The sequence below is a fragment of the Desulfopila aestuarii DSM 18488 genome (assembly GCF_900143695.1).
Classification (GTDB): domain Bacteria; phylum Desulfobacterota; class Desulfobulbia; order Desulfobulbales; family Desulfocapsaceae; genus Desulfopila; species Desulfopila aestuarii.
Genome location: NZ_FRFE01000022.1, coordinates 1 through 57,053 on the forward strand (window position 1 = coordinate 1; position 57,053 = coordinate 57,053).

Sequence of the window (57,053 nt, forward strand, 5' to 3'; positions counted from 1 at the left end):
GGCTTTGGACATGTCCCTATCATCGATAAAAATGGACGTGGAAAAGATGTCTTACCTATGGCTCCTCACGAAGCGGAGCGCTATAAAATTCGCTCCAGCGTGGAACGGGCAAACAGCCGATTGAAAGAAGATTTTGGTGCCAACAACGTCATGGTCAAGGGGCACGCGAAGGTGTCCCTCCACCTGATGTTTGGAGTTATCACATTATTTTCAGATCAACTTTTACGGCTGCTTGGTTAAGTTGTCAAAGATCAATTTGTGGCCACAGTGCAAAGCCTCACGCTCTGGTCATTTTGCAAGAGGCTCACTATGTGAATGCTGTTCGTCTCTTTCAGCAGACCCAAACAATTCCATACCCTTAACATGGTATCTCTTTATGAGTTCAGGTTTCAGGGCCTGTAATGTTTCTAGAATTTCTAGTTTTGACATTGTCTCCATCTTTCATCTCTCCAATTCGATGAAACAGAAACGGCGAAGAGTTACAGGATCATGGTATCTCACAGCTATCTCTCTGTCGAAAGATACTCTGGCAATACGCCCCTCGTAAGGGTTGCCTTTTTTATGAAAAATCAAGTTAGTAGAAATTTATCATATTTTAATGATAAGGGCTAGGGGGTAAGGAATTAGGTGTGAGGGGTAAGGGGTTGGGGTTAGCGCACTGTAGCCTTAATCATATTGCTTCTCGTACATAGATCTGGCAGCCAACACGATCGATATGCTCAATCAGTGCCTTTTCAGAAATGCTCTCATAATGAATTATGTCAAAGAAGTAGGGAAGAGAAGACTCCTCGTTGAGAGCATAGGAAAGACCACTCACACATGACTGCTCGATTGCCCTGCCCTTTATGGCTATATCGATATCCTGCTGTGAGAGGCCATATTTCATTGGCTGGCCTTTTCGCTGAAGTCACGGTGAAGTTTGGCTAACACCGGAAAATAGAGATTACGTATTTTTTGCTCCGCCAGGGACAATGGGGCCAGGATCAATTGAATTGCTCGCATTGTGATTGACACCGACCCCAATTTCCTCCCTGACTTTTTTACTTTTTGCGATTCAATGCACTGAGCACCGCCTTTATCGAAGCAACGATGATATCGGTATCGACCCCGACGCCCCAGGCTTTATGGCCTTCCGGTTTTTCAATTTCGATATAGGCTGCGGCTCGGGCGGCGGAACCGCCGTTTAAGGCGTGTTCATGGTAGCTGCAGAGAGTGAATTCGCCGGTGATGTCATTTTTCATGGCGGAGCAGAAGGCATCGAGAGGGCCGTTGCCCTTGCCGGTAATGGTTTTCACCTCTTCGCCGATACGCACTTCCGCCTCGATCAGGGCTGAAGACAGTTTCTCAGAATCGTCGATATGGCGTTTGATGACATTGAAGCCCTTTAATGAATAGGGTGTTCTGGCTGTGAGATATGTGGACTCGAATGCTGCAAAGATTTCTTTCGACAGCAGTTCACGCCCTTCCTTGTCAGTCAGCTGCTGGACAATGGTACCGAACTCAGGATGCATGTTCTTCGGCATTTTATAGCCAAACTCTTTGTCCATGATATAGGCAACGCCACCCTTGCCGGACTGGCTGTTGATCCGGATAATCGACTCGTATGTTCGACCAACATCAGAGGGATCGATGGGCAGGTACGGAACCTCCCACAGACCTGAATCGGTTACTTCATAGGCTGTCATGCCCTTGTTAATGGCATCCTGGTGGGAGCCTGAAAAAGCGGTATAGACCAGCTCGCCGGCATACGGGTGACGCGGATGAATGGGAAGACGGCAGACCCGCTCATACACATCTACCAGTCGATTGATGTCGGAAAGATCAAGCTTGGGATCGACGCCCTGGGTGAACATGTTGAGCGCAAGGGTCACGATATCGACGTTACCTGTACGTTCGCCATTGCCAAAAAGTGTACCCTCCACCCTTTCGCCACCCGCCATAAGGGCCATTTCGGTTGCCGCCACCGCACAACCGCGATCGTTATGGGCATGAAGACTGATAATGGCCGCTTCACGGTTCGACATATTATTACAGAACCACTCGATCTGGTCGGCGTAGATGTTTGGCGCAGACAGTTCCACCGTCGCCGGAAGATTGAGGATCAGCCTGTTATCCTTGGTCGGCTTCATCACCTCCATTACCGCCTCGCAGATCTCGAGAGCAAAATCGAGCTCGGTGCCGGTAAAGCTTTCCGGTGAATATTCGTAGCGAAATTTCGTCTCGGGGTATTTCTGCTCTTCTTCTTTTAAGAGTTTTGCCCCTTCCACCGCCAGAGCAATAATCTCCTTACGGTTCATCTTGAAGACGGTTCGGCGCTGCAGGGTGGAGGTGGAGTTATAGATATGAACAATGACCTCTTTCGCCCCACGGATTGACTCATAGGTCTTACGGATAAGATGCTCGCGCGCCTGGGTCAGCACCTGTATCAGCACATCATCGGGGATGAGGTTTTCCTCAATCAGGGTGCGGGTAAACTCGAACTCCACCTGGGATGCTGATGGAAAACCGACCTCGATCTCCTTGAAACCCATATCTGTCAGTAGTTTGAACATCTCCAGTTTCTTCTGCAGGCTCATGGGCTGAATGAGTGCCTGGTTGCCATCACGCAGGTCAACACTGCACCAGGTGGGGGCTGTGTTGATAGCCTTATTCGGCCAGGTGCGCTGGGGCAGATCGATCTTGGGAAACGGGCGATATTTTTTCACTGCTTCTGGGTTCATTTGCGTTCTCCTTCGTTATGCGCAGACGATGAATCTATCGGCAAAAAAAAAGCCGCGGTCTAAAAGACCGCGGCCATATGGGAAGCTCATCAAAGAAAAATTGGACTACACTCCCCCTGCACTGGCCGCGGTGCGCATCGATAGACCGAGTAGTAGGTTGAGTAGCAGGTTGTTCATTTTTCCCTGTTGATGTTCAGATTATTAACAGTATACTGCGAACTTGATTCGTCCGGATAAACTAAACTCGAACGACGAGAGTTGTCAAGCGGCTTTTTTCCATTGTGGCTCGCCACCACCCTTTACCTCTTCTACCTCGCTCCTCACACCTAACCTCCTTGATGGTTGACATCAAGATTATTGACATATATATTCACAGACTCAACGGTATTTCACCGGTTTCACAGCTCATCTCAACCGGTTTTGTCTTCGGAATTTGCAGAGGCTTCACCAACGAACGAAGCGGAGCAGAAAAAAGCAAACATTTACCACCACGAATAGCTTGATTTTACGGCGTTTATCCGTGCAATCGGCGAGTCATACATGAGGAACACGTAATGGGAAAAATTACCGGCGCCCAGGCAATCATCAAGTGCCTCCAGGAAGAAGGTGTAAAAACAATATTCGGATACCCCGGCGGCGCTGTCATCGATCTGTATGATTCGCTGATGGATTCCGACATTCATCATGTGCTGGTCCGCCACGAGCAGGGCGCAGTCCATGCCGCAGATGCCTTCAGCCGCTGCACCGGCGAGGTCGGAGTTGCCCTGCTGACTTCCGGCCCCGGCGCCACCAACGGTGTTACCGGCATTGCCACTGCCTATATGGATTCCATCCCGCTGGTGGTTTTGACCGGCCAGGTGCCACGGCACCTTATCGGCAACGACGCCTTTCAGGAGGTTGACATTGTCGGTATAACCAGGCCCTGCACCAAGCATAATTACCTGGTCAGCGATAAAGACGATATCGTCTCGATTTTACGAGAGGCGTTCTATATTGCCAGAACCGGACGCCCCGGCCCGGTCCTCGTCGACCTGCCCAAGGACCTGGTGGCAAGCCTTATCACCTACCCCGAAAAAAAACCTATCAGGATGCAGAATTACCAGCCGACCTACGAGCCGCATATCGGCCAGATCGCCAAGGCCTGCAAACTGATCATGAAGGCGAGAAAGCCGGTGTTCTATGTCGGCGGCGGCGTCACCCTTTCTGATGCCGGCGGCGAACTGACCGAGTTGGCCAAGAAGCTGAACATCCCGGTTACCATGACCCTGATGGGTCTCGGCTCTTTCCCCGGCAGCCACGAACTGTCTATGGGCATGCTCGGCATGCATGGCTCCTACACTGCCAATATGGCTGTTTCCCAGTGCGACCTGCTCATTGCGGTAGGTGCCCGCTTTGACGACCGGGTTACCGGCAAGCTCGACGAGTTTGCCTCGAACGCCAAGATTATCCATATAGATATTGACCCGACCTCCATCAGCAAGAACGTCAAGGTCGATGTCCCCATCGTTGCCGACTGTCGCTATGCCCTCAGGGCGATGAACAAGTGGTTCGACGCCGAAGATAGCTTCAGCATTGCCGAAGAAGCCGCGCGGCATGAGCCGTGGTTCAACATCATCAAGGAGTGGACAGAACAGCACCCCATGACCTACAAGGATGATGACACCGTCATCAAGCCCCAGTATGTCATCCAGATGCTTGATAAGCTCACCAACGGTGATGCCATCATCACCACCGAGGTCGGACAGAACCAGATGTGGGCCGCTCAGTTTTACCATTTCAACAAGCCACGCCATTTTATTACCTCCGGCGGACTCGGCACCATGGGTTTCGGACTGCCAGCCGCCATCGGCGCGCAAATGGCCTTTCCGAACAAGACGGTCATCGATGTTGCCGGTGACGGCTCGATCCAGATGAACATTCAGGAGCTGGCCACGGCCAGGCAGCAGGGGCTGCCGATCAAGATTGCCATTCTCAACAACAACTTCCTCGGTATGGTTCGCCAGTGGCAGGAACTGTTTTACAACCGGCGTTACGCCTCGACCGTGATGGATATCGCTCCCGACTTTGTCAAATTGGCCGATGCCTTTGGCGCCGTCGGCTTGCGAGCCACCAAGAAGAGCGAGGTTGAAGCGGTAATCAAGGAAGCACTGGCAACTGACAATACGGTGGTCATGGACTTTCAGGTAAATCCGGAGGAGTCGGTGTATCCGATGGTGCCGGCGGGGAAGTCGGTCGCCGACATGCTTCTTGTTTAGATAACGTCCATCAGCACCTCACCTGCTCACGATCAGACTGTCCTGCATATTAGAAATATAGCAGGACAGTCTGCTTGCGAACATCTGAGGCACTGCTGAACGTTACGGGAAATGGATTGAAAGAAAAGCAAATAGCGTTTTTGACTGCATAGGATATCTTAATGAAAAATCATACAATTTCCGTACTCCTGCAGAATAAGCCGGGAGTTCTTTCGCGGGTGACCGGTCTGTTCAGCGGTCGGGGATATAATATTGAAAGTCTCTGTGTGGCGGAGACCCTCGATCCTGGTATTTCCTGTTTGACCCTGGTGTCGAAAGGTGATGAGCAGATTATTGAGCAGATCACCAAGCATCTGCACAAGCTGATCGATGTGATCAAAGTCACCGATATCAGTGAGAAGGAGTATGTCGAGCGCGAAATGGCCCTTATTCGGGTCAAGGCTGAAGCCGCCACCCGGGCCGAGGTGTTGCGGGTCATCGACATTTTCCGGGGCAAGGTCGTCGACGTCAGTGCGCGAAGCTATGCGGTGGAAGTGACCGGTACCGCTTCCAAAATTCAGGCGGTCATCGATATTCTGCGCCCCATCGGCATCAAGGAAATCATCCGCACCGGAACCATTGCCATGGCCCGCGCCGACAAGAAGAAATAATTTTTCAACTGTCGTTATCGGCTGTTTTCATTACAGAACAATATATTCTGCAATGGATCGGTGGTTGAGAATGTCAACGGTGTAATTGCACCGTCTCCAGCCCCGCTTATTTTACGACGTACATAAGGATTTCAATGCTATCACCCCAGATCCCAGTCGCAAAAGAAGGTTATCCGTTTATCGGTTTTGCTGCATTTGCCACCCTAGTCTTCGCCGTTTTATCCTATGATTTTACAGCATTGCTTTGTCTTGCGCTGACGACTTTTATTCTCTGTTTCTTCAGGGATCCCGAACGTTTTGTACCCGCAGACGAGGACCTGATGGTATCTCCGGCCGATGGCAAGGTCATCATCGCCGAGACAGTTACCGATGAGACCTTCACTGGCGGCCAGGCTTTTAAGGTTTCGATTTTCATGAACGTCTTCAATGTCCATGTCAATCGCAATCCCATGAGCGGCACTGTGGAAAAGGTCATCTACCAGCCGGGTAAATTCTACGCCGCTGACAGCGTGAAGGGTGCCCTGCAGAATGAGTATTGCGCAGCCGTACTCCGTACACCAGCAGGTCAGAGAATGGCCTACGTACAGATGGCCGGACTTATCGCCCGCCGCATTGTCTGCTGGCTCGAACCCGGAGACGAGGTCAAAAAAGGGTGGCGATTCGGCCTTATCCGTTTTGGTTCACGGGTCGACCTCTACTTGCCGCTGGAATCAGAACTCATGGTACATGTCGGCCAGAAAGTCCGGGCTGGTGAAACAGTGATTGCCAGACTCTCCCAAGCACCGTCGACCGACTAAACGACACCATCCGACCTTTTCCGGAAAAGCCCGCAGATACTCTCGGATATCTGCGGGCTTTCCTGTTAAGACGCATGCCATCTTCCTGCAACTTCCTTATCTTACCCGATCACCCCTGTTTGCAGACCTGAAAACTTTGCCTTTTGTTCATCCATCCTGTATAGTTTCATACACAACCGTCGACAGCATACCGTCGAAAATTTCATATTATTTCCAGAGGGTTCTGACTCCATGCAAAACGCTGAACAGGAAATGAGCACGAAATTTTATCCGCTGCCCTGCATGTTCACCATCGCCAGCCTGTTCTGTGGTTTTTATTCGATTATCGCATCGATAAAAGGTGACTTTTTTGTTGCGGCCACCGCCATCATCGTCGCCGCCGTTTTTGACGGCCTTGACGGTCGGGTCGCCCGAATGACCAACACCACCAGCCTGTTCGGCAAGGAGCTGGACTCGCTCTGCGATGTCGTCTCCTTCGGGGTTGCTCCCGGTATCCTGGCGTACTATTGGGCTCTTCTGCCGTACGGGCGCTACGGCTGGCTGGCCGCCTTTCTCTATGTGGCAACAACCACATTGCGGCTTGCCCGTTTCAATTCCCAGAAGACAAGCTCGAAATACTTTACCGGCTTGCCATGTCCGGCTGCCGCCGGTACGCTATCGGCCAGTGTTCTCTTCTGCAACTTCCTCGGTCTTGAAGAAGCGGTAACCCATATTTCCCTGTTGCTGCTTGTCTACCTGCTCTCTTACCTGATGGTATCCAATCATCGTTATCACAGCTTCAAGCAGCCGCCGCAGGCCGGCAAAATACGTACCTTTCAACTGATGGTCGCAGCGGTACTGGTATTTGTGCTGATTGCCGCCGAACCACAGGTGATGCTCTTTGTCCTCGCAGTTCTTTACGTGCCCTCCGGTCCACTGTACGGCATTTTTCGCCTCATTCGGCGCCGGTCAGCCCGCCATGAAGAGGCTGAACCCGTAAAAGAACATTATCGCGATACACCGTGACTGTTTTGCTCACGCCTCTTTCAACCAACATCTCTTAACCTTCTGTAAATACTCGTGAGAATTATCAGCGGCAAGGCCGGGGGCAGGCGATTGGCCACGCCTCCAGGCCGAACACAGGATATTCGCCCGACTTCCGATCGGGCTCGTGAAGCATTATTCAACATTCTTGGGCCTGTGGTAAACGGCAGCAGGGTTCTCGACCTCTATGCCGGTACCGGTGCACTCGGCCTTGAGGCTTTCAGCAGGGGCGCAGTCGACATCACTTTTGTTGATTTTCATCGCCAACCTTTAGAAATTATCCGGAAAAACATCTCGCTCTGCCTACCAGCCGGCGATCAGACAGTTGTCTCCGTGCTTCGCTACGATCTGCGAAAAGGGTTGCCACCGGCACTTCTGGGAGGCAAAGCCATATTTGATCTAATTTTCCTTGACCCACCCTATAGCCAAGGGTTATCTCTAAAAACTCTTCAATATCTGGGTAATGGAAACCTTCTCACTCCAAACGGCATAGTCGTTGCCGAAGAGCGGTCATCAGAATCGTTACCTGCCCAGTGCGAAATGCTGCACCTTTTCGACCAGCGTACTTATGGAGATACAGGCTTCTGGCTCTATTCTCTTCATCATCAAACAGATACTTCCGTCAAGGAGCGCCAATGAGCACCCCACGACCGGCACGACCAACCATTGCAATCTATCCGGGCACCTTCGATCCCATTACTTTCGGCCATATCGATATTATCCAGCGCGGCCTCAACCTCTTTGACAAGGTTATCGTGACCGTGGCCATCAACCCTTCCAAAAGCCCGCTTTTCAGCCTGGAAGAGCGCATGGAGATGATCCGGAAATCCTTTGATAATGAAGGTGATCGGGTGGAGGTCGATTCCGCATCCGGCCTCCTTGTTGAATATGCGGTCAAACGCAATGCCACCGCAATAATTCGTGGCTTGCGAGCCGTTTCAGACTTTGACTATGAATTCCAGCTGGCCCTGATGAACAGAAAACTCGAGCGCCAGGTTGACTCTATCTTCCTTATGCCCGGTCTCAGATGGATCTTCATCAGTTCCTCTATTATCCGTGATGCGGCGCGTCACGGCGGCAACGTCGACGACATGGTCCCTGCCCATGTTCACGATATGCTAAAACGTAAATTCCCTCGATGAGTCTATCAAACACTTCAAGAGAAGCAGCTCAAAAGCCTCGCAATAACCGACGAATGCTGCTGGGTCTTGGGTTGCTCGCACTTATTTTCCCGCTGCTCAGATTTGTTGGTTTCCGTGTTCCTGCCAAACCGAGGAAAATAGAGATTAATACAACGGCTCCGGCAAATGGCGTTCTTGTTCATTCCGACTTTATCCTCTTTGACCGGGACGGGGCATCCTGGGCGCTTACGCGCAAATGCACCCACCTCGGCTGCAAAGTGAGTTACCACGAGCAGGGCAATTACCTTGAATGCCCCTGCCATCAGTCACGCTTCTCCCCGGAAGGCAAGGTTGTCAACGGTCCAGCCAAGATAGATTTAGTTGCATATACCGTGGAAAAACGTGATACAGCGCCCTATTATGTCGTCACCATCTGAAAAAGACTACGGGCGACGCATGAAGAGTGTCATCTTCACCCTCAAGGATCGATTTCACAGCTTTCGCTGGGGTGGCTGGAGTCTCGTCAGCCTCTATCTTTCACTCTTTTCAGGAATTGTGGTCGGGCTGCAATACGACCTTACAGATCCGTATTACTCTGTAGCCGCACTCGATCTGCTTGTGCCCCATGGGGAATTTTTCCGTTCCGTCCACTTTTATTCCAGTCAGGCCTTTTTTCTGTTTGGTTGCGCGCATCTGGTTGCCACCTATTCCAAGACAGAGGACTACTCCTTCCAGGAATGGGTCCTGCTGATATGCAGCCTTGTTGCCGGTTTGCTGCTGCTCTTTACCGGCTATATCCTGCGAGCCGACAGCACCGGCTTCGCTGCCGGCATGATTGCAGAATCTATCATCAAAACCATCCCACTCATCGGGAACACACTGAATACCCTGTTTTTCGCGGTCTCAGACTGGGGCATGCAAAGGGTTTATGTACACCATGTCATAACCCTCGATCTTTTCTGGCTAATGCTTGCCTGGAATCATCTGCGCCGCTATCGGGTCAGAGTGGCTGACCATATCCCCCTCCTTTGCGTGACGCTTGTTTTCTGCGTTATGGTAGCGGCCCCGGTTGAACCTGATAAACTCGGCACCACATATATTGCCGGGCCATGGTTCTTCCTGGGACTGCAGGAACTGCTTCGTTACCTTCATCCACTTTTTGCCGGGGTCATTTTTCCAGCCGCCTTCCTGGTCGCCCTGCTCTATGCTCAATCCGGTCGCAAGCATCTGCGACTGCTGCTTTCGCTGATCTACGGCTGGCTCGTCGTTTACGCCATTCTTACCGTAATTGCCTCGGTCAGGTAAGGTTGTTTTGGGTGGGAATGGGGGGGCAGTACTAGGTGCTAAGTGCTAAGTGCTGAGTACTTAGTACTGAGTGCTGAGTGCTGGGTGCTGGGTGCTGGGTGCTGGGTGCGATGAATAGGTTTTTCACTTGGCTTAGGTTGGCAAGTGATTTTTTCCATATCTCTGTGATACAGCAAGAAAAGGAAAAGGCCGCCCGTCTGTGAGGGGCGGCCTTTTCCGTATTACGAATCCATCGACCTCGTCCGGTCAATCGCTATTTACTACTTTACGAAGCTCGGCAATCTCTTTTTTCAGGGTCTCGCGCAAGGCTTCAATCTCACGCCGCACGATATCGGTTATCTGCCGATCCTCCGTATCTTCAGGCGCAAGCTCTACTGCAGTTTCTGCAACTTCAGCTTCTGGTTCAACCGGCGCAACTTCTTCAGCCAACGCTGTTTCAACCGGCGCTGCTTCAGCCGTTAGCTCTTCGGCTTCTTCTATTTCAACGTGTGTCGCATCAGCAAAAGTGAGGTAACCGTCTTCTCCGCACACCGCCTGCTTGGCGAGCATTTCCTGCTGCCATGTAAGAATCCTGCCTGTGGAAGCCAGTAAAAGTTCCTGGGCTGAAGCCGCTTCAGGACCTGTTGCCTTATCAAGATCGTCCATAATGGCGAGTAGCAAACTGCCGGAAGCATCACTGGCTGCAAAGCGGTACTGGTCTATATGCTGAGTGACAGTGGCCATCAACTGTAGGAAGCCTTTTTCGAGCGGACGGTCAGTCCAGCGCTCTTGCAGAACCTCTATCTCGGAGAACAGGCCCTTGACGATATCATCGCGTAGTTCAACCCCGATAGACTGTACGCAACCGCGAAGATCTACAAGATCGTCAATAGCTTCCGCGACCTCCTCTTCTGGAGCAAACTCTTCAACCGGTACAGCAAGCTCCGGTGACACCGGCTCAAAAGCGACCTCTTCTTCAAGATCTACATCTTCTTCAATCTCAAAAGCTACCGGCTCTTCTTCCCGTACGCCAAGTATTTCCTGGTCGAACAGGTCTTCCTCAGGAGCAAGCTCCGCAGCAGGAGTTTCTTCAGGCTCTTCCTCAAGACTAAAGAATGCTTCAACCTCTTCTTCCACCAGTGATTCATCTTCGATCGGTGCAGGTATTTCATCATCCGGCAAGGAGGCAAACAATTCATCAAAACGTTGCTCAACTTCCTCTTCCGCCGCCTTGTCATGACCTTCAACCTCACCTTCAACATCGGAGAGAGCCGCAGATATTTCCTCAAATTCCGGAGCTGCAGGCTCTTCAACAACCTCGTCAATCTCAGCAAACGCCGATGCTACCGGTTCAGCTTCTGCAGTCAGTTCATCAAATACGGTCGGCGGGGTTTCTTCATCTTCTTCATCTTCCGGGGTTTCAACATCCACACCCTGAAGTGCAACTTCAGCCGGAACCTCAAAGGATGGCACAACTGGCTCTTCAGTTGTTTCCGCTACCTCTTCAGAGGCGAAGAAATCGTCGAGACGACCGGAGATCTCATCTGCCACTTCATCAGCGGGTGCCGGTGCCTCTACCGCCACCACTTCGTCAATAGACGCAACTTCCTCCTCCACCATTTCTGCGGCAAATTCACTGACAGCACTACTGTCTACCAGGGCGGGAGCAACTTCACCTTGAATGACCGGCAGCGCCTCTTCGTCGGAATCATCATCGGCTTCGGTCTCGACATCGACACCCTTCAGAGCAATTTCCGGGTCAATGTCAAAACTTTCCGGTGCTTCCAAACTGCCATTGCCAAAGAAAGCCTCGCTTATCTCCTCGACTTCCTGCTCAAGGCTATCCAGGGCAGCATCCGAAACGGCAGGTGTCTCTACCACCGGTTCGACAGCTTTTTCTTCATCCCCGAAGAACTTATCGATGTGTTCATCAACATTAATCGGACTTTCCTGCTTCAGCGCTGCTGCTTCCAGCTCCTCCTGGAAGCCCTGGATACCCTCTTCAGGTATATCGGCAAAGGCGGGGGCAACAGTTCCGACACCTGTGTAATCATCTTCATCTTCATCAAGTTCGCCGAGACCTGCTGGAGCCTCTTTGGTCAGGGTTTCTGCGATAACTTGCTTGAAGGCATTAAATTTTTTCACCTCAGGCTTCAGGATTTCCGTTTCCTCTTCAAGACTGAGGTGCGGTGCCGTTACCAGTTTTTCCAAACCTTCATAAAAAGAGTGGAGCAACTTGAAGGCATCGGCATGGGCATTGCTTTTCTTCTTGCGGATATAGGTCCCTACAGTCCCTATTCCCTGGAGAAATACCAGCTTCGGTTTACTATCGGCATACACTTCTTCCAGGCGGGCGACCTCTTCACGCAAAGCCAGGAGATCGTTATCGGTAATCTCCCAGTCAATACCCAGAACAATCGCCTTAAGAGACTGGATTTCGGTACCCGCTTCAGGCTCTTGAACAACTGGCTTGGAAACAACCGGCTGAACCGCCGGAGCCTTGGGCGCCTGGCTTATCAACCGCTTCAACTTTTCGAACCGGCGCACATCTTCGAGCAGAATTTTCTTTTTGTCGGCTTCGGACAGCTCTCCGGAAAGAACAATCCGCTCGAGGTTGTAGTACATGGACAGCAGCAGGCGTATGGCGTTCGGGTGTGAATCGGCTTTGTCGCGATAGATGTATTTACCGATTTTTTCCAGTGCCTGCAGATAGACCATATGGATTTTCTCGTCTGCCCAGACATCCTTTAAATCGAGAATTTCCTCATTGAACTGCAGCAGCACCTCGTCGGTGATCTCCCAGTCGATGGATAGTACCAGCGTCTTCAGTCGCGATATCGTCGTTTCTTCGTCCCCGCCGAACTCGAACAGGTCGACATCACTCGTCTGGAAGGAGTCATCATACTCATCAGCACCTATTGTCAGGTCGTCGTCATACTGGCTGTCTGTGTACTTATCCACCGCGCTTTCTCTCTAGAGTAATTTTTTCTGAATCGAAACAACAGTAGAAGAAATAATTTTCTTCAATGTCTCGGCGACATTATATCCGGTAATGGCGCTCGCCTCAAAGTAGGGAACCTTTAACCTGCTGTTGAGATCTTTCTGCAGGACTTCAGTCGGTAGAATGGGAATGCCATGCTCCTTTAAGTCTACTTTGTTGTACTGCATGACAAGAGGGATATTGAAAATCGATTCTTTATACGACTGGAGGTTCTCATGCAGCTGATTGAGCGAACGGATATTTTTCTCTCGTTGCTTTTCCATGGCATCGGCTACAAAGACAATGCCATCAACCCCGCGCAGCACGAGTTTCCGAGTGGCATTATATTTCACCTGACCGGGAACCGTATACAGTTGGATCTTGATGTCATACCCTTTGATCTTGCCCATGTCGAACGGCAGAAAATCAAAAAACAGGGTCCTGTCGCCATGGGTCTTGAGGCTGACCATCTCGGAGACAATCTGTTTCCGGTATGTTTTGTTGATATATTCCAGGTTAGTCGTCTTGCCACATCGCCCGGGACCATAATAGACGATCTTTACCTGAACGACTTTTTCCTTAAGATTTATAAAACTCACGGTTCTACCCTCCACATTCTCTGCTGTAGTAAACACCGCAGGCACACAACCGGGCGGCGCATTGGTAATTCAAATGGAGAGTCTTATTTCTTTGCCCAGACTTTACGGATTTTTTCGATCACATCAACCACATTGAGTCGAAGAAATCCAAGAGAGATACCCTTGCCGAACATGGAGATCAGCAAAAGCTCTTCGTCGATCTTGCTGAAGTGAATGTTGGAGTCCTGCCCTTTGTGAAACAGCAGGGAGAATTCCTGTTCACCCACCAGTTTCGCCATGGCGTCTACCGTAGCAAAGTTGCCTGCAGCCAGCGCGGCAAAAGAATAAACATCGTATTTGCTCTCACCGTTATCTTTGGCCGTGATGATATTTCCTGCCATATCTATGATAATGACACAATCGACACCAAGGCTGATCAGCTTGTCTGATAATATCGTATCTATCTGTTCAAGTTGTTCCTGACTGACAATCCCATAATTCATGCTGCTTACCTCATCATAGTTGTAGGCGTGGGTACCGGGTTGCTGCTAATTCCTCGTTGTCGAAATTGTCCGTTCTCCGATTCCTGAATCGCAATTGGAGCAGAGAAATATTCCTTGTCCAGGAAAAACCGAATGATGCGGCTGAAGCAACAATATGACAATCCAGCTAATTCGTGGATCTCAAAGCCGTTTTGCTTGGACATGCGGACAAAATACGTTGTAATGACTATACGATAGTTTGATCGCTATATGAAGATTTTTTTTACATTTATTTCAAAACCCTTACAGAGTGTCGACAAATACAGGCTATCTCCCCCTCTATTTTGTATGATTACATAACAAACCGGTATCACTTTATCTTTCTCAATCTTCGCTTTTGCACGTCCTGATCATTCATTTCCTGTTTTATTTTCAGTCATATTTGCTCAGTGCGTTTCTCTTCTTATACTTTTTGAATCAATCTTTTCAACCCACTGTCTACTGCTGAAAAGAACATGCATATATAATTTTCCTGCGCGCTGATTGCAGGTTGAAAGATTTTCTGCTAAGAAAGGTCTGGAGGAAAATACACGTGACCAAAAGAATTAACAAATTTCCGACGTTATCAACAGACATATCGCTCGTAGACACCCACTGTCACCTCGATATGAAAACGTATAGCGACGATCTCGAAGCGGTTCTTGACCGAGCTGTAGAGCATGGTGTTCGCCATACAATAACCATCGGCATAGACCTGGAAAGTTCAATAAGAGCAATAGGCCTGGCCCGCAAATATGATTGCCTCTCCGCCACGGTGGGTGTTCATCCGCATGATGTCGATGAAGCAGGTCCTGATACCTATACAGCACTGGCCGAGCTGGTCGATGCCAATCGCGATCTGGTGGTCGGCTATGGGGAGATTGGACTTGACTATTTCAAGGAATATTCCGCCGCAGAAAATCAGCGAATTCACTTTGCCAACCAACTCTCCCTGGCCCGCGAACTGCGCCTACCGGTCGTCATCCACGACAGGGAAGCTCATGAGGACACTCTACGCATTATTAAAGCTTCGGGTGCAGCGGAATTTGGCGGGGTTATGCATTGTTTTTCCGGAGACCTGCAGTTTGCCGAACAGGTGCTAGACCTCGGGTTCTACATATCTTTTCCCGGTGTAGTCACCTTCAAGAACGCCTTGGACCTCCAGGAAGTGGCAAAAGCCATCCCGATTGAATCAATGTTGATTGAGACAGACGGGCCATACCTCGCCCCGCATCCCATGCGAGGCAAAAGGAACGAACCGGTAAACGTCCTGTACAGTGCTGCCCATATTGCCGGGTTGCGGGAAATTTCGTTGGATGAAGTCGCCCGCCAGACCACGGCCAATGCGACCAGGCTCTTCCGGTTACCGACCATCCATCCAGGAGAAGGCTCATGAGTATCGCCGAAAACATTCAGACGATCCTTTCCCGAATTGACACCGTCGCCAGAGAGTGTGGCAGGGACCCGAAAGATATTCAACTTGTGGCGGTCTCAAAGCTCTTCCCCGCATCCGCTATTGATGAAGCAATCAAAGCCGGCCAGCTTGTGTTTGGTGAAAATTACATCCAGGAAGCGGAAAAAAAAATCGACGAACTTGGCAGTAGATGTCGTTTTCATTTTATCGGTCACCTGCAAAGCAACAAAGCCAAAATTGCCGCCCGTCTTTTCGATGTGATCGAGACGGTTGACAGCGTCAAGTTGGCCAGGACATTAAGTAGACACTTGCAGGACCTCGGCCGAACCATGCAGATACTTCTGCAAGTGAATATTGGCGAAGATGAAAATAAATCCGGACTTGCTGCTGCAGAAACAGAAAAATTATTAGGCGATATACGGGAACTCCCCAACATCGAGGTCATCGGGCTCATGACCATGCCGCCATTTACCGACGACCCGGAGGATGCCAGGCCCTATTTTCAACAACTTCGGGAACTTTCTCAACAGCTCAAAGATCTGGGCCTTTTTCCTCAGGAACGAAAAATTGAACTATCCATGGGCATGTCAAATGACTACCATGTCGCTATTCAGGAAGGTGCTACCATTGTCCGGGTTGGCACAGCAATTTTCGGACACCGGTAAAAAATACTTATTTTTATTACGTTAAAGCAAAGACAATCGACAGGGCTTTGCCCGATTTTCAAATCAATTACCTATTTCTTCAGGAGTATAACCCAATGCGCATCACCATGATAGGTACAGGCTACGTCGGACTTGTTACCGGAACGTGCTTTGCAGAATTCGGTCACCACGTCACCTGTGTCGACAAAGACCAGGAGAAGATCGACAAATTGCTCGCTGGTCAGATCCCGATCTACGAACCTGGTCTTGACCATCTTGTCGAGAAAAACTGCAAAGAGGGACGATTGAATTTCACCACCGAAATCACCCAGGCGGTGGGCGGAGCCGAAGCTGTCTTTCTGGCCGTGGGGACTCCCAGCAGCAGGCGGGGCGACGGTTATGCAGACCTCACCTATATATATGAGGCCACCCGTGAAATCGCCAAAGAACTGCAAGGGTACACTGTCATTGTCGACAAAAGTACTGTACCGGTTGGAACTGCAGACCAGGTTGCGCGAATCATTAAAGAGGTAAACCCTGATGCTGACTTTGATGTCGCTTCAAACCCCGAATTTTTACGTGAAGGAGCTGCAATCAATGATTTTATGCGCCCCGACCGGGTAGTCATCGGTGTTGAATCAGTGAGAGCCGAAGAAGTTTTGCGTGAAATCTACAAACCGCTTTTCCTGCGAGAGACTCCTATCGTCCGCACCGATATCAAGACAGCCGAACTGACCAAATATGCGGCCAATGCCTTTCTCGCCACAAAGATCAGTTTTATCAATGAAATTGCACTGCTATGCGACTCAATCGGCGCTAATGTTATCGACCTGGCCAAAGGAATCGGCATGGATGGGCGAATCGGCTCCAAGTTCCTTCATCCCGGACCCGGTTACGGCGGATCCTGCTTCCCGAAAGACACGCTTGCCCTGATGCGGATTGCCCAAGAGCATGGCCAGAGTCTGAGGGTTGTCGAGGCCACTGTTGAAGTCAACTCCGCTCAGAAGGCGATGATGGTAAAGAAAATTCGCGACGCGCTCAAAGGGAGCGAAGCAGGAAAAACCATTGCAGTTCTCGGCCTGACTTTCAAACCAGAAACGGATGACATGCGTGACTCACCGGCAATCACCATCCTGCCGGCATTAATGGAAAAAGGTGCGACAGTCAGAGCACACGATCCACAGGGAATACACGAAGCCAAACGCATACTGCCTGGAGGGTTGTACTATGCAAAAGACGCCTATGACGCCTGCCAAGATGCAGATTGTGTTGTTTTGATGACGGAATGGAACCAGTATCGCGCCCTTGATCTGGATAAAATCCGTTCAAACATGCGAGGCAACGTTTTTGTCGACCTGCGAAATGTTTACGATCCCGAGCAGGTCACCAAGAAAGGATTTACCTATACGGGTGTCGGCAGATCATAACTACTGCCAAATCAGATCAAAGCAGAAAGGAAAAGGGGTGTACTGCTATTGCAGTACACCCCTTTTCCTGTATTGTCTGTTGAACGAAAGAAAATACGACTTATTTTCTCTTGGAAGCTCTCTTGGCAGCTTTCAGCGGATTCACCCTGACTTTCACGATATTAATCTCAGGCTTGGCGTGTGTGGCAAAGTTACAAATACCAAGACGCCATTTCGCTTCAGGCTTCAGGTAGCTCTGGCAATATTTGCTGCCCTCTTCCTCTACGATACGCTCACATCCTTCACATTTTTCAATTACAGCCTTGAAATTTCTTGCTTTATAGCTCACTGCAGCTTCTTTCTGCATGGTAAAAACCCTCCGATTCGATATACAAACCCACACCCGTCTTCCATCAAAAGAGTAGCAGAACAGGCAGGCGCAAATGCCATTCACGGCACGATTCATCCAAAAAATACATCAGAACGCTATATATTAGCAAAAAAAGGAACCGTCAACAACACAAAAGGACCGGACACTCGATTTTCTTCATACGCATTCTGAACCACCCCTTGCGTAGCCGTATGATTCGGAAAACGACTTTCGGTCATTTTTCCAATTATCGGAATAGCAACCATCTACGTCCCTCTGTTGCCATATGGTGTAACGGATAGAACCAACATACGTAACATATTATTTTTCAAGTATATTCAGCTTTCGCTCACTCAATTGTCTCAGCCTGGTAACGCTGGGAAATAGCCAAAAAGTATTCTTCAATAAAATCAACTAGAATAAGCACTACGTTGCTTGTATTCTGCAATCAGTTAATATATAATGCTCGGTGATAATGTATGTTGACGATTTTATTACTATAGAAGCCGTGATCGCGGCTTGCTGTCACATTTTTCCACTGGGAGACACGCATGCCTGTCTATATTTGGAAAGGAAAGAATTCAGCCGGCGAAAAACGAAAGGGTGAGATCGAGGCCCCAGACCAGGCTTCAGCTCTTGCTCAGGTCAAGCGACTGCGCATGACCGACTTGGTGATAAAGGAAAAACCGAAGGATATTTTTGCAAACATCGAATTCTTCAAACCCAAAGTAACCGGCAAAGATATTGTCATATTTACTCGACAGATGTCGACGATGATAGATGCTGGCCTGCCCCTCGTTCAATGCCTAGAGATCTTGGAAAAGCAACAGGCCAACCCGACTTTCAAAAAAGTACTTGGCGAAATTCGCGTTGATGTTGAATCTGGATCGACTCTGGCAGACTCGATGCGTAAGCATCCAAAAGTATTTGATAAACTCTTCACAAACATGATTGAAGCTGGCGAAACTGGTGGTATTCTCGATACTATCCTATCACGCCTCGCAGTTTTCATGGAAAAAGCCATGGCCTTAAAGAAGCGGATCAAGGGAGCCATGACATACCCTACTATCTGTCTCGCTATCTCCATCCTTATACTTGCCGTTATTCTTATTTTTGTTGTTCCTGTTTTTAAATCAATGTTTGAAGATTTCGGCAGCACGCTCCCCGCCCCGACTCAGTTTGTTGTCGATATGAGCGATTTTTTCAAAAGCAATACTTTATACCTTATTATCGGCCTAGTGCTTCTTATTGCCATATTTAAAAAGGTTTACTCAACTGAGAAAGGTCAGTTATTTATCGATAGAACACTTTTACGATTACCAGTCGTGGGAATACTGATTAGAAAAGTTGCGGTAGCCAAATTCACCAGAACTCTCAGCACAATGCTTCAGAGTGGTGTGCCTATCTTAGAGGCATTACAAGTTGTTGCTAAAACCGCAGGCAACAAGATCATTGAAAGAGCAGTATTTAGAGTCGGTGATGCCATCGCCGAAGGACGCCCTATTGCCGACCCTCTTGAAGAGAGCGGAGTATTTCCCAATATGGTTGTGCAGATGATAAACGTTGGTGAATCCGTCGGTGCTCTCGATTCGATGCTGGAAAAAATTGCTGATTTCTATGACGAGGAAGTAGACCAAGCGGTGGATAATCTCACCGCAATGATTGAACCGTTTATGATGGTATTTCTCGGTGGCATGATCGGTGGTTTAGTCGTCGCCATGTATCTGCCGATATTCAAAATTGCGAGTGTGGTGTGAGAATCGCCACAAATTCAGGATAGTCGTTTAAAAAAATACTCGGTCTATCGTCAAACAACCCTAACTGAAAAAAACCACACCTTGTTCTCATTCAAGCCCCTCCAGCCTATATCATAAATGGCTGGAGGGACTTTTTTCACTCACACAATGTATTACGTGTCGTGTGCGCTTTACTTTTCCTCATCCCGGCCGTAAACATCCTCAAACCGTACGATATCATCCTCGCCAAGATAGGGTCCAATCTGTACCTCTATCAATTCCAGTTCGATGACCCCAGGATTTTCCAACCTATGGGTAGTTCCTGCAGGAATATAGGTCGACTCATTCTCATGGAGTAACATCACCTTTTCCCCATTGGTAACCCTGGCAGTGCCTTTCACTACCACCCAGTGCTCATAACGATGGTGATGCATCTGCAACGACAGTTTCGCCTTGGGATGAACACTAATTCGCTTTATCTGAAAGCGATCCTCCTCTTCCAGTACCGCATAGCTCCCCCAGGGTCGATGTACCGTGCTATGAAAGCTGAATTCTTTCCGCTTTTGCGTTTTGAGTTTGCTGACGATTTTTTTCACATCCTGTGAACGTGAAAGCGGGGCGACAAGTACCGCATCGTCTGTCTGGACAATCAGCGCATCCTCCATGCCTACTGCGGCAACCAACATATTCTCTGAGCGAATCAGACAGTTACGTGTGTCTTCAAGCAGAACATCACCCTGACAGACATTGCCAAACTCATCCTTTTCCAGCACCTGCCATAAAGCCTGCCATGAGCCAATATCACTCCAACCAAGGTCCGCAACAACAACAGCCGCACGCGATGTTTTCTCCATCAAGGCATAATCAATGGAATCGCTTGGGCAATGATTCATGGCGTCCTTATTGAAACGAAAGAACAGACCATCTTCAGAACCGTTCGACACCGCTTTCTCCATATACTCGAGAATCGTCGCCCCGTGGCTCTGCATCTCCTCCAGAAATGTTGCCAGGGAAAACGCAAACATACCGCTATTCCAGAAATGATTACCACTTCGCAAATACTCCGAAGCCACAGCCAAATCGGGTTTCTCAGTAAATGATGCTACACAGGTTCCTGTTCCCCGCTCGACATATCCATAGCCCGTTTCCGGATGGGTTGGGGTAATGCCGAAAGTAACAAGCGATCCGGCAGCGGCAAGTTCTGCGGCTTCCTGCACCGCCTTCTGGAAAGCATCAATATTTGTCACAATATGGTCAGCCGGCATAACCAGCATAATAGTATCTTCACCGACATTTCGCCGGCAATACTCTACAGCTCCGCAGATGGCTGGTGCGGTATTACGCCCAATTGATTCCAGAAGAATTGTGTAGTCAGCAAATAATCCTAGTGCATCAATCTGAGAGCGGGTGATAAACCGATGTTCCTCCCCGACGACAATTATAGGTGGCAATGCATTTTCAATGGTTGCAGTCCGTGAAAGGGTCGTTTGTAATAGCGATGTGTCATCGGTCAATCGCAGAAGCTGCTTGGGGTACAGTTCGCGAGACAACGGCCAGAGCCTGGAACCTGTGCCTCCAGCAAGAATTACAGGTTGAATTCTGATCATATAAGCACCTTGAAAAAAGTTTTTTGAGCCAAATATCAGTGACTATTGCTGTCAGCTACGGATGATTTGCAACAATTCGGCTGTCTTCTTTTGCAATAATTTGCAATTTCCACGAGATTCCACATTCAATCTGAGTAAGGGTTCTGTGTTTGATTTGCGGATATTGAACCGAAAATCAGGGAAACTCATCGACAAACCGTCAGTGTAATCTATCTCCCCGCCAGCATATACCGTCTCTAGACGTTGAATAACAGCATCAGGATCATTGACAGTATTGTTTATTTCACCGGAAACCGGAAATCTCTCTATCCGTTCAGCAACCAACTGCGACAACATCTTCTCGCCCCTGGAAAGTAGAGAGCAGATAAGCAGCCAGGGGATCATACCGGAATCACAGTAACCAAAGTCACGGAAGTAATGGTGCGCGGACATCTCGCCACCATAAATTGCATTCTCCAGCCGCATCCGCTCTTTAATAAAGGCATGGCCTGTCTTGGTCATCACCGGCCTTCCTCCCGCCCTGATGACAAGCTCCTCAGTATTCCAAGTCAGCCGGGGATCATAGAGAATAGTTCCGCCCGGCTCCTGCTGCAGCATCTCCTCAGCCAACAGTCCTACAAGGTAATACCCCTCGATGAACTCTCCCCGTTCATCGAAAAAGAAACAGCGATCGAAATCGCCATCCCAGGCAATACCGAGATCAGCACCATGCATTTTCACAGCAGCAGCAGTCTCTTCCCTGTTCTCTGGCAATAATGGATTGGGCACCCCCCGTGGGAACGTTCCGTCTGCATCGTGGTTAAGTCGTATAAACTCAAACGGTAAATGACGCGCAAGGAGGTCGACAATTGGGCCTGCACAGCCATTTCCGCTATTTACAACAAGCTTCAATGGTTTGAGTTGTGCTGTTTCGACATAACCGAGAAGGTGATCTATATACGCTGTCTTATCAATAAGGTCAGTCTGCACCCCACGCTTTGCGGCAGGTCGCGGCAATTTGCCCTGCACGATCATATCGGCCATCTGCCGGAGCCCGCCTTCACCGGTAACAGGTCTGGCCCCTTTTACGACAAACTTCATCCCGTTGTAATCGGCTGGGTTATGACTTGCCGTAACGATTATGCCGCCATCAAGTCCTTCCTTTTCCATGCTGAATGCTGCGTGATAGATCTCTTCCGTCCCACAGAGACCTAATAGCACAACATCAACCCCTCCTTCGCGAAGGCCTCGAGTGAGCGCTCCAACAAGGCCCTGACTACTAAGACGGATATCGTGGCCAACGGCCACCCTGGACACTCCCAGAGCAGGAGCACAGGCAAGCCCAATCTTGTAGGCCAGATCGTCATTGAGCTCATCCGGCACTCTGCCACGGATATCGTATGCTTTAAAACATGTTAGCTGCTTAGTACTCATTCCTTCGTCTTCTCCTGACAACAGGGTTTGCTATCATTGCTTATCACTATTTCTCTCGAGCGCAGGATGCTTTTCAATAAATATACCTGAATTATCAGATAATTTTCAAACCCAATGCTATCGGGCGTCTTTATCATCATACTTATCGCTGTTATGCCAGCATGTCGACACGCATACCCAATTGCCTAACCCTTCTTTTGCACCATCCACACTCACGTAAAACATGCAACGAACTGTTGTATGGCAGACTAATAAAATTGCGATTTTATTTTCGGCCGTTATTGACATTCTTCTCTGAAAGTATATCATACAAATAGGATGCACAAATATTCCAGCAATTTAAGGAGGCAGAGATGACGCTCACTAAAGCAGATATTGTACAACAAGTTTACAAGAACCACGAAAGTTTGACGAAAGCTCAGGCAACGGATTCCGTTGAAGCATTCCTGAAAATATCGAAAGACGCCCTTATTGGCGGCTCCGATCTGTTACTCAGTGGCTTTGGCAAATTTAATGTTAAAGACAAAAATTCTCGCCGGGGCCGCAACCCACAGACTGGCGATGAATTGACTCTTGATGCCCGAAGGGTTGTTACCTTCAAGCCATCAGGAATTTTGCGAGATAAGATCAATTCAGCAAACTGATACCCTCATCAGGGTTGGTCTTACTGCCTCACCTTAATGTCATGGAATTTCCGGGTTCGTGTGCCTTTCACCACGAGCCCGGTTTTGTTTTTTCACTATGACCTATCATGTCCCGCTGTATAACCTGTGGCATGTTTTTCCCAATTATTCATTTATCTTTCTATGAAGCCACTCTTCACCTGTAGCAATGTCTCCGCGAGGAAGTTACGCTCTGCAAACAGTTGTGAGCTCCATCCGTTTCTTTCCTCAGGAATAACAATTTTCCAGTCAGTCGACTCGATTCAACGCTCGGGGCTTATTTACCTTCCTCTTGTGCGTAAAGATACCAAAGGCTCCTATGAGATTATTACAGGGAAAAGGTGTATCGATATTTTCCATGAGAGTTTTCCTCTGGAGAATATTCTGTGCCGTGTTCTCGAAGAAGAGATCTCCGATATGCAAATGCTTGCTCTTCTCTATGAAGAGCACACCATGCGTGGGGAGCTGACGATAATCGAACAGGCGCACTTCGTTCAGATCTGCATGACCCGGCTGAGTGAACCAGAACAACAACTCCAGCTCTTCACTCAGCTTGGTCTCTCCAGCACACCGTATGGTCTTAAGAGATTGATTGCGTTACTCGATCTTGAACAGGGCCTACAGGCAGCTCTATGGGAAGGGCGTCTCAATGAAAACATGGCCAGGGAATTGCTGCGGCTGAACCGGGAAGATCGCCAATCCTTCTACGATCTTGTGGTCAATCTGGGCATTGGCGGCGGAAAACAGAAACGGTTACTTGCACTCCTCAAAGATCTTGCCGGTAGAAATGGCCTATCGTTTCAGGCGTATTTGGACCAGGAAGCCATTTCAGCAATTCTAGATCATCAAGAAATGAATACTCCCCAGAAGGGTCAGGTGCTCCTTCAGTTACTTCAACAACTCCATTCCCCGGCACTGACAGAAGCTGAAGAGGGCTTTCTCAAGTGGAAACGGCAACTCTATCTTCCACCAAACTGTTCTGTAGAACACAGCCCATCATTTGAACAGGATGAAGTATCGTTGACTGTACGCTTTGCCGACCACCGGGAACTCGAAAGCTTTCTTGCTAAATTTCGAGAAGATCTCTAGAGGTCCTCGACCAGAGATTCCTCAGGCTGCCCGATAATTTTTCCTCGACTCCCTGTACCAAATTCACCCGCCCAGATATGAACCTGTTATTTTTTTGCGGGATAATGAAGACACCCTGAAATCATCACATCATCCCCTGTCCTCGTGTAGGTCGGTGTTTGAAGGGATACTGCATCCTCTTTGCACGATGCAAAATATCCAGAAAGAAGCGGAATACCACCCTCACCCGCAAAGACCGGTGCAAGAAACAGATTCGCATAATCGTACAATCGTTCCCGCAAAATGGCACCATGCAACGCAGCTCCGCCTTCCACCAGTACTGATGTCACGCCATTTTCAGCAAGGCAGCGGAACACTTGATGTAAAACAAGGCCATTTGCATCACACGATACCGGAAAAACCCTGACACCGAGCGATTGCAGCTGCCGTACCTTCTTCTCTTCTACCGTCTCTGCACAAAACACCCATGTCGATGCGGGAGACTCCACAGTAAATGGTCTGGCGTCTGGCGCTAAGCTCAGCGCACTGTCGAGAATGATCCGAATAGGATCTCTCCCTTTGCCTCGTGTCAATCGGGTGGTAAGAGATGGATTATCTATTGCAACGGTATGATGGCCAACCATGATGGCATCGTGGATGTTTCGCAGTCGATGGACCGTCTCGACGGATGTTGCCCCGGTTATCCAACCACTTTCGCCCTGTTGGTAATTCAGCTTTCCATCAAGAGATATCCCGGCCTTCATGACAATCCACGGCAGACCGGTGGTTATATGTTTAAGAAACGGCCGGTTGATCGCACGACACTCGTCTTCAAGGACACCGGTTACTACCTCGATATTCCGCTCACGCAGATAGGTAACCCCCGTTCCATCTACCAGCGGGTTGGGGTCTTCCATCCCGACAATAACCCGGGCAATCCCGGCAGCAGCCACTGCGTGACTGCATGGAGGGGTTTTCCCAGTGTGGTTACAGGGCTCAAGGGTCACATACATAGTCGCCCCGGAGGCTGCCGAGCCAGCAGATCGTAACGCATGAATCTCGGCGTGGGGCGTACCAGCTTTTTTGTGATATCCTTTGGCAACGACCTCGCCGTTTTTTACGATGACAGCACCAACGCAAGGATTTGGTGAAGTCCGACCAATGCCTTTTTTGGCCTCGCGCAAGGCCAACCGCATATACATTGTATCCTGATCAGTGCTCATTTTCCCTTCGTGAATCCAAAAGCGATTTCAGTTCGTCCATAAATTCATTCACGTCCTTGAACTGTCGATAGACTGAAGCGAATCGTACATAGGCCACTTCATCGAGCTTGGAAAGATCCTCCATCACCCATTCGCCGATCACCTGTGAAGATACCTCTTTTGAACCGATATCCTGCAAGCGGTGCTCGATATCGTCGACAAACTCGTCAATCCTGTCACGACTTATAGGCCGCTTTTCACAAGCCTTTTCCAGGCCGACAGCCATTTTGTGACGATCCCATGCTTCACGTCTGCCATCTTTTTTCACGAGCATCGGCATCATCACCTCAAGCCGTTCATATGTGGTGAACCGCTGATCACATGCCAGACAGGAACGCCTGCGTCTGGTAATGGTACACTCTTTATTCAATCTGGAATCGATCACTTTATTGTCCAGATGACCACAATAGGGGCATTTCATACGACTTTCTCCTCGATTTCAGAACGGTTCATGCTTTGCTCATCACAACAATTGTTAGTGTATTAAATTAGTTGCGCATCTAGAAGAACAACTAAGAAAGCAGGTATTACACAATTGTCATAATGGATTCATTTTAAAAGAACAATCACAAACTTCGTGTGGCGGGTGAAAACAAAAAGCCGCCTGCGCACATCGTGCTCAGGCGGCTTTTGACAAAAAAGACATCGCGATGTACTGGTGCAGCACATCCCTTAGTTACTGTATTTACTGACCCGAATCTGGTGCCGACCACCTTCGAATGCGGCGTTCAGCCAGGTCCGGACAATGGCATCCGCCAGACCCGGCCCAGTCACACGTGCACCAAGACAGAGCACATTGGCATTATTGTGTTCCCGGCTCAAACGAGCGGTAAATTCGTCATGGCAGAGAGCAGCCCTGATTTTCGGATCCCGGTTGACGGCAATCGACATACCGATACCCGTGCCACAGATGAGAATACCAAACGGACAACTCCCGGAAACTACCTGCTCCGATAGTGCCGCTGCAAAATCAGGATAATCAACGGAAGCGGTAGAATGGCAACCGACATCAACAGCTTCATGACCAAGCTCCACCAGTACAGCTTTAAGCTGCTCTTTCATTTCGTAACCGCCATGATCGGCGCCGATTGCTATCTTCATGCGTCTTATCTCCCGACAGACCGATCAGCCTACATATCGTTTCATGGCAATAACAGCATTGGTGCCGCCAAAACCAAATGAATTGGAAATGGCCGCTCGAATCTCCATCTTGCGAGCAACATTAGGTATATAATCGAGATCACATTCCTCGCTCGGTTGGCCGTGGTTGATGGTTGGCGGTGCAATCTGGTCATGGAGTGCAAGTGCAGTGAAAGCAGACTCGATACCACCCGCAGCTCCGAGCATATGGCCTGTCATCGACTTGGTTGAGCTCACCGCAAGTTTATAGGCATGTTCACCGAAAACGGATTTGATGGCCAGGGTTTCACACCGATCATTGAGCGGGGTTGAAGTCCCGTGGGCATTCACGTAATCAAAATCCTCTGGCGCGAGACCAGAATCAGCAATAGCCATTTTCATAGCTCTCGCACCGCCTTCCCCGTTTTCAGGTGGCGCAGCGATATGGTACGCGTCGCTACTGAGGCCATAACCGACAATCTCGGCATAGATCTTTGCCCCACGTGCCAGCGCATGTTCCAGCTCTTCCACGATCAGCATGCCCGCACCTTCGGACATAACAAAACCATCGCGGTCCTTATCAAATGGCCGGGACGCCGCTTTGGGATCATCATTTCTAGTGGAAAGCGCCTTCATGGCACTAAAACCACCAACACCCAGCGGGCAGATAACCGCCTCGGCGCCGCCGGTTACAATCACGTCACTCTGGCCGTATTTTATATGCCGATACGCCTCACCGACCGCATGCGTTCCCGCCGCGCAAGCGGTTGTCAGAGTGAGATTCGGTCCTTTAGAGCCTATCTCCATGGAAATATGCCCGGACGGCATATTGGGGATGACCATAGGAATGAAGAACGGGGTAATTTTCTTTGCACCCCGTTCCATCATAACCTGATGATATTTTTCGATGGTCGGCAGCCCGCCCATGCCGCAGCCTGTGATGACACCAACGCGATCACAGTTCTCTTCAGTGACGACCAGGCCGCTGTCTTTTACAGCCAATATCGCCGCAGCGAGACCATACTGAACAAAAAGGTCCAGATGTTTTGACTTCTTCGGCTCAAAAAATGCATCGGGCTCGAAGTCTTTTACCTCTGCCGCAATTGTTACAAGGGAATTGCTCACATCGAAGCGGGTAATGGTATCAATACCGCTTACGCCATCAACAATATTCTTCCAGGTTTTTTCCGTACCTGTTCCCAATGGCGTAACCAAACCCACGCCGGTAACGACAACTCTGCGATTCACGTTGAAAACTCCTTTGTCTGTCTTGGGGCTGCGTGGTCGCTGATTTCAGCACACATGCTGCCGACGTTGTGAATTTACTTCAGCTTCTTCACGTAATCGATAGCATCCTGAACGGTAGCGATTTTCTCGGCATCCTCATCCGGGATCTCAATATCAAAACCCTCTTCCATAGCCATGATCAGCTCGACCAGGTCCAGAGAATCAGCACCAAGATCGTCAACGAAAGAAGCGTTGGGAACGACTTTGTCTCTTTCAACGCTCAGCTGCTCTACTATTATATCAATCATTTCCTGTTCAATTGCCATTTACGTATCTCCCTAGATGTTGTTGTTCATCAGATGCACTGAATTTTTTGTTGTTGTGTGGGGTGCAACCTGTTGCGGTCCATCTCACAATAAAACGTGAAGTATTACCACATAATTGTTTCTACGACTAGTGTCTCTGCTGGCTCATTATATTTTCGCCTCTCAACTCTCACCATAAGAAAAACGAACCCCTTCTTTGCATTTGCAAAGAAAATGACGCATTCAGTAACGAGCCGGTAAAGACCAAACCAATCTACTAACACTCAAACTACATATACATGCCACCGTTAACATGCAAGGTCTGACCGGTGACATACCGACCATCCTCGGAAACGAGATAAGCTACAGCGCCTGCAACGTCCTCAGGCGTACCCAGTGAGGCCATGGGGATCTCACTTTTAATTTTTGCCTGGGCATCCTCACTCATGGCGTCGGTCATCTCGGTCACGATATAGCCAGGAGCTACTCCGTTGACGGTGATGTTCCTTGACGCAACCTCACGAGCCATTGATTTCGTGAATCCGCTTAAACCAGCTTTGGCTGACGCATAATTGATCTGACCGGCATTACCGGAAAAACCAACGACCGAAGATATGTTGACGATACGTCCCCACTTTTTCTTCATCATCGGTTTTAACGCCGCCTTGGCACAGAGAAAAGCACCCTTCAGATTGGTGGTCAGTACGTCATCCCAGTCGCTATCCTTCATCCTGGCCATAAGGCCATCCCGGGTGATCCCAGCATTGTTGATGAGAATATCGATGGAGCCGGCGTCTTCAAGAATCTTCTTAAACGCTCCTTGCACCTGCTCGCCGTCGGCCACATCAAACTGGATGATCGCCGCTTTGCCACCAGAAGCTTCGATCAGCTTCCGGGTCTCATCGGCAGCATCGGGCCTGCTCACATAGTTGACATAGACCAGAGCACCCATGGCCGCCAGACGCAGACTGATGGCTCTGCCTATTCCACGACTACCGCCCGTTACGATCGCAACTTTGCCCTCAAGCATCATGCACCTCGTTTTTCTTCTATCTTTCTGATGAGTTTTGGTAAGATCTCGAAAAGATCTCCAACCAGGCCGTAATCGGCGACATTAAATATCGGTGCGTTGGCGTCACGGTTAATGGCGACGATTGTCTCAGAAGACTGCATTCCGGCCACATGCTGGATTGCCCCGGAAATACCGCAGGCAACATAGAGCTTTGGCGCAACGGTTTTGCCGGTCTGGCCCACCTGATGCGGATAACTTATCCAGCCAGCATCCACCACTGCGCGCGAAGCAGAGACATTCCCGCCAAGGGCTTCGGCAAGCTGCCTGATGAGTGCAAAACCTTTGTCGCTTTCCAAACCGCGTCCACCTGAAACCAATATCTCAGATTCCTGGATATTGACGTTGGATTCTTCACAGACGACTGTCTCCAGCACTTTAATGCGACTAGCCAGCTGGGCCGGTACCGGCGTGACATCAATAATATCACCTGTGCGAGCACCATCAAATTCCAAAGCTTTCATGACCTTTGGACGAACAGTGGACATCTGCGGCCGATGAGCCGGGCAAACGATTGTTGCCATGATGTTGCCGCCAAAAGCTGGCCTCGTCTGCATCAATAACCCGTCTTCTTCTCGAATCTCGAGTTTAGTGCAATCCGCAGTAAGACCGGCGTTCAGTTGTGTTGCCACAGCCGGAATAAAGGAGCGGCCAATGGCAGTGGCACCAGCCAGAACAATCTCCGGTTTATGCTCTTTGACCAAAGCAGTCAGTACTTGAGAGTAGCTGTCCTCGGAAAAATCGGCGAGTTCAGGCTGATCAACCCGTAACACCTGATCTGCACCATGGCCGATAAGCTGTGAAGCGGTTTCTCCGGTATCGTGCCCGATCAGTACAGCAGAAAGACGAACTCCTCTCGTGTCGGCAAGTTTTCTGCCTATTCCCAGCAGTTCGAGTGAAACGGGAGCCAATGCACCACGTCTGAATTCACAATAGACAAAAACACCTTTCCAGTCGGAAATGGTCGCGGTGTTGGCTTTTTCACCGGTCACGATTGAGAGCGCTTCAAGCTCACAGCTCTCCACACAGGCACCGCACAAGGTACAGCTATCACCGATGATCGGCAACCCGTCAGACATCTCAATGGCCGCAAAGGGGCAGCTGGACTCGCAGATGCCGCAACCAATACATACTTCTTTATTTATTTTCAACATAAGCTGATCCTCCTGGCAGGCTTAGAGATATGGGGTCAGTTTCTCGACGAGCTGGTCGAGCTGCTCATCAAGCGTTCCGCTCAGGACGGAACGTTCACCCCGAGCCTCAGGAGGAAAGACACGGGCCACCTGGGTTGGTGAACCGGGCAGGCCGATACAGGCTGGGTCGGCATTGATGGTTGTCGCGGTCAAAACCTGGATTTCGGCCTTTTTGGCCTTCATCTTCCCCTTTAAAGACGGGACTCTCGGTTCGTTAATGTCTTTTACCACGGTCAGCAGCGATGGCAGAGGAGCCTCAACGACATCATAACCATCATCCATCATGCGTTCGACCACGATAGCCTGATCTGAACAGCTCCGTACCTTCTGAACACAGGTAATAAAAGGAATCTGCATCCTCAGCGCAAGCCCGGGTCCAACCTGGGCGGTATCGCCATCGATGGCCTGCTTGCCGCAAAGGATAAGATCCGCACTTCCAAGATGTCTAATTGCCTGCTCCAGAGTATATGCAGTTGCCCAGGTATCCGCACCGGCAAAAGCGCGGTCGGATACAAGGACACCCTGATCAGCACCGCAGGAAATAGCAAGTCGCAGGATCTCTTCGGCCTGGGGTGGGCCCATGGTAATAGCGATCACTTCCCCGCCGTGCGCTTCCTTCAGTCTGACCGCCTCTTCAAGAGCGTGCTGATCATACGGGTTCATGATCGATTCGACACCTTCGCGAGCCAAGGTATTGGTCACAGGGTCAAGACGAACATCCTTAGCGTCAGGAACCTGCTTGACACACACAAAAATTTTCATGAAACAACCTGCCTGCTGGTTTTGTGATACGAGTTTGCTTCTATATCCGAAAAATATGAGCGAACGAATACTATTACTTGGCGTATTCCTTGTTCAGTTCCTGGCCGATAACATTACGCTGGATCTGATTGGTGCCCTCATAAATCTGCAGAATCTTGGCATCGCGCATCATTTTCTCCACCGGATACTCAGACATAAATCCATAACCGGCAAGTATCTGTACGGCATCAGTGGTGACCTTCATGGCGCTGTCCGTGGCAAATACCTTGCACATGGAGGAAACCTTGGACATATCCTTCGGGTGAGCGTCGATATGCTTGGCTGCCTGATAGACGAGCGCGCGGGAGGCTTCAACAGCTATAGCCATATCAGCCAGCATGTGTTGAACTGCCTGAAAGGCAATGATCGGCTTGCCGAACTGGACGCGCTGTTTGGCGTATGCTGCGGCCACATCAAGCGCTCCCTGAGCAAGACCGACACCCAGCGCGGCAATACCGGGCCGCGAGGAGTCAAGAGTCTTCATAACGGTGATAAAACCGGTTCCCTGACGGCCGATTAAACGATCTTTCGGGATACGGCAATCCTTGAAGATCAGCTCAGTGGTGGACGATGCGCGGATACCCATTTTCTTTTCTTTGGGCCCGCATGAAAACCCGGGATCCCCTTCCTCCACAACAAACATGGATGCGCCACGCGCTCCTTTGCTCCTGTCGGTCATGGCAACCACGGTATAAATCTGGGCCTCGCCACCGTTAGTGATCCATTGCTTGGTTCCGTTCAGTACCCATTCGTCACCATCAAGAACTGCGGTGGTCTGAATACCTGATGCATCAGAACCGGCATTGGCCTCGGTAAGACCAAAGGCGGCAAACTTTTCCCCGCTTGCTACGGATGGCAGGTATTTGTCCTTCATCTCCTGGGAACCGGAGATCAGAATCGGATAGATACCAAGAGCGCTGGCGGCAAAAGCGGTACCGATACCAACACAGCCACGACCGATCTGTTCAAGGGCAAGCACGATATTCAGGCATCCGCCACCGAACCCGCCAAATTCTTCAGGAATCGGCAGGGCAAACAGGTCAGCTTTTGCCATATCGTTTAAGATGGCTCGGGGAAACTCATGCTTTTCATCAAGCTCCGCCCGATGCGGGACAATACGTTCTTCAGTGATCTGCCGAGCGGTGTCGACGATCATCTGCTGCTCTTCTGTCAAAAAATAATCCATAGCACACTCCTCCCTACCACTTAAGCAGTTCCGCACCCCAGGTAAAACCGCCGCCAAAGGAACAGAACAAGACTAGATCACCGGACTTGATACGTTTGCCCCGACATACCTCATCAAGGGCAATCGGGATGGACGCAGCCGACGTATTACCATACTCGGATACGTTAATAAACACCTTATCGTCTGGTAACTGCAGACGTTCTTTCAATTTATTGAGAATGCGGATATTTGCCTGATGCGGAATCACCAGACTGATCTCATCCATGCTGACCTGCTCACGCTCCAGCAGGCCGCGAACCGCATCCTCCATGGCCTTGACCGCGTGTTTGAACACCTCGCGACCTTCCATAACAATATGAGCCCCATTGTTACCGGGCACCTTCAGGTCTGGATTGCTGCTTTCCGGGGCATGCATATACAACAGCTCCCAGAGCGATCCATCCGAAAAAAGATTGGAGCCGATAAAACCACGATCACTTTCGTCGTGGCCGAAAACTGCAGCGCCGGCCCCATCCCCGAAAATGATGCAGGTATTGCGATCCTGCCAATTCATCCTGGTGGAAAGCGTTTCAGCGCCAATGATCAGAATTTTCTGGGAATGATCGGCCTTGATATATTTATCGGCAAGGTCCATGCCATAAAGAAATCCTGAACATGCCGCATTCAAGTCCCAAGCAAAGGCATTGACCGCACCTATCTCTTTCTGGACAAAGCAGGCCGTGGAAGGCATGAGCATATGGGAACTTATGGTGCCGACAACGACCAAACCGATCTCTTTCGGATCAACATTGGCCATTTCCAAAGCTTTTTTTGCAGCATCAGCGGAAAGTTTATACGTATACTCATCGCCGGTGGCGATTCGTCTGCTGTGAATACCTGTCCGAGTCCGAATCCAATCATCAGTTGTTTCGACAATTTTCTCCAGGTCACTGTTTGTTACTACCTTTCGTGGCAGACATGATCCTGTGCCAAGAATAACAGTTCCCATCACACCTCCAGTTGCACAACAGCTGATTCAGCCGCTATCCCGTTGAGAATCTCCTGATTCACGTTTTTCTTTACCATTTTTGCAGCTTCTAAAATCGCATTTTTGATGGTGACAGCGTTAGATTTTCCATGACAGACGATACCGGTACCGTCAACACCGAGAAGCGGTGCTCCCCCGTATTCAGAGTAATCCACACGACGCTTAAATGCTCGAAAAGCTGGTTTTGCCAGCAGGTACCCAAGCTTGTAGCGCCATGATCTGACGATCTCATCACGAAGCATTTGTGTCGCGGAATCCACCAGTCCCTCACTGATTTTCAAGCAGATGTTGCCGACAAAACCATCACATACAATGACATCAACGTCACCTTTGTACACGTCTCGTCCTTCAACGTTGCCAATAAAATTGAGTGAACAAGCGTTCAGCAGGTCATAGGTTTCCTTGACCAGGTGGTTGCCTTTGCCGGACTCCTCGCCAATGGTCAAGAGGCCGACCCGCGGTCGCTCCGTGCCGTGCAGACGAGAAAATGCAGAAGCCATCACGGCAAACTGCACCAGATGCTGGGGTCGGCACTCAACATTTGCGCCGATATCCATGATCACGACAGGCTGCTTCTGGGTGGGAAAAAAAGAGGCAATGCCGGGTCTCGAAACACCTTTTATACGACCGAGCTTTCGAACCGCCGCAGCCAGAGTAGCACCGGAGTTCCCGGCACTTACTACGGCATCTGCATTACCGGCAGCGACGAGACCAAAAGCAACCATAATAGATGAATCTTTTTTCCTGCGGATAGCATCGACAGGATTGTCCTTCATCTCGACAACTTGAGATGAATGGACAATATGAATGCGGGAAGCAATATGGGAGTCGGGGGCAGCGGTCTCGAGATGTGATTGCAGAAGGACTTCGTCCCCTACCAGGCTGACGTGAACATCAGCCTGTTGAGCAGCCAATAATGCCCCGGCAATCAACTCCTCCGGCCCATGGTCTCCGCCCATGGCGTCCAGGGCAATATGCACGGTGTTACTCCTATTCTACTTCAGTATCGAAGCTAAAAACGGTTCTGCCCTTGTATTTGCCACAGGCAGCACAGAGGCGATGTGGCTGCTTCGGTTCGCCGCATTCGGCACACAGTGAAACGCCCGGTGCCTGCAGTGCATCGTGAGAGCGACGTAAACGGGTTCTAGAACGGGAATGTCTTCTTTTCGGCAGAGCCATGGTATTTCCTCCAATTGGTATATCTATTCCAGCCTTTTACTGCTGCTCAATCCTTTTTCAGCTTTCTCAGCACCGCAAAGGGCGAGTCCGGTTCTGGCTCTTTACAGGAACATTCACCCCTGTTTAATGAACCACCACATTCCGGGCACAGCCCTCGACAATCAGCCCCGCAGATCACTTTCGCCGGAACGGCTAAATGGAACTGCTCAACCAGGATTTCTGCAACATCAATGACCGGTTCTTTCAGGTACAGTGTATTGCACTCTTCGTCGCTGCACTCTTTTTCCTGCAGCTCCGATATTTCTTCCTCACGGGTTGTTACCAGATACAAAAATTCTTCGTCAAGTTCGTATGCAACGGGATCACCACATCGGGCACAATCAAGACTGACGATCCCTTTGAGAACGCCTTCCAGCGCTACACGATCTTCACCTGTAGCCTGCAGAGTTATCTCAGCTGCCAGAGATGAAACAGTCTCAACAGCATTCTGTGCTAACCAGCTATGATCCTGAATGTTATAGCGGGTTTTACCCCGACCTATCTCACCAAAAGCAATTTTCATACATTCCTCAACTTCCCGGCGGCAACATGCCGGTGAAAACAAAGGAAGCAAAAATACTCAATTTAACCAATTATGGCCACAAAAAAAACATGAACCACGCATTTCTCTTCACCAACGACCTCATGACCCGGCTATCCAAGAGATAGCCGAAGACACAGATGCACAGTAAATTTCGGGACTCTTTACAGAACCAGAGCGAGGCGGTCAGAACTTTTTTGCAGCCTGAGTGAAGTTATAGAGAGAATTTTTTTTACAAAGACGAGGTACAATGCTGGCGCAATTGCTTCAATCTTCAGAAGAGCATCCCGGGAAAAGGACGCAACGACAGAGTCATCTGTCGCGATAACGGTGGAACAGCGACGACGCCCTGCGACTATAGCTGCTTCACCAATCACCGTTCCCGCCTCCAACAACGCCACGACTTGGCTCCTACTTCCCAGTCCGATCGGTTTATGAACGGCAAAACAGCCCTTCAGGACCAGATGGAGGCTGTCGGCATCCTCGCCGGCAGCAAACAAGCGTTCACCTGCGGCAAAGGCCTGTACCACCTGCAGCCCGAGAAGAAGGTCCTGATCAGCCTCCCTCTCCGCCTGAAAGAAGCTGTGAACCACCTGATGTAAAGCCGTTACGCTCACCCCTGTGCCTTCCCCTCGGCAAACGACTTATTCTTGTCTTCAATAACCTTGATCAACCCTTCAAACTTCTCGGTCCTGAGGATGGACTTGAATTGTTCCATATAATTACGCACCAAACTGACCCCTTCAATATTAATATCGTAGACCATCCACCGCCCTTGCCCCATCGCCATGATGTAATGCACGGGAATCTGCATATTATTGTCTTCGACAAGGGTAGAGACCTGGGCCCTGTCCCCTTTCACTCGCTCACCCACATAACCAATGGTCTGACCCGAATAATTTTCTAATTTGCCGATATAGACGTTTTCAAGCAGCTTGGTCATTAACTCGGTAAATTGATCCTGCTCTTGGGCGGAAATGGAGTTCCAGGTACTGCCGAGAATGCGCCTGCTCATTTCGCGGAAATCAAAGCCTTCCTTGATTGAGCTCATGATTTTAGCACGTCGTTCAACCTTGTGCTCATCCCCTTTCAAGGAAGGGTCAGAGAGTACCGCTGTCAATTTCGCCAAAGTTGGCCGCAGCTGTGCCATGGGTCCGGAATCAGCCAGTCCCTCAAGCGGTGAGAAGACGATCAGCAGTACAAGAACAATGGCTCGAAAACCGTTTATTGTATACATAGTGGGGTCTTGATTTTTAAGTTGTTTTAAAAAATTATTTTTTATCTACAAGCTTATGCGACTTTATCAAACTTCTTCTGTAGTCTGTATATGCCTGCCGGGTGGCAACGTAGGGATCGATGGAAATGCGCTTCAACTCCTCATAGGAATCACCTTTTAGGGACAATCTGTTGATAAATTCCAGGCTTCTTGCAGCAATAATCTCTTCGCTGTCCAAGTCAAGGTAGTTGTAGGGATGCAATTGCATATCAGCTACAAAACCAACGCTGTCACGGATGTTCGATGGACCGAAAAACGGCCAGTTGAGAAAAACGCCTTCCCCAATCCCGTACACACCAAGGGTTTCACCGAAATCCCCGTTTCGGGGTTGAATATCGAATGCTTCCGCCGCCGCATCGCCAAAGCCGAAAACGCCGATTGTTGAGTTAATCACGAATCGACTCAGTACCGCACCGGCATCGTTAAACCGTCCCTGCAAAAGAGTGTTGACAAAGTCAACTGGCGAAGCGAGATTGTTGAAAAAATTCCCAATTATAAAACGAAAATCCCAGGGTACAACCGCCGTATACCCTGTCTTCACCGGTTTCAACACCCAGAAGTACAGTTTGTCATTAAAGACGAAAAAGACTCTGTTCAACGGCTCAAGCGGATCATAGATACCAACATATTCCTTTGGTTCATCTGTATCATGATTGTCATCCAGCAGATCCGGTGATTTTCTATCGACCATATAATCAGAGCCACCGATGCCAAACTGTTCTTCCGCCAGACCTATTGACGGAAGAGTAAGGCAGAGCAGGGCTCCGGCAAGCAGTATGTATTTTTTCACATTCATCATCGTCTCCTGTTAGTCGATTTTCAAAAAATAGACCAAAATGGTGGGGATCAATAGGCAACAGGCTGGCTGTTCCGGTCTACCCCCTGATTTAAAAAAAATGTACGATCGGTCTATTTTGCACTGCCAAACGCAAATTTACTGATCAACGACTCGATATCGATAGCCGACTCGGTCTCAGTGACCATATCACCTTCATTGAACAGCTCCTCGTCCCCGCCAAGGCTGATCTGGATATATTTGTCTCCGATAATCCCCTGTGACTTCACGGAAGCGATTGAATCAACAGGAACCTTGACCTGGTTCTGCAACCGCATGATCAGCACAGCAAAATTTTCGGGTCCGAGTTCAATCGCTTCAACGCTACCGACAACCACCCCAGCCACCTGTACCGAGGCGCCCTTCTTGATTCCGGATACGTTGTCGAATTCGGCCTTGAGCAGATAGGTGTTCCCTCCCGTCAACCAACGGACTTCCCCGAGCTGCAACGCCAAATACCCGAACGCCGCAAAACCGACAAGCATAAACAGGCCGACGATAATTTCAATTGTACCTTTTTTCATCCTTCCACCTGTTGACTCTGATATATTTCACCCATGGTCGTCTGGACGAACGCCTGGATATGTTCTTTTTTTGACAACGGAATTTCTTCCGGCCGACCGAAAACATCCATCTCCCCCTGGTGCAGGACAATAACCTGATCGGCCAGATTGAACACCTTGGGGATATCGTGGCTTACGATGATGGAAGTAAACCCTACCCTGGCCTGGGTCTCGGCAAATAATTGATATATTTCCTGAGTCATCACCGGGTCAAGACCGGTGGTTGGCTCGTCAAACAACATAATCTCCGGATTGAGCTGCAATGCCCTGGCAAGCCCCACCCGTTTTCGCATCCCGCCGCTCAGCTGGGCAGGATATTTCCCCTCATGCCCAAGCAATTCGAGCTGGCCGAGAGTTGATGAAACCAGGGCCTCAATCTCTTCTTCACCCTTGGATGTGCGCTCTCGAAGCGGCAGCGCGACATTTTCAAATACAGTCAGTGAATCAAACAGCGCTGCCCCCTGAAAAAGAACACCGAACCGAGTTCGCAGCTGCTCAAGTGCCCGACCGCCGACATTGGTCACATCCTTCCCATCGACATGGATCGAGCCCCCGTCCGCTTTCATTAAACCGAGAATGAGCTTTAAGGTAACGCTCTTCCCCTGCCCGGATCGGCCGGCAATCACCGTGGTCTTTCCCTTAGGGATGGTGAAACTGACTCGGTCAAGTACTCGTTGCAGACCACCATCACGTTTCGGGAAATGCTTTTCAACCTCTTTAAATTCGATAGCGACAGTCATTAGAGCAGCACCGCGGTCAGCAGATAGTCAAAAACCAGCACAGAGATCGACGAAAGCACAACCGCCTGGGTCGTTACCCTGCTGACGCTTTCAGCACCAAAACCGGCGCCTCTGATCTCTTTCACAAAATAACCTCGCCCGGTGCAGATCCAGACCACCAGTAATCCAAAAACAAATGATTTAATAACGCCGAGCCTGATATCATGGTTGGTTACGCTGTTGACCATACCATCAATATAACTGCCTGGGTTCACCCCCATCAGGCTAACACCGGCCACATAGCCACCTGCGATACCGACTACGTCAAAAACTGCGGTCAAAAGAGGCACCGAAACCAGGGCAGCCAGAAACTTCGGGGTAATCAGGTAACGGAAGGGATCAACCGCCATACACTCCAGCGCATCGATCTGATCCGAGATCTGCATGATGCCCAGCTCCGCACACATGGCAGAGCCAGCCCGTCCGGCAACCATCAGGGCGGTGAGCACTGGTCCCAGTTCCATAATCAATGTCAGGGAAACTGCAGAACCAAGCATTCCCTCCGCACCAAACTTATGTAAAGAATAATATCCCTGAAGGCCAAGTACCATCCCCGTCGATGCTGCGGTAAAAAAAATAACAACCAGCGAACCGGCACCGATGAAATGGATCTGACGCATGAATTCCCTGAACCGAAAAGGCCGTTTGAAAACCGCCAACAATGCCTTGACAAGATAGATGGCCATCCGGCCAAGATCCTGCAAAACATAAATTCCGGATTCCCCGAGATTTTGAATCGGACGAATAAGCATAGTATAACACGTGCAGAAAGAGCACGATTCTGAGCACCTTCCCCATAACAGCAAGGCAGAAGGGCTGCGTGAAGACATCTCTTGCCGGGTGGTTTCAACGATTTATCCAGGCGCCTACAATATAGGTATTACGATTATCTGTCAATAATCGGAAGGAGTATAGAACACTCTCCTCACAATTTCCTGATATGAAAAAAAGATGGTCGGACACGGTCAAACAACCATTCTGTCAAAGCTATTGATGAGTCATCAGCTTTTTCTCGGGTCAAAAGCCTCCCGCAATGCCTCACCGATAAAAATAAGTAATATCAAACTCCCCACCAATACCATGAATGTCGAGAGAGAAAGCCACCAGGCATCGATATTTGCTTTGCCCTGCGCCAGCAACTCCCCAAGGCTTGGTGTCGATGGCGGTACCCCCAGTCCTAAAAAATCCAAGCTGGTCAAAGCAAGAATAGCAGAAGAGATCCGGAATGGCAAAAAGGTGATCACCGGAGTCAGACCGTTAGGCAGGAGATGGCGATACATAATGGTGATATTACCCACGCCCAGAGCTTTGGCCGCCTTGACATAATCCATGTTCCGCCCTTTCAGGAACTCTGCACGCACATAGTCCGAAAGCCCCATCCAGCTGAAAAGAGAAAGTAAAATAAGTAGCAGTAGAATACTTGGCTGGAAAATAGAAGAAAATATAATAAGGAGATAGAGTTCGGGCATCGAGCCCCATATCTCGATAAAACGCTGAAAGAACAGGTCAGTTCGACCACCGAAATACCCCTGAATCGCCCCCGCGACGATACCAACAAGGGTCCCCACCAGGGTAAGAGCAAAACCAAAGAGAACACTGAGCCTAAAACCATACAGCAACCGGGCAAGGACGTCCCGGCCTCGGTCGTCTGTTCCCAGCAGGTTGTCCCAGGTCGGTGGGGACGGAACAGGACCGTCTATTTTTCGGTTGATCGTATCAAAGCTGTGACGGTTGGGTGGAAAGAACGCATGGCCGCCCTGCGTTGTCATGAGTTCCATGAAATAGGGATCACTGTAGTCTGTTTCCGTTGCAAAGTCGCCGCCAAACGTCGTTTCAGGATAGCTGACCAGAAGAGGAAAGTAGGGCTTACCCTGATAGAGGATAAGAAACGGTTTGTCGTTGCTCAGCACCTCGGCAAACAGACTAACAATAAAAATGGCGGTAAAGATTACCAGACTCCAGTAACCGCGTCGGTTTTTACGAAAGCGCAACCAGCGCCGGTGGCCGGGGCTCTGCGGCCTCAGCAACTGTCGTTTTGGTCGCTCTAACTTAGTCATCGATGTCCTCAAAACTTATGCGCGGGTCGACCACTACATAACTGAGATCTGACAGCAAGCGAGAGACAAGCCCGATAAGGGTGAAAAAATAGAGTGTTCCCAGAACCACAGGATAATCGCGATTGAGCACCGATTGATAGGCCAGAAGGCCCATCCCGTCCAAAGAAAAGATGGTCTCGATCAAAAGACTACCGGTAAAAAATGAAGCGATAAAATACCCTGGAAAACCGGTAATGATTGGAATGATTGCGTTACGAAAGACATGCTTATAGAGGACCTGGTTTTCAGAAAGCCCCTTTGCCCGAGCCGTGAGCACATATTGTTTTCGGATCTCTTCCAAAAAAGAGTTCTTGGTGAGCATGGTCATCACCGCCAAGCTGCCCACAGCCCCTGCTGTTATCGGCAAGACCATGTGCCAGAGATAATCCAGGATTTTCATGCCAATACTCATGGATGACCAGTCATCGGAGACAAGGCCGCGCAACGGAAATATATTCCAGAAACTGCCGCCGCCAAAAAGCACGATAAGGGCAATGCCCAGCACAAAACCGGGGATAGCGTAGCCAACGAGGATTGCGGAAGAGGTAATAACATCAAATCTGCTGCCGTCGTTTACCGCCTTCTTGATACCGAGCGGGATACAGACGCCATAAACGATGAAAAAACTCCAGAGACCAAGCGACATTGAAACCGGCAGTCGCGATATGACCAGCTCGGCAACGCCGCGCTTATAATAGTAGGATTCGCCGAAATCAAAGACCAGATAGTTCCGCATCATGATCAGGAAACGCTCCACCGGCGGTTTATCAAATCCATACAGTTTTTTGAGCGATTCGATCCGTTCGGCATTGATGCCGGCATCACCGCGATAGAGTGAACTGGCAGCAGCGACCTCACCGCCCGTCACATTATACCCCTCCATCTGGGCAATCAACTTTTCCACCGGCCCACCTGGAACAAACTGCGTCACCACAAAGGTGATCAGCATCACCCCTATCAGCGTCGGAATCATGAGCAGCAGTCGTTTACAGATATAATAGAGCATCGCCGGCAACCAAAAAGAAAAAGAAAATGAACTGATGTAATATTACGCAATTTCAGACTATCCTCTATGGGAAAAAACTGCCAACGTGAATTTTGTCAATTTGCTTTCCGGTGGATAGATTTACCCTTTCTCACGCGCCGGGACATTTGGGCAAATCTTTTATTTTTGCCTGATCCATTAATATAGTGTGACTTTTGTTGAAATCTATTTGACGGCGAATAGATCATTGACTAAAGAAAGAACAGCCAATTCAACAAAATCCATCGGGAAACCACCAATGATCATTACGACAACCAAAGACCTCGTTGAACTCGTCGCCAGGGCACGTCAGACAGACGCTGTGGCGCTTGATACAGAATTTGTCTGGGAGCGCACCTATTTTCCCCAGCTCGGTCTTATTCAAATAGCCCTCTCGGATCAAGATTGTGCGCTCATCGACCCCCTGGCAATAGAAGATCTTTCGCCGCTAGGCGAACTGCTTGCCGACCGAAGTGTCGTCAAAATTCTTCATGACGCTCCCCAGGATCTGGCTATCCTTTATCAAGCCACCGAAACGGCCGCCCAGAATGTCTTCGACACCCGTCTGGCTGCTGGTTTTGCCAGCCTGTCCTCGACCCTGTCACTGGGTAACCTCATTCAAGAACTGCTCGACATCAATCTGCCGAAAACAGAAACCCGAACCAACTGGCTGCAACGGCCGCTGGATGAAAAACAGGTCGAATATGCCCTCGACGATGTCCGCTATCTCCGGGCTATACGCATACTTCTGCTCAGCCGGATCATCGGACCCAAAATTAAGTCCTGGCTGCAGGAAGAACTGAATCTTTTAAATAATCCGTCGAACTATCTCGATGGCAACGGCGAACGCTATCGTAAAATCCGCGGAGCTGCTTCACTCAGCAGGCAATCGCTTGCAATCCTGCGCGATCTTGTCCAGTGGCGTGAAGATGAGGCAATAAAACAAAACAAACCACGGGGTCACATAGTCAAGGATCCAACCCTCATCGCCTTGGCCAAGACAAAACCTGTCACCGCCGAGGACCTCACCACAAAAGGTGAAATGTCACCTAAGGCACAGAAAAAGTACAGCGACAAAATTATCGCCGTCATTGAAAATGTACTCAACAGCGATGACAGCACCTATCCCGCACCACAACGGATGACCCGCCTGTCGGATCGGGACCAGAAGACGCTGGACAAGCTACAGGGACTAATCGAGCTGAAGTCGAAACTTCTCGGAATCGATCCTGCTCTGGTTGGTAACACCTCTGAACTGAAGGCACTTGCTAAGATCCTGTGTCATAGCAATGTCGGCGATCTCCAGCAATTGCGGCAAACTATCGGCTGGCGCAAAAATTTCCTTGAGGAGTTTTTCAGGAACTGTCGGTAAACCTCCACATGACTACCGTTGGTATCTGAAGCAACGCTCTCGGACCGCCCCGTATCTCGCCAGGAATAACAGGATTCCCTTTTGTCAAAACCAGGAAAATCTTGCCAGTTCTTCAAAAGAGAATTATTATCATTAACTAATAGTTAATACTGATTCTATTCTCAGTCATTATTCAAAATATTACCCCGCCACGAGGTTTGTTTATGACCATTTTCTCTATCTTTCGCCTATCGAGCATCATACTATTTCTTTTCATTCTCTTTTCTGTCGCGCCGGTTTTCAGCCAGGAACAGGACGGCCTGAAAGGATGGGAAGCGGATTCTGAATATAACAATTTCTACAACGCCAAAGAGCTGGACAGAATCAAGGGGGTAATTACCAAATTCGTTGAGGTGACACCTCTTCCCGGCATGGCAAAAGGAACGGCACTTTACCTTGACGAAGGCGGCGGCGAGAAGATTCTCGTGCATATCTGTCCCTCTGCCTACGCTGAACCTGACAAGACCGGTCTGCGCAAAGGAGTCGAAACCAAAATTCGCGGCAGTTGGGCGTATATTGACGAACAGGATGTCTTTCTCGCGTCAAAAATTAAACAGGGGGAGCATTTTGAATTCAAGGTCCGCCTGACCAGCGACGGTACCCCTTTCTGGACAATGAGTCCAGAGCAGCTGGCAAAAGAACTTGCCTCTACAGATTGAGAGATTGCACCCGTCTTGACCTGCACGCCCTCCCCTATACAAGCGACCTCCCCTGGGAGGCCGCTTTCCGTTGCCGCTGTTCCAAGCCCAGTTGCAGATCTACAGGAGAATTGCCGGAAATGTCGAAAATGCGTCGCAGCATGCCGCGTTCTTGACCAAAACGGAACTCCAGGCGATATTGCCAGGAGCTACGACTCCAGTCCCGTTACCGTTCGTCGGCTCGCCTACTCCTGCAGCCTCTGTAATCTCTGCCAGCAAATCTGCCCGTACGACCTGGCCCCCTCCGAGATGTTTCTCAACCTTCGCCAGGAAGCGGTCTCTTTAGGAGAAAATCATCTGCGGCCGCACCGGCGACTACTCAATTATGAATGGTTTGGCAGCAACGCAATTTTTCGCCACCTTCATCTGCCAGTCGACTGCGAGACTATCTTCTATCCCGGTTGTGCTCTGACAGGAGCCCGTCCAGAAGAAACATTGAAACTCTATCGTCTTCTCCAGACTGTCGAACCGACCATTGGGATAATGCTCGACTGTTGCAACAAACCCTCACATGATCTTGGCCGTCAGCAGTTTTTCCAGAAACGATTTTCAGCACGGATGCAGACCCTCGCCAAAAGGAATATCCGTCGGATAGTTACCGGTTGCCCAAGTTGTCTGCAGGCATTTTCCATCCTCCCCCACAAATTCACAATAACCACAGCATACTCAATGCTGGCCGGCAATGTCACACTCAACCCAGCACGGTTTTCCGGCCTGACCTGTAGCGTCCACGACCCTTGTTCCATCCGATTTGCCGGCACAATCCACGCAGATGTCCGCTCCATCTGCAAAGCCCTCGGACTTAAACTTACAGAAATGGTGCATAACAGGGAAAATACTTTTTGCTGCGGCGAGGGAGGCGGGGTCGGCTTTATCGACCGAAAACTGAGTACCGAATGGAACCGAAAACGCGTAATCGAGGCCGAAGACCAACTCCTTGTTACCTACTGTGCCGGCTGCACATCCCAGCTACGCAATCATGGCAATGTCCACCATCTTGTCGACCTGCTGTTTGCCGATGAGTCGAACGATAAACCTATTGCCCGCACCGTGACGTCATTACAAAGTTGGAGAAACCGGCTTATGGTTAAAATTCGGCTGATGGCTGCGCGAAAAAAACTACAGTAGAAGCGTGCTACCAGAAAAGAGAACGCCCAAACCTCCTGCCTTTTCAACCACAACATTCGGATCGGGCGCCCCGAGGTGAGTTTGTCACCTTTTAGAGATCTTTTTTCGTGCAGTTGAGAATAAGGCTTACCACCTCTCAGTGCCAACTAGAATATTGACATCCATGCAGGTTTTCTTTTCCTCTTCGCTCAGATCAGAAATATCCTTAGCTTTATCGTGTTTTCTATCCACGGTGCACACATATTCATGACCTTCTTTATCATTTACCCATACCATCGAACCGAAGTCACCTTTCATAGTTTCACCTCGTTTAAAAGAGTTCGTTTTCTGACGGGGTGTCCTCCCGTCACGGGGTAAAAGTTAAGAACTCCTAAACGACTTTCAATGTCAAATTTTCGACTCATCAGTGATACTGAAAGCTCACATTATCACATTGTCCTACCGTTATTTCTCTCACAACAGGCCAATCATCATACATCAAAGTTTTTTCTGATCAGCTCGTCAACAAACGGTAAATTTCCGGCATGCGCCGTGGTAATTTCTCCACACTGTCGACAAAGATATAATGTTCCCGTCCGAACATGTGGGGCAGGTAGATATGCGGTTCTCGATCAACGGTGATACAAAAGGGGATCACACCTTTGCCACGCGCCTCGATCAAGGCCTGCCGTGTATCCTCAATGGCATACTCCCCTTTGTAGTCGTCATAGTCCTCCGGTTTGCCATCTGAAATGACGATCAACAGACGAATGCGCGCATCCGTCTGGGCCAGCAGTCCGGTCAGATGCCTGACAGGAGTTGCCATACGGGTATACTCCTTCGGGATAATAGCACAAATTCGCTGCTGCACCAGTTCGCTATACGGTTCGTCGAGGCTTTTAATCCGATACAATTCGCAGCGAGACCTGCGCATTCCGGAAAAACCGTATATACCGAACCTGTCCCCCACCACTTCCAACACATCCCCCAAGAGCACCAGCGACTCCTTGATGGCTTTACCCACCCACCCTTCGGTGGAATTGGACATATCGACAAGAAACATCACCGCAATATCTCTGTTATTGCGGAGTAGACGGACAAAAAGCCTGTCCGACGGTGCAATGCCTGCCGCACGGTCAGCCACAGCGTCCACCAAGGCATCGAGATCTATATCGTCACCATACCGACGTCGTCGTACAAAACGGTGTTGTGTCCTGAGTGATTCGAACTGACGGCGCAGCCTCACCAACATGCCGCGATAGGAATAAAGCGTCGACTCAACAAAGCGTGACCGGACCGGATGAAGCTCCTTTTCGATCAGGGTACACCAGTTCTTCCGATATCCGCGGCGACGATAATCCCACTCGTCGTAATACATGCCCGCATTTTCCTGCCGAACGACCTCCTCAACTTCGCCACCACCCACTCCGGAAGCGATTGCCCTACCGGCAATACCGGCAGCAGCCTGAACATATCCTTCTGGGATATGTCCAAGATCATGTTCAATGCGGGCAAGGAGTTCGGAAAGCTCCGGCGGCAAATCAACCGTTACATTATTAATCCGAAGCTCCAGCCCGGGTTTACCCTCCTCTCCATCTGCAAGATGGACAACCAAGCGGCTGCTGCCACCTTCTTCCAATGAGCCGAAGTTCTCCTGCTCCGCAGCATTGTTTGCCAATTTTGCCGACTGAATAATCACCTGTGCCAGTTGCTTGACTGCCGCTTTCCGCTCCTCGCTTCGGCGTTGCTTGAGCCAGGCCTGCACACCGGTAAAATCGAGTTTTCCAGTTAAAAATTGCCAATCTCCCCATTCACGCTCATGGCAAACCCGCAATCTCTCGTACATCAACTCCAGTTCTCTTCCAGTTGTTATCGGTGAGGAACGAATATCTGGACTGTGAACCAGTTCAAACAATAAACGGGCGAAACTCGATTGGTCACCAACCGCCTTATCTCCAGACTTTTCAGCAACAAGACGCTGCAGAAGCGGCCGCATCTGACGCATAAGGCCCGGCAATTCATATGCGAGCATCTTCCAGACGTGAGAAAATTCGAGAAAATGATAGACAGCTCCGGCAAGCTCCTGATTGTCTGAAGATTGTAAAAACCGAAAAATATCAGCTGGCTCCTGGCCGTCAAGGATTCGATTGAAGGTGCCGACAGTAAGATAACCCCACTGGCAGCAGGCAAGAAAGACATAGAAACGCTCATTATCGACCCGATTATCAAAGAAACGTATTTCTTCAGGTAGATAAACCGTAGCGGTATCGGTCCAGGCAACGGGACTACCGGCAAGATCCAGCGGCTGCCCTGACAGACCTCGCAGAAAAGGAAGCAATCGGCCACGGACATCTTCAAGCCGGGCAACAGTTGTCTGACCGGCTGCGAGAGTATCAGCAAGACTCTCCGACATAAATTCCCGAGCCCCGCGCAGACCATCTTTTTCGTAGTAGCCGAGCAGTCGACGCACCCACTCGGCCAGATCAACACTATCAGGGTTACGTAAAAAGTAGGCGCCCTGCTCGAGATAGGAAAAACAAAGGCTGTGGCTGATCGGCCACACCACATGGACATAGGACATCAGCGCCTGCTGGCGGGACGAAGAAAGCGAGGCGACATGGGTAAGGACTTCCTCTACCTCCCACTCGTTGGGATGAACAGGATGTACCTCCTGATAGAATCGTTTTTTAAGTTCAGCTATATCCATCGAGAAGTTTGGTAGTTGTCACCTCTGCAGCCCAAATAGAACAGTATTCTTCCCGGACCAATTCAGTAACCGATAACGATCAAAAAATGGAAGCGATCATCTCATCCATGGCTCCCAACATATCCGGATCATCAGTGAGACTGTGGGTAATTCCTGCGCGACAGGCTTCCACAAGATCAACTCCGTCCCGATGCAAATGGGCTGCCTGGATCAAAAGTCTCGTTGAGGCGCCCTCGGGAAGCCCAGACTCTTTTAATCCCCGGGTCATCTGAGCCAGCTTCACCAGTTGCCCTGCGAGTGTGGTATCGACACTTCCTTCTTTAGCAACAATCTGCTGTTCCAGCTCGGTGGAAGGATACGCAAAAGTCAACGAGACAAAACGCTGGCGGGTTGAGGGTTTGAGATCCTTCAGTACGCTTTGGTAACCGGGGTTATAGGAGACCGCCAACATAAAGGAAGGATCTGCCAGAAACAGCTTGCCAAGCTTTTCAACCGGAAGCTCACGGCGATCATCAGCAAGGGGATGAATGACGACGGTGGTATCTTTTCTCGCCTCGACTATCTCGTCGAGATAGCAGATACCGCCGCTCTTGACGGCCATAGTGAGCGGCCCATCCACCCAAACAGTTTCGTTCCCTTTAATGAGATACCTGCCCACCAGATCAGAGGTTGAAAGATCATCATGGCAGGAAACAGTTATCAACGGCCTCTTTACCCGCCAGGCAAGATACTGCATGAAACGGGTTTTACCGCAGCCGGTTGGTCCCTTCAGCAAAAGAGGCAGACGATTGCGATAGGCAGCAAGGGCAAGTTGTACCTCATTGCCCTGTTCTATATAAAATGGTTCATCCAGAATTCGATGTTTATCGAGCGGCTGTTGATCTATACCCACAATTCCTCCTGCCGTTTTTTGAATATTCTTTTCTGATTACCCAGAAAGCTCAGCTACATAAAGTGAGTGGTAAGGAGAGAGGAGTGAGGAGCGTCTGCATGAAATGATAGGGCTCGTTCCAACAATATGAAAGTAGGAGAAATTCTCTTGATTGACCGTTTCCCAATATATCACACCTTACACTTCTCACCTCTCACCTAACCTTATCAGGCTGAGGATGCGGGGGAATTAAATATTCTTTTGTAAAAACAATAGGAATAAATCGGTACAACACAAGCCACTTCGCTTTCATACCTATAGAACTCGGATAAGAAGTGCTGTTGACCGGTTATGTGAAATACGATATTCTCACTTCTCGCACGGGAAAACGGTTCTGGCGAATCAAATCTGCCGATTCCTCTGCTGTAAACACTCTGCGTCGTCTGTGAGAAAAGAGTAATTTGAACTTCCCACACCCGGCTGACTATTTTTTCCACGTTCAGGACGGTCTCTGTCCCGCGCAATCAAACTTCTATCCTATGAACACGTTTGAGAAGATCTACTCCATATTTGCTATTGTATTTGCCATTGCCCTCACCGTTCTGCTGATTACTCGCCCTGAAATGCGCCAACTCGGAATACTGCTGCCAACCAGCGCTGTCGGCCTGTTGGTCAATGTCATTTTGATGTTTATCATATTTCGCGATATTTTTTCCCGGCAGTTCCCCTCCAGACGAGGCCGAGCCTTCTGGACTGGCCTGCTGCTCGTCTGCTGGCCTGCAATTGTGGTCTACCTGCCTCTCTACGGATTTCGTCGCCGGTAGACCAGGCCCATGCACCTCAAGGCCCGCTGGCCTGGCATTCGCAACCACTTTTTTTCTCCGCTTTCGTTCCCGACTTGACATATGTTGTCATACACAGTATTTTTGTTTCTTTTCAGCTTACCAGGAACAGCTCCCGGAAAGGCGTTATTGTGCCTTTTTGACGGGTTCTGCTTTTGTCAGCTGCAAGCAAAATGACGACGACAATTCATGAATATGGAAAGCTTTTTTTGAGATACTCCATGATGCCCAGCGTTTCTGAGGCGTTACGTATTCATCGTCTTTTTAAGTAAAAGAAAATTGATCATGCCGAAAATTCCACCCATAGAATTATCGGCATGTACGGATACCCGCGACGACATTAATCATGTTTGAAAATCTGACAGACCGGCTTGAGGGCGTATTTAAAAAGCTCCGAGGCCACGGTATACTGACCGAAGAAAACATCGAAGAGGCAATGCGCGAAGTACGCATGGCCCTGCTCGATGCGGATGTCAATTTCAAGGTCGCCAAGGATTTTGTTGCCTCAATCGCCGAAAAAGCTGTCGGCAGGGAAGTCTCCAAAAGTCTTTCGCCAGGACAGCAGGTTATTAAAATTGTTCATCAGGAGCTTGTTGACCTCCTGGGCGGTGACACCCAACAGATTCGTCTCGACGGCCGGCAACCGGTAACCATCATGATGGCCGGCCTGCAGGGTTCGGGCAAGACCACGACCTCGGGCAAACTTGCCCGGATGTTGAAGGAAAAAGGACGCAAACCGTACCTTGTTCCTGCCGACGTGTATCGTCCAGCCGCCATTGAACAGCTACAGGTCTTAGGCGAGAGAATCGGCGTTCCGGTTCACCCGTCATCCACCGACATGAATCCTGTGGATATTTGTCGGATGGCCATGGATGCTGCCGCCGTACAGGGCTGTGACACCTTGATCATTGACACCGCCGGACGACTGCATGTCGATGAACACTTGATGGATGAACTCAAAGAGATCAGAAAGGCGATTCACCTTTCCGAAATTCTCTTTGTGGCTGACTCCATGACCGGCCAGGATGCAGTAACCGTCGCCGACACCTTCAACCAGGCATTAGAAATTTCCGGTGTCATTCTGACCAAGATGGAAGGTGATGCCCGTGGTGGCGCCGCCCTCTCAATCAAGAAGGTAACCGGCAAACCGATCAAATTCGTCGGTATCGGTGAAGGGCTTGACGCTCTTGAAATATTCCACCCGGATCGCGTAGCCTCGCGAATACTGGGCATGGGGGACGTCCTCACCCTTATTGAGAAGGCCGAGGCTGTTGTCGATAAGAAACAGGCTGACGAACTTGCAAAGAAACTGCAGAAGAACCAGTTCACCCTTGAAGATTTTCTTGATCAAATCCAGCAGATCAAGAAAATGGGATCACTGGAGCAGATCCTCAGCATGGTGCCCGGCATCAATAAGCTGAAACAATTAAAAGATGCGCCCAAACCGGACGAGCGTGAGCTTGCCAAAACTGAGGCGATTATCCGCTCAATGACACTCAAAGAGCGGCGGAACCATAAAATTATCAACCCCAGCCGGCGGCAGCGGATCGCCAACGGTTCCGGCACCGACGTTGCAGATGTCAACCGGGTGCTGAAAAGCTATTCATCGATGTTGAAGATGATGGAAAAGATGCGTGGAAAGCCTGGAGCATTTTCCGGCCAGAAGCGCAGGAAGTTACCAAAAGGTCTTAGAAGATAACATACCCGGGCCACTGCCCGGACTTTGGCGGGTGAAAGACCCCTATAAACCTATTCGGAGGATTAACCTGGAATGGCAGTTCGTATTCGTTTAACCAGACTTGGCAGAAAGAAGAAACCTTTCTATCGTATAGTAGTCGCTGACAGTGAGTGTCCGCGTGACGGCAAATTTCTCGATATCGTCGGCACATACGATCCTGTCCAGAATCCTGCGGCTATCACCATTAATAATGATAAATTGCAGAACTGGCTCGGTAAAGGTGCGTTGCCCACAACAACTGTTGCGAGCTTGATCAAAAAAGCAGTAGTTGCTGAATAAGGCATGCAGGAACTTGTAACCTATATTGCCCAATCGCTTGTCGATCAGCCTGATGCTGTTCAGGTTACCGTGAATGAAGAAGATGACAACGTCACGGTTGCACTTGCAGTTGCGCCGGAGGATCTTGGCAAAGTGATCGGCAAACAGGGAAGAACAGCACGGGCTATGCGCTCAGTTCTGGCCGCGGCTTCTGCCAAAGAGAACAAGCGCGCCCGGCTTGAAATAATAGAGTAGTTGTCTGTTGTCAGTAATGCAGTACACCTACTCTTTTCCTGAGGAGAAATATCTCCTGCTTGGTGCTGTGGCAAAGGCCCAGGGACTGCGTGGTGAACTCAGCGTATACGCCCTATCTGGTCAGCCTGAAACGCTGGGTCAATATCATCGTTTCACCCTGGTGGATAAAGCGGGTGTCCTCTCTCCGGAATTACAGGTTCGCACCTTTAGGGTCCAGAAAGACAGGGCAATCATCCACTTTGAGGGTGTTGGCGACAGAACCTTTGCGGAAAAACTTGTCGGAATGGGGTTACTGCTTAACAGACAGGACCTCCCTGACCCGGAAGATGGTGAATTTTACTGGCACGAGCTTTACGGCCTGCCGGTCAGTACAGTTCAGGGTGAGCATATAGGCACCATGCAATCGGTCTTTTCCAATGGTGCTCAGGAAGTAATGGTGATCGTCAACGGTTTAAGAGAATATCTCGTTCCGGTCAGTCAGGGCATTATCGCTCGACATAGCAAGGAGGAGATTGTTATCGATCCTCCGCCAGGTTTACTGGAGATCAACGATGAAGAGAGCAATCTCTAAAACGCGGTTGATATTTTGTGGACTTGGAGAGCGCATAACGTTCACCTTGCACTCGACAACCGACTGAAGTAAAGAGCACCAACTGAGCGGTAGGAGATTTGTTGCCCGTTGATCACTTTTGATATTCTGACCATTTTTCCGGACCTGCTGGCCTCGCCTTTCAACGAAGGTATTTTACGCAGGGCGCGCCAGGACGGTCATATCGATATTCACACAACGAATATTCGAGACTTCGCTCTGGACAAACATTCCATGACCGATGACCGCCCCTTCGGAGGCGGCGAAGGGATGGTAATGAAACCTGAGCCTCTGGCTGCTGCTGTTGAGCAAGTGCGTAACCACAGGGGCGCTGGCAAGGTCATATTGATGAGTCCCCAGGGCACTATGTTCACCCAGGAGCTTGCTGAGAAGTTGGCTGAGGAAGAACATCTGATCCTAGTCTGTGGGCGGTATGAAGGAGTCGATGAACGATTCCGGGCGACCTATGTCGACGAAGAGATTTCCATCGGTGACTATATCCTTACCGGTGGCGAACTGGCAGCAATGGTAGTTATTGATGCTGTCACTCGACTGGTACCTGGTGTTCTCGGTTGCAGCGATTCTGCCGACAAGGACACCTTCAGCAGAAACCTGCTGAAACACCCGCAATACACCAGACCGCGGGTATGGAATGAAATGGAAGTGCCGGACGAATTGCTCTCCGGCAATCATGAAGTGATAGAAAAAATGCGCTTTCTCGAGTCGGTGCGGCGCACCCTGGCACGGCGGCCGGATTTGTTGAAACTCGAAACATTTTCGGATAGCGAGAAAAAACTTCTGCGGCGTCACGGGCTTTATGCGGCCGTGAAAAGTTTGCAGGCCGATTCAAACAGCACCGTTTGACCACGTATATAGGGCTAAGGAAAGTGATGAAAGCAGTGAGTCTGGCCCTGGTTCACCACCCGGTGGTGAACAAAAACGGTGAAATAATCGGCTCAGCCGTGACAAATCTTGATCTGCATGATATAGCAAGGGCTGCAAAAACATTTGGGGTCGACCGGTACTACATTGTCACCCCGTTTGCCGAGCAGCAGGAACTTGTCCGCGAGATCGTCGACCACTGGCAGACAGGGTACGGCGCCGGTTATAATCCGGCACGAAAAAATGCGCTCTCTATTGTCCGGCTCACCGGCTCACTGGATGAGACTGTAACAGAACTTACCGAGCACTATGGGCAGAAGCCGCTGATAGTAACAACCAGCGCCAGAGTCTACGATAATACCGTGGCCTATAGTGACTTGAGTAAAAAAATTGATTCCGGCTCTCCCGTACTGCTGTTGTTTGGTACGGCACACGGTCTTGCACCGGAAATCATGGCGGCAGCTGATGCCGTACTTCCTCCTATTTTAGGCGGAACAGAGTATAATCATCTTTCAGTGCGCTCTGCGGCCTCGATCATTCTCGATCGGCTGCTGGGTAGCTGAGTGGAACAGCAACGAGATCCGATACGGGAACATATCCCCATACCTCAACCTATAGACGACGTTATGAGCACAATCATCGAGAGAATCAACGAAGAGCAGATGCGCCAGGATCATCCGGATTTCCGTACCGGTGACAACGTAAAAGTATATATCCGCATCATTGAAGGTAACAAAGAGCGCGTCCAGATTTTTCAGGGCGTTGTCATCAAGCGCAAAGGCGGCACCATGGGTGCTACCTACAGCGTGCGGAAAATTTCCCACGGCTGTGGCGTTGAGAAAACCTTCTCCCTGCACAATCCGCGTATTGAAAAGATTGAGGTTGTATCGCGCGGCCGTGTCCGTCGGGCCCGCCTGTTCTACCTGCGCTCCCGTCGCGGTAAGGCAGCCCGTATCCGCGAGCGCGGACTGATCAAGTAAAGATACTGCAGTTCATTCTTTCTGCACCGATTTCACCCGGATTCCTGACACTTCAGGAATCCGGGTGTACGTGTTTGTAGGAACCGGATTGAGTGGTTATGGGAAAACGACTCTTTGATGCAGGTGAACCGTCGACATCTAATTTCAGCCATGAGCGAGCACTTGCCCGTCAGGGCTTCGTGCGTATTGCCGGTTGTGATGAAGTCGGTCGGGGACCGTTGGCAGGACCAGTGGTCGCGGCCAGTGTCATCCTGCCGCCTGACTGCGATCCCTCCCTGTTTATTGATTCGAAACAACTAAATCATAAACGGCGACTGGAACTCTATCAGCTACTCAGCGCGATACAAGCGGCTATTGGAATCGGCATCGTCTCTGTCGAAAAAATCGATGAAATCAATATTCTCCAGGCATCCCTGCTGGCCATGAAACGCTCTGTCGAACAGCTGGCAAATGCTGGTAGTCCACCGGATTATATCCTGGTTGACGGCAAGTTTGAGATTCCGCTGATCACACCGCAAACACCTCTTATCAAGGGTGAAACCAAGAGCGGTTCCATCGCGGCGGCCTCCATCGTCGCCAAAGTGACTCGTGATGCAATTATGGATACCTTGGATGATCAGTATCCCGGCTATGGTTTAGGCCAGCACAAAGGCTATCCCACTCGCCAGCATCGACAGGCTATTGCCGCTATCGGGCCTTCTAAAGTTCACCGGAAAACCTTTCGGGGGGTAAAAGAATTTGTCCGATAAACGATCCGTTCTTGGAAAGGCCGGTGAGACACTGGCCGCCGAGCACTTGCGTCAAAGCGGTTATACCATCCTTGAACGTAATTACCGGTCGCGATCAGGCGAAATCGATATCATCGCCAGACAGGGCAAGACTCTGGTCTTTGCCGAAGTAAAAACCCGGAAGTCTGCATCTTTTGGCAGCCCTTCCGCAGCAGTTACTCTTAAAAAGCAGGCCCAGATTTCCAGGGTGGCCCAGGAGTATCTGGCGCGGGAAAACCTCTTTGACAAGCCGGCCCGGTTTGATGTTGTTGCTGTTTTCGCTCCAGATGGCAGAAAACCGGAAATAGAGATTATCACGAACGCGTTTGAACTCCATTATTCGGTCGCATCCTGAAAATTTCGATCAACACTTTCTTTGACTAATTCCATGCAAAGGTTACACTTAGCAATATGACAGTCATTGGAATCACCATGGGGTGTCCGGCGGGAATCGGCCCGGAAATCATCCTCCGTTATTTTGCCGAGACTACTCCTCCCACTGGAACTACACCGGTGGTATTAGGGGACAGGAGTATCCTTGCGAAATGCGCAGCTGATCTTGGCATTGAAGCGCAGTTCAGCTCCTGGCAGCCCGGCCAGTCTGTTCAGCCTCAAACCATTCCGGTACTTGAACTCTCAACCATTCCCTGTGAATCCCATAACTGGGGAAATCCGACCAAGGAGACCGCTGTAGCCATGGCCGAATACATTATTCGTGCCGTGCAGCTGATCCACGATGGTCATCTGGCAGCAATGGTTACCTGCCCCATTTCGAAAAGTGCATTGCAAAAGGCAGGATACAACTTCCCTGGCCATACAGAGATGCTGGTTCATCTTACCGGCGCAGAACGCTATACCATGATGATGGCCGGAACCTCACTCAAGGTGACGCTGGCAACCATTCACTGTTCGCTCGCTTCGGTACCGAAAAATATTACCATAACCTCCATTTCTGAACTTATCCGGATCACCCATCAAGCGATGCGAGTCGATTTTGGCCTGAAACAGCCTCGGATCGCAGTGGCGGGATTAAATCCACACAGCGGCGAAGATGGCTTGTTCGGCAGGGAGGAGATTGAGATCATCACACCGGCAATCGAGCTGGCCGCCTCTGAAAATATCGACGTCACCGGTCCGTACCCGCCCGACACAGTTTTCTTCAAAGCTGCCGCCGGCAACTATGATGCAGTGGTCTGCATGTATCACGACCAAGGACTTATCCCGTTCAAGCTCCTCCATTTTCAAGACGGTGTCAACGTCACCCTTGGCCTGCCAATCGTTCGCACCTCGGTAGACCACGGGACAGCTTACGACATTGCCGGGAAGGGCCTCGCCGATGCAACCAGTCTCGCCTCGGCAGTGACGATGGCCGCCGCCATCAGCGATAATCGAAAACTCTACCAGAAAGCGACGACCGTATCATGAAACATGCATTACCAGGCCGACTCATTGTCTTCGAAGGTATCGATGGAACCGGAAAATCAACCCAGATACTTCTCTTAGGAGAATACCTTCGTCGCCAGGGTCATGAGGTACTGATCACCCGCGAGCCGACTGATGGCCAATTTGGCCGTAAAATTCGTAAATTGTACGCCGACAGAAAACAGGTCAGCCAGCAGGAGGAACTGGAACTGTTTCTTGCCGATCGACGTGAACATTGCCAAACAGAACTTCTGCCAGCCTTACGCTTAGGCAAGATCGTATTGTGTGATCGCTATTTCCTCTCAACGGTAGCCTATCAGGGTGCCAACGGTTTTGATCCTGCAATGATCCTTGAGCACAATGCATTTGCACCCGATCCCGATCTGGCCCTCATCTTTGAAGTCTCAGTCGCAACCAGTCTGAAACGCATCACCCAAGGAAGGGGCGAACAACTCAACGATTTCGAACAGGAAGAGTCCCTTACCAGAGTAAGTGCAATCTTCGATCTCCTCGACCTGCCGTATATCACCCGCATCGACGCGGAACAGACTATTGAAGAAATTCACCGAGCCGTCATTACTGCAGCACAGAACATTGTCCCGCAACCCGTATCGGAGACGCTGATCGAATCATGAAACGTATCCGCTATTTCGCGATTACCCTGCTGATCCCGTTATTCTTCGCCTCCGGTACCAACACCATGGCAACCTCAACGATTGCCGGCGAAGAAGCGGGACAAGTCAACGACAGATCATG

The 57,053-nt window shown here is 49.9% G+C and carries 62 protein-coding genes and 1 pseudogene (1 of these 63 running past the window's edge); 31 read left to right on the top strand and 32 right to left on the bottom strand.

From position 1 onward, the window contains the following. Positions 1-240 (top strand): annotated as a pseudogene (locus tag BUF15_RS18450) (IS5/IS1182 family transposase); the annotation flags it as partial. Between the two features lie 430 nt (positions 241-670). On the opposite strand, the gene BUF15_RS18455 reads toward BUF15_RS18450, so the two are convergent. Beyond that, entirely contained in the window at positions 671-886 is a 216-nt protein-coding gene (locus BUF15_RS18455) for a hypothetical protein (RefSeq protein WP_073615193.1), read from the bottom strand. A 154-nt stretch (positions 887-1,040) separates the two neighbouring features. Further along, positions 1,041-2,720 (bottom strand): 2-isopropylmalate synthase, encoded by a 1,680-nt coding sequence (leuA, locus tag BUF15_RS18460; RefSeq protein WP_073615194.1) that lies wholly within the window; start codon positions 2,718-2,720, stop codon positions 1,041-1,043. A 554-nt stretch (positions 2,721-3,274) separates the two neighbouring features. Between leuA and ilvB the strand changes: the two genes are divergently transcribed. The 8 genes from ilvB to BUF15_RS18500 all read left to right on the top strand — a co-directional run bounded on the left by ilvB (position 3,275) and on the right by BUF15_RS18500 (position 9,871). Then, positions 3,275-4,975: a biosynthetic-type acetolactate synthase large subunit gene (gene ilvB / locus BUF15_RS18465; protein WP_073615195.1), complete on the top strand. Its 1,701-nt coding sequence runs from the start codon at positions 3,275-3,277 to the stop codon at positions 4,973-4,975. Between the two features lie 161 nt (positions 4,976-5,136). Beyond that, positions 5,137-5,625, top strand: a complete 489-nt coding sequence (ilvN, locus tag BUF15_RS18470) for an acetolactate synthase small subunit (RefSeq protein WP_073615196.1) — start codon at positions 5,137-5,139, stop codon at positions 5,623-5,625. A 134-nt stretch (positions 5,626-5,759) separates the two neighbouring features. After that, positions 5,760-6,422 (top strand): phosphatidylserine decarboxylase family protein, encoded by a 663-nt coding sequence (locus BUF15_RS18475; protein WP_073615197.1) that lies wholly within the window; start codon positions 5,760-5,762, stop codon positions 6,420-6,422. Positions 6,423-6,653: 231 nt separating this feature from the next. Beyond that, positions 6,654-7,427, top strand: coding sequence for a CDP-diacylglycerol--serine O-phosphatidyltransferase (gene pssA / locus BUF15_RS18480; protein WP_143170775.1), 774 nt, complete (start codon positions 6,654-6,656; stop codon positions 7,425-7,427). 54 nt (positions 7,428-7,481) lie between these two features. Next, complete coding sequence (gene rsmD / locus BUF15_RS18485; RefSeq protein WP_073615198.1) at positions 7,482-8,084, top strand: 16S rRNA (guanine(966)-N(2))-methyltransferase RsmD; 603 nt, start codon at positions 7,482-7,484, stop codon at positions 8,082-8,084. Next, entirely contained in the window at positions 8,081-8,587 is a 507-nt protein-coding gene (gene coaD / locus BUF15_RS18490; protein WP_073615199.1) for a pantetheine-phosphate adenylyltransferase, read from the top strand. The genes rsmD and coaD overlap by 4 nt, the downstream gene beginning before the upstream one ends. Next, complete coding sequence (locus BUF15_RS18495) at positions 8,584-9,003, top strand: QcrA and Rieske domain-containing protein (protein WP_084554183.1); 420 nt, start codon at positions 8,584-8,586, stop codon at positions 9,001-9,003. The genes coaD and BUF15_RS18495 overlap by 4 nt, the downstream gene beginning before the upstream one ends. A gap of 19 nt (positions 9,004-9,022) precedes the next feature. Further along, complete coding sequence (locus BUF15_RS18500) at positions 9,023-9,871, top strand: cytochrome b N-terminal domain-containing protein (RefSeq protein ID WP_073615201.1); 849 nt, start codon at positions 9,023-9,025, stop codon at positions 9,869-9,871. Between the two features lie 246 nt (positions 9,872-10,117). Here the strand turns inward: BUF15_RS18500 and BUF15_RS18505 are convergent, their stop codons facing one another. The 3 genes from BUF15_RS18505 to BUF15_RS18515 form a co-directional block, all read right to left on the bottom strand. Next, a complete protein-coding gene (locus BUF15_RS18505) occupies positions 10,118-12,811 on the bottom strand; it encodes a hypothetical protein (RefSeq protein WP_073615202.1) in 2,694 nt (897 codons plus the stop codon). Positions 12,812-12,823: 12 nt separating this feature from the next. Then, on the bottom strand, positions 12,824-13,429 hold the full coding sequence (locus tag BUF15_RS18510; RefSeq protein WP_073615203.1) for a GTP-binding protein: 606 nt from the start codon (positions 13,427-13,429) through the stop codon (positions 12,824-12,826). 83 nt (positions 13,430-13,512) lie between these two features. Beyond that, on the bottom strand, positions 13,513-13,911 hold the full coding sequence (locus BUF15_RS18515) for a roadblock/LC7 domain-containing protein (RefSeq protein ID WP_073615204.1): 399 nt from the start codon (positions 13,909-13,911) through the stop codon (positions 13,513-13,515). Between the two features lie 571 nt (positions 13,912-14,482). Between BUF15_RS18515 and BUF15_RS18520 the strand changes: the two genes are divergently transcribed. The 3 genes from BUF15_RS18520 (at position 14,483) to BUF15_RS18530 (ending at position 17,414) form a co-directional block, all read left to right on the top strand. Beyond that, positions 14,483-15,325 (top strand): TatD family hydrolase, encoded by an 843-nt coding sequence (locus tag BUF15_RS18520; protein WP_234981217.1) that lies wholly within the window; start codon positions 14,483-14,485, stop codon positions 15,323-15,325. Then, complete coding sequence (locus tag BUF15_RS18525) at positions 15,322-16,008, top strand: YggS family pyridoxal phosphate-dependent enzyme (RefSeq protein WP_073615205.1); 687 nt, start codon at positions 15,322-15,324, stop codon at positions 16,006-16,008. The genes BUF15_RS18520 and BUF15_RS18525 overlap by 4 nt, the downstream gene beginning before the upstream one ends. 95 nt (positions 16,009-16,103) lie before the next feature. Further along, complete coding sequence (locus tag BUF15_RS18530) at positions 16,104-17,414, top strand: UDP-glucose dehydrogenase family protein (RefSeq protein ID WP_073615206.1); 1,311 nt, start codon at positions 16,104-16,106, stop codon at positions 17,412-17,414. A 100-nt stretch (positions 17,415-17,514) separates the two neighbouring features. On the opposite strand, the gene BUF15_RS18535 is transcribed toward BUF15_RS18530, so the two are convergent. Next, positions 17,515-17,760, bottom strand: coding sequence for a PxxKW family cysteine-rich protein (locus BUF15_RS18535; RefSeq protein WP_073615207.1), 246 nt, complete (start codon positions 17,758-17,760; stop codon positions 17,515-17,517). 554 nt (positions 17,761-18,314) lie between these two features. On the opposite strand from BUF15_RS18535, the gene BUF15_RS18540 reads away from it, so the two are divergent. Continuing rightward, on the top strand, positions 18,315-19,520 hold the full coding sequence (locus BUF15_RS18540) for a type II secretion system F family protein (RefSeq protein WP_073615208.1): 1,206 nt from the start codon (positions 18,315-18,317) through the stop codon (positions 19,518-19,520). A 170-nt stretch (positions 19,521-19,690) separates the two neighbouring features. On the opposite strand, the gene BUF15_RS18545 is transcribed toward BUF15_RS18540, so the two are convergent. After that, the gene (locus BUF15_RS18545) at positions 19,691-21,106 is read right to left on the bottom strand and encodes a mannose-1-phosphate guanylyltransferase/mannose-6-phosphate isomerase (protein ID WP_073615209.1); all 1,416 of its coding nucleotides are present in this window, start codon (positions 21,104-21,106) and stop codon (positions 19,691-19,693) included. A gap of 51 nt (positions 21,107-21,157) precedes the next feature. Then, on the bottom strand, positions 21,158-22,519 hold the full coding sequence (locus BUF15_RS18550) for a phosphohexomutase domain-containing protein (protein ID WP_073615210.1): 1,362 nt from the start codon (positions 22,517-22,519) through the stop codon (positions 21,158-21,160). A gap of 353 nt (positions 22,520-22,872) precedes the next feature. Here BUF15_RS18550 and BUF15_RS18555 point away from each other — a divergent pair, with 353 nt between their 5' ends. Together BUF15_RS18555 and BUF15_RS18560 are read left to right on the top strand one after the other, a co-directional pair. Beyond that, complete coding sequence (locus BUF15_RS18555; RefSeq protein WP_073615211.1) at positions 22,873-23,163, top strand: integration host factor subunit alpha; 291 nt, start codon at positions 22,873-22,875, stop codon at positions 23,161-23,163. Positions 23,164-23,598: 435 nt separating this feature from the next. After that, complete coding sequence (locus BUF15_RS18560; protein ID WP_143170777.1) at positions 23,599-24,270, top strand: hypothetical protein; 672 nt, start codon at positions 23,599-23,601, stop codon at positions 24,268-24,270. Between the two features lie 86 nt (positions 24,271-24,356). Here BUF15_RS18560 and ribD read toward each other — a convergent pair whose 3' ends face one another. The 21 genes from ribD to BUF15_RS18665 form a co-directional block, all read right to left on the bottom strand. Continuing rightward, on the bottom strand, positions 24,357-25,472 hold the full coding sequence (gene ribD / locus BUF15_RS18565) for a bifunctional diaminohydroxyphosphoribosylaminopyrimidine deaminase/5-amino-6-(5-phosphoribosylamino)uracil reductase RibD (RefSeq protein WP_073615213.1): 1,116 nt from the start codon (positions 25,470-25,472) through the stop codon (positions 24,357-24,359). Further along, entirely contained in the window at positions 25,462-25,932 is a 471-nt protein-coding gene (gene nrdR, locus BUF15_RS18570) for a transcriptional regulator NrdR (protein ID WP_073615214.1), read from the bottom strand. The genes ribD and nrdR overlap by 11 nt, the downstream gene beginning before the upstream one ends. A gap of 251 nt (positions 25,933-26,183) precedes the next feature. Continuing rightward, positions 26,184-26,612: a ribose 5-phosphate isomerase B gene (gene rpiB / locus BUF15_RS18575; RefSeq protein WP_073615215.1), complete on the bottom strand. Its 429-nt coding sequence runs from the start codon at positions 26,610-26,612 to the stop codon at positions 26,184-26,186. 24 nt (positions 26,613-26,636) lie between these two features. Further along, entirely contained in the window at positions 26,637-27,878 is a 1,242-nt protein-coding gene (gene fabF / locus BUF15_RS18580) for a beta-ketoacyl-ACP synthase II (RefSeq protein ID WP_073615216.1), read from the bottom strand. A 74-nt stretch (positions 27,879-27,952) separates the two neighbouring features. Then, complete coding sequence (gene acpP / locus BUF15_RS18585; RefSeq protein ID WP_073615217.1) at positions 27,953-28,183, bottom strand: acyl carrier protein; 231 nt, start codon at positions 28,181-28,183, stop codon at positions 27,953-27,955. A 268-nt stretch (positions 28,184-28,451) separates the two neighbouring features. Then, positions 28,452-29,195 carry a 3-oxoacyl-[acyl-carrier-protein] reductase gene (gene fabG, locus BUF15_RS18590; RefSeq protein ID WP_073615218.1) on the bottom strand — a complete coding sequence of 248 codons (744 nt, stop codon included), beginning with the start codon at positions 29,193-29,195 and terminating at the stop codon, positions 28,452-28,454. After that, positions 29,192-30,385, bottom strand: a complete 1,194-nt coding sequence (locus BUF15_RS18595; RefSeq protein ID WP_073615219.1) for an electron transfer flavoprotein subunit alpha — start codon at positions 30,383-30,385, stop codon at positions 29,192-29,194. The genes fabG and BUF15_RS18595 overlap by 4 nt, the downstream gene beginning before the upstream one ends. Positions 30,386-30,406: 21 nt before the next feature. Further along, positions 30,407-31,186 (bottom strand): electron transfer flavoprotein subunit beta/FixA family protein, encoded by a 780-nt coding sequence (locus BUF15_RS18600; RefSeq protein ID WP_073615220.1) that lies wholly within the window; start codon positions 31,184-31,186, stop codon positions 30,407-30,409. A 73-nt stretch (positions 31,187-31,259) separates the two neighbouring features. Beyond that, on the bottom strand, positions 31,260-32,411 hold the full coding sequence (locus BUF15_RS18605; protein WP_073615221.1) for an acyl-CoA dehydrogenase family protein: 1,152 nt from the start codon (positions 32,409-32,411) through the stop codon (positions 31,260-31,262). A gap of 13 nt (positions 32,412-32,424) precedes the next feature. Continuing rightward, a complete protein-coding gene (locus tag BUF15_RS18610; protein ID WP_073615222.1) occupies positions 32,425-33,399 on the bottom strand; it encodes a beta-ketoacyl-ACP synthase III in 975 nt (324 codons plus the stop codon). After that, positions 33,399-34,418: a phosphate acyltransferase PlsX gene (gene plsX, locus BUF15_RS18615; protein ID WP_073615223.1), complete on the bottom strand. Its 1,020-nt coding sequence runs from the start codon at positions 34,416-34,418 to the stop codon at positions 33,399-33,401. The genes BUF15_RS18610 and plsX overlap by 1 nt, the downstream gene beginning before the upstream one ends. A 10-nt stretch (positions 34,419-34,428) precedes the next feature. Next, entirely contained in the window at positions 34,429-34,617 is a 189-nt protein-coding gene (gene rpmF, locus BUF15_RS18620; protein ID WP_073615224.1) for a 50S ribosomal protein L32, read from the bottom strand. A gap of 46 nt (positions 34,618-34,663) precedes the next feature. Further along, positions 34,664-35,179 carry a YceD family protein gene (locus tag BUF15_RS18625; protein ID WP_073615225.1) on the bottom strand — a complete coding sequence of 172 codons (516 nt, stop codon included), beginning with the start codon at positions 35,177-35,179 and terminating at the stop codon, positions 34,664-34,666. Between the two features lie 182 nt (positions 35,180-35,361). Then, positions 35,362-35,814 (bottom strand): cyclic nucleotide-binding domain-containing protein, encoded by a 453-nt coding sequence (locus BUF15_RS18630; protein WP_073615226.1) that lies wholly within the window; start codon positions 35,812-35,814, stop codon positions 35,362-35,364. Beyond that, entirely contained in the window at positions 35,811-36,434 is a 624-nt protein-coding gene (locus tag BUF15_RS18635) for an MlaC/ttg2D family ABC transporter substrate-binding protein (protein ID WP_073615227.1), read from the bottom strand. The genes BUF15_RS18630 and BUF15_RS18635 overlap by 4 nt, the downstream gene beginning before the upstream one ends. Before the next feature lie 34 nt (positions 36,435-36,468). Beyond that, positions 36,469-37,263 (bottom strand): MlaA family lipoprotein, encoded by a 795-nt coding sequence (locus BUF15_RS18640; RefSeq protein WP_234981218.1) that lies wholly within the window; start codon positions 37,261-37,263, stop codon positions 36,469-36,471. Positions 37,264-37,382: 119 nt separating this feature from the next. Continuing rightward, positions 37,383-37,832 (bottom strand): outer membrane lipid asymmetry maintenance protein MlaD, encoded by a 450-nt coding sequence (gene mlaD / locus BUF15_RS18645; protein WP_073615229.1) that lies wholly within the window; start codon positions 37,830-37,832, stop codon positions 37,383-37,385. After that, positions 37,829-38,611, bottom strand: coding sequence for an ABC transporter ATP-binding protein (locus tag BUF15_RS18650; protein ID WP_073615230.1), 783 nt, complete (start codon positions 38,609-38,611; stop codon positions 37,829-37,831). Before BUF15_RS18650 ends, mlaD begins: the two co-directional genes overlap by 4 nt. Further along, positions 38,611-39,402 (bottom strand): MlaE family ABC transporter permease, encoded by a 792-nt coding sequence (locus BUF15_RS18655; protein ID WP_073615231.1) that lies wholly within the window; start codon positions 39,400-39,402, stop codon positions 38,611-38,613. Before BUF15_RS18655 ends, BUF15_RS18650 begins: the two co-directional genes overlap by 1 nt. A gap of 249 nt (positions 39,403-39,651) precedes the next feature. Then, positions 39,652-40,707: an ABC transporter permease gene (locus BUF15_RS18660; protein ID WP_073615232.1), complete on the bottom strand. Its 1,056-nt coding sequence runs from the start codon at positions 40,705-40,707 to the stop codon at positions 39,652-39,654. After that, positions 40,700-41,752 (bottom strand): microcin C ABC transporter permease YejB, encoded by a 1,053-nt coding sequence (locus BUF15_RS18665; protein WP_073615233.1) that lies wholly within the window; start codon positions 41,750-41,752, stop codon positions 40,700-40,702. Before BUF15_RS18665 ends, BUF15_RS18660 begins: the two co-directional genes overlap by 8 nt. A gap of 277 nt (positions 41,753-42,029) precedes the next feature. On the opposite strand from BUF15_RS18665, the gene BUF15_RS18670 reads away from it, so the two are divergent. The 3 genes from BUF15_RS18670 to BUF15_RS18680 all read left to right on the top strand — a co-directional run bounded on the left by BUF15_RS18670 (position 42,030) and on the right by BUF15_RS18680 (position 45,007). After that, positions 42,030-43,142, top strand: a complete 1,113-nt coding sequence (locus BUF15_RS18670) for a ribonuclease D (RefSeq protein ID WP_073615234.1) — start codon at positions 42,030-42,032, stop codon at positions 43,140-43,142. 203 nt (positions 43,143-43,345) lie between these two features. After that, entirely contained in the window at positions 43,346-43,840 is a 495-nt protein-coding gene (locus tag BUF15_RS18675) for a MamS/MamX family magnetosome protein (RefSeq protein ID WP_073615235.1), read from the top strand. A 15-nt stretch (positions 43,841-43,855) separates the two neighbouring features. Continuing rightward, positions 43,856-45,007: a (Fe-S)-binding protein gene (locus tag BUF15_RS18680; protein ID WP_143170778.1), complete on the top strand. Its 1,152-nt coding sequence runs from the start codon at positions 43,856-43,858 to the stop codon at positions 45,005-45,007. Positions 45,008-45,133: 126 nt separating this feature from the next. Here BUF15_RS18680 and BUF15_RS27470 read toward each other — a convergent pair whose 3' ends face one another. The 3 genes from BUF15_RS27470 to BUF15_RS18690 all read right to left on the bottom strand — a co-directional run bounded on the left by BUF15_RS27470 (position 45,134) and on the right by BUF15_RS18690 (position 48,585). Next, the gene (locus BUF15_RS27470) at positions 45,134-45,304 is read right to left on the bottom strand and encodes a hypothetical protein (RefSeq protein ID WP_200802415.1); all 171 of its coding nucleotides are present in this window, start codon (positions 45,302-45,304) and stop codon (positions 45,134-45,136) included. 196 nt (positions 45,305-45,500) lie between these two features. Continuing rightward, entirely contained in the window at positions 45,501-47,693 is a 2,193-nt protein-coding gene (locus tag BUF15_RS18685) for a nitric oxide reductase activation protein NorD (RefSeq protein WP_073615237.1), read from the bottom strand. Positions 47,694-47,772: 79 nt separating this feature from the next. Beyond that, the gene (locus tag BUF15_RS18690; protein WP_200802416.1) at positions 47,773-48,585 is read right to left on the bottom strand and encodes a CbbQ/NirQ/NorQ/GpvN family protein; all 813 of its coding nucleotides are present in this window, start codon (positions 48,583-48,585) and stop codon (positions 47,773-47,775) included. Between the two features lie 440 nt (positions 48,586-49,025). Here BUF15_RS18690 and BUF15_RS18695 point away from each other — a divergent pair, with 440 nt between their 5' ends. The 13 genes from BUF15_RS18695 to BUF15_RS18755 form a co-directional block, all read left to right on the top strand. Continuing rightward, a complete protein-coding gene (locus BUF15_RS18695) occupies positions 49,026-49,388 on the top strand; it encodes a hypothetical protein (protein ID WP_143170779.1) in 363 nt (120 codons plus the stop codon). A 364-nt stretch (positions 49,389-49,752) separates the two neighbouring features. After that, positions 49,753-51,105 (top strand): signal recognition particle protein, encoded by a 1,353-nt coding sequence (ffh, locus tag BUF15_RS18700; RefSeq protein WP_073615239.1) that lies wholly within the window; start codon positions 49,753-49,755, stop codon positions 51,103-51,105. Positions 51,106-51,177: 72 nt separating this feature from the next. Further along, a complete protein-coding gene (rpsP, locus tag BUF15_RS18705) occupies positions 51,178-51,423 on the top strand; it encodes a 30S ribosomal protein S16 (RefSeq protein WP_073615240.1) in 246 nt (81 codons plus the stop codon). 3 nt (positions 51,424-51,426) lie between these two features. Beyond that, positions 51,427-51,657, top strand: a complete 231-nt coding sequence (locus tag BUF15_RS18710; RefSeq protein WP_073615241.1) for a KH domain-containing protein — start codon at positions 51,427-51,429, stop codon at positions 51,655-51,657. A gap of 16 nt (positions 51,658-51,673) precedes the next feature. Continuing rightward, positions 51,674-52,228 (top strand): ribosome maturation factor RimM, encoded by a 555-nt coding sequence (gene rimM, locus BUF15_RS18715; protein ID WP_073615242.1) that lies wholly within the window; start codon positions 51,674-51,676, stop codon positions 52,226-52,228. A gap of 108 nt (positions 52,229-52,336) precedes the next feature. Further along, the gene (trmD, locus tag BUF15_RS18720; protein WP_234981219.1) at positions 52,337-53,110 is read left to right on the top strand and encodes a tRNA (guanosine(37)-N1)-methyltransferase TrmD; all 774 of its coding nucleotides are present in this window, start codon (positions 52,337-52,339) and stop codon (positions 53,108-53,110) included. 26 nt (positions 53,111-53,136) lie between these two features. Next, positions 53,137-53,691 carry an RNA methyltransferase gene (locus tag BUF15_RS18725; protein ID WP_073615243.1) on the top strand — a complete coding sequence of 185 codons (555 nt, stop codon included), beginning with the start codon at positions 53,137-53,139 and terminating at the stop codon, positions 53,689-53,691. 63 nt (positions 53,692-53,754) lie between these two features. Continuing rightward, positions 53,755-54,108, top strand: a complete 354-nt coding sequence (rplS, locus tag BUF15_RS18730; RefSeq protein WP_073615244.1) for a 50S ribosomal protein L19 — start codon at positions 53,755-53,757, stop codon at positions 54,106-54,108. A 98-nt stretch (positions 54,109-54,206) separates the two neighbouring features. Continuing rightward, positions 54,207-54,857, top strand: coding sequence for a ribonuclease HII (locus BUF15_RS18735; RefSeq protein WP_073615245.1), 651 nt, complete (start codon positions 54,207-54,209; stop codon positions 54,855-54,857). Further along, positions 54,847-55,230 (top strand): YraN family protein, encoded by a 384-nt coding sequence (locus BUF15_RS18740; RefSeq protein ID WP_073615246.1) that lies wholly within the window; start codon positions 54,847-54,849, stop codon positions 55,228-55,230. Before BUF15_RS18735 ends, BUF15_RS18740 begins: the two co-directional genes overlap by 11 nt. 56 nt (positions 55,231-55,286) lie before the next feature. After that, on the top strand, positions 55,287-56,300 hold the full coding sequence (gene pdxA, locus BUF15_RS18745) for a 4-hydroxythreonine-4-phosphate dehydrogenase PdxA (protein WP_234981220.1): 1,014 nt from the start codon (positions 55,287-55,289) through the stop codon (positions 56,298-56,300). Beyond that, positions 56,297-56,932: a dTMP kinase gene (gene tmk, locus BUF15_RS18750; RefSeq protein ID WP_073615247.1), complete on the top strand. Its 636-nt coding sequence runs from the start codon at positions 56,297-56,299 to the stop codon at positions 56,930-56,932. Before pdxA ends, tmk begins: the two co-directional genes overlap by 4 nt. Further along, a protein-coding gene (locus BUF15_RS18755) for a tetratricopeptide repeat protein (RefSeq protein WP_073615248.1) crosses the window boundary here: on the top strand, positions 56,929-57,053 show its start. It continues 1,588 nt past the right edge of the window; 125 of the gene's 1,713 nt are visible here — the first part of the coding sequence; the start codon lies at positions 56,929-56,931; its stop codon lies beyond the right edge, outside the window. Before tmk ends, BUF15_RS18755 begins: the two co-directional genes overlap by 4 nt.

What these genes read in the sequence shown, in the direction of transcription:
- BUF15_RS18655 (WP_073615231.1), bottom strand. Translation starts at nt 39,402, where the DNA reads ATGCTTATTCGTCCGATTCAAAATCTCGGGGAATCCGGAATTTATGTT.
- ffh (WP_073615239.1), top strand. Translation starts at nt 49,753, where the DNA reads ATGTTTGAAAATCTGACAGACCGGCTTGAGGGCGTATTTAAAAAGCTC.
- BUF15_RS18650 (WP_073615230.1), bottom strand. Translation starts at nt 38,611, where the DNA reads ATGACTGTCGCTATCGAATTTAAAGAGGTTGAAAAGCATTTCCCGAAA.
- acpP (WP_073615217.1), bottom strand. Translation starts at nt 28,183, where the DNA reads ATGGCAATTGAACAGGAAATGATTGATATAATAGTAGAGCAGCTGAGC.
- BUF15_RS18525 (WP_073615205.1), top strand. Translation starts at nt 15,322, where the DNA reads ATGAGTATCGCCGAAAACATTCAGACGATCCTTTCCCGAATTGACACC.
- rplS (WP_073615244.1), top strand. Translation starts at nt 53,755, where the DNA reads ATGAGCACAATCATCGAGAGAATCAACGAAGAGCAGATGCGCCAGGAT.
- ribD (WP_073615213.1), bottom strand. Translation starts at nt 25,472, where the DNA reads ATGAGCACTGATCAGGATACAATGTATATGCGGTTGGCCTTGCGCGAG.
- BUF15_RS18605 (WP_073615221.1), bottom strand. Translation starts at nt 32,411, where the DNA reads ATGGATTATTTTTTGACAGAAGAGCAGCAGATGATCGTCGACACCGCT.
- BUF15_RS18560 (WP_143170777.1), top strand. Translation starts at nt 23,599, where the DNA reads ATGCAAATGCTTGCTCTTCTCTATGAAGAGCACACCATGCGTGGGGAG.
- BUF15_RS18515 (WP_073615204.1), bottom strand. Translation starts at nt 13,911, where the DNA reads ATGAATTATGGGATTGTCAGTCAGGAACAACTTGAACAGATAGATACG.
- pssA (WP_143170775.1), top strand. Translation starts at nt 6,654, where the DNA reads ATGCAAAACGCTGAACAGGAAATGAGCACGAAATTTTATCCGCTGCCC.
- BUF15_RS18595 (WP_073615219.1), bottom strand. Translation starts at nt 30,385, where the DNA reads ATGTTGAAAATAAATAAAGAAGTATGTATTGGTTGCGGCATCTGCGAG.
- rpmF (WP_073615224.1), bottom strand. Translation starts at nt 34,617, where the DNA reads ATGGCTCTGCCGAAAAGAAGACATTCCCGTTCTAGAACCCGTTTACGT.
- fabG (WP_073615218.1), bottom strand. Translation starts at nt 29,195, where the DNA reads ATGATGCTTGAGGGCAAAGTTGCGATCGTAACGGGCGGTAGTCGTGGA.
- pdxA (WP_234981220.1), top strand. Translation starts at nt 55,287, where the DNA reads ATGACAGTCATTGGAATCACCATGGGGTGTCCGGCGGGAATCGGCCCG.
- BUF15_RS18635 (WP_073615227.1), bottom strand. Translation starts at nt 36,434, where the DNA reads ATGTATACAATAAACGGTTTTCGAGCCATTGTTCTTGTACTGCTGATC.
- BUF15_RS18675 (WP_073615235.1), top strand. Translation starts at nt 43,346, where the DNA reads ATGACCATTTTCTCTATCTTTCGCCTATCGAGCATCATACTATTTCTT.
- BUF15_RS18665 (WP_073615233.1), bottom strand. Translation starts at nt 41,752, where the DNA reads ATGCTCTATTATATCTGTAAACGACTGCTGCTCATGATTCCGACGCTG.
- BUF15_RS18685 (WP_073615237.1), bottom strand. Translation starts at nt 47,693, where the DNA reads ATGGATATAGCTGAACTTAAAAAACGATTCTATCAGGAGGTACATCCT.
- BUF15_RS18475 (WP_073615197.1), top strand. Translation starts at nt 5,760, where the DNA reads ATGCTATCACCCCAGATCCCAGTCGCAAAAGAAGGTTATCCGTTTATC.
- ilvB (WP_073615195.1), top strand. Translation starts at nt 3,275, where the DNA reads ATGGGAAAAATTACCGGCGCCCAGGCAATCATCAAGTGCCTCCAGGAA.
- BUF15_RS18610 (WP_073615222.1), bottom strand. Translation starts at nt 33,399, where the DNA reads ATGGGAACTGTTATTCTTGGCACAGGATCATGTCTGCCACGAAAGGTA.
- tmk (WP_073615247.1), top strand. Translation starts at nt 56,297, where the DNA reads ATGAAACATGCATTACCAGGCCGACTCATTGTCTTCGAAGGTATCGAT.
- BUF15_RS18600 (WP_073615220.1), bottom strand. Translation starts at nt 31,186, where the DNA reads ATGAAAATTTTTGTGTGTGTCAAGCAGGTTCCTGACGCTAAGGATGTT.
- BUF15_RS18710 (WP_073615241.1), top strand. Translation starts at nt 51,427, where the DNA reads ATGCAGGAACTTGTAACCTATATTGCCCAATCGCTTGTCGATCAGCCT.
- BUF15_RS18660 (WP_073615232.1), bottom strand. Translation starts at nt 40,707, where the DNA reads ATGACTAAGTTAGAGCGACCAAAACGACAGTTGCTGAGGCCGCAGAGC.
- rpiB (WP_073615215.1), bottom strand. Translation starts at nt 26,612, where the DNA reads ATGAAGATAGCAATCGGCGCCGATCATGGCGGTTACGAAATGAAAGAG.
- BUF15_RS18530 (WP_073615206.1), top strand. Translation starts at nt 16,104, where the DNA reads ATGCGCATCACCATGATAGGTACAGGCTACGTCGGACTTGTTACCGGA.
- coaD (WP_073615199.1), top strand. Translation starts at nt 8,081, where the DNA reads ATGAGCACCCCACGACCGGCACGACCAACCATTGCAATCTATCCGGGC.
- rpsP (WP_073615240.1), top strand. Translation starts at nt 51,178, where the DNA reads ATGGCAGTTCGTATTCGTTTAACCAGACTTGGCAGAAAGAAGAAACCT.
- nrdR (WP_073615214.1), bottom strand. Translation starts at nt 25,932, where the DNA reads ATGAAATGCCCCTATTGTGGTCATCTGGACAATAAAGTGATCGATTCC.
- rimM (WP_073615242.1), top strand. Translation starts at nt 51,674, where the DNA reads ATGCAGTACACCTACTCTTTTCCTGAGGAGAAATATCTCCTGCTTGGT.
- BUF15_RS18535 (WP_073615207.1), bottom strand. Translation starts at nt 17,760, where the DNA reads ATGCAGAAAGAAGCTGCAGTGAGCTATAAAGCAAGAAATTTCAAGGCT.
- BUF15_RS27470 (WP_200802415.1), bottom strand. Translation starts at nt 45,304, where the DNA reads ATGAAAGGTGACTTCGGTTCGATGGTATGGGTAAATGATAAAGAAGGT.
- mlaD (WP_073615229.1), bottom strand. Translation starts at nt 37,832, where the DNA reads ATGAAAAAAGGTACAATTGAAATTATCGTCGGCCTGTTTATGCTTGTC.
- BUF15_RS18670 (WP_073615234.1), top strand. Translation starts at nt 42,030, where the DNA reads ATGATCATTACGACAACCAAAGACCTCGTTGAACTCGTCGCCAGGGCA.
- BUF15_RS18555 (WP_073615211.1), top strand. Translation starts at nt 22,873, where the DNA reads ATGACGCTCACTAAAGCAGATATTGTACAACAAGTTTACAAGAACCAC.
- BUF15_RS18545 (WP_073615209.1), bottom strand. Translation starts at nt 21,106, where the DNA reads ATGATCAGAATTCAACCTGTAATTCTTGCTGGAGGCACAGGTTCCAGG.
- ilvN (WP_073615196.1), top strand. Translation starts at nt 5,137, where the DNA reads ATGAAAAATCATACAATTTCCGTACTCCTGCAGAATAAGCCGGGAGTT.
- BUF15_RS18550 (WP_073615210.1), bottom strand. Translation starts at nt 22,519, where the DNA reads ATGAGTACTAAGCAGCTAACATGTTTTAAAGCATACGATATCCGTGGC.
- BUF15_RS18725 (WP_073615243.1), top strand. Translation starts at nt 53,137, where the DNA reads ATGAAAGCAGTGAGTCTGGCCCTGGTTCACCACCCGGTGGTGAACAAA.
- BUF15_RS18500 (WP_073615201.1), top strand. Translation starts at nt 9,023, where the DNA reads ATGAAGAGTGTCATCTTCACCCTCAAGGATCGATTTCACAGCTTTCGC.
- BUF15_RS18625 (WP_073615225.1), bottom strand. Translation starts at nt 35,179, where the DNA reads ATGAAAATTGCTTTTGGTGAGATAGGTCGGGGTAAAACCCGCTATAAC.
- BUF15_RS18735 (WP_073615245.1), top strand. Translation starts at nt 54,207, where the DNA reads ATGGGAAAACGACTCTTTGATGCAGGTGAACCGTCGACATCTAATTTC.
- BUF15_RS18540 (WP_073615208.1), top strand. Translation starts at nt 18,315, where the DNA reads ATGCCTGTCTATATTTGGAAAGGAAAGAATTCAGCCGGCGAAAAACGA.
- BUF15_RS18455 (WP_073615193.1), bottom strand. Translation starts at nt 886, where the DNA reads ATGAAATATGGCCTCTCACAGCAGGATATCGATATAGCCATAAAGGGC.
- BUF15_RS18495 (WP_084554183.1), top strand. Translation starts at nt 8,584, where the DNA reads ATGAGTCTATCAAACACTTCAAGAGAAGCAGCTCAAAAGCCTCGCAAT.
- leuA (WP_073615194.1), bottom strand. Translation starts at nt 2,720, where the DNA reads ATGAACCCAGAAGCAGTGAAAAAATATCGCCCGTTTCCCAAGATCGAT.